Genomic DNA, 57,671 nt, shown 5'->3' on the forward strand with positions numbered 1-57,671 from the left:
CTTGCGAACGTGAACACGGTTGGTTTTAAACGTGATCGTGTTGTTTTTGAAGACTTGTTTTACAGCATTCAACGTCAGCCCGGCGCTCAGGTTGATCAGGTAAACCAGCTTCCAACGGGTGTTCAGTTAGGTAGCGGCGTACGTGTAGTGGGTACGCAAAAAGTCTTCACTCAGGGTAATACTCAGAACACAGGTCAGGAAATGGACCTCGCTGTCATGGGGCAGGGTTTTTTCCAGATCGAAAATTCTGACGGTCAGATCATGTACAGCAGAAATGGTCAGTTTCATGTGAATTCTGAAGGTTTGATGGTGAACAGTCAGGGATTGCCTTTGCAACCACAAATACAGATCCCAGAGGATGCGACATCTTTGTCGATTGGTGTTGACGGCACAGTCACTACAACAAGTGCAACGGATTCTACGCCACAGACGTTAGGGCAAATCACGCTGGCAAGATTCATTAACCCGGCAGGCTTAGAAGCATTAGGTGGAAACCTCTTCCGTGAAACGGATGCTAGTGGTCAGGCTGAGGAACTTGTTGCTGGTGAAGATGGTGTAGGCAGCATTAAACAAGGTGTGCTCGAAGGTTCTAACGTTCAGGTTGTAGAAGAAATGGTAGACATGATCACCACACAACGAGCGTACGAGATGAATGCCAAAGTCGTATCTGCGGCTGATGACATGCTGAAGTATGTATCACAGTCTGTGTAAGGAAGCATAGTTAATGAAACATAGAGTAATGACAAAGCTAAACACGGTCGGGTTATTGGGCGTTTTAATATTATCGGGTTGCGCTGGGCGGGATGAGTTTATTCCGCCATCACCCGATGATGAAAAATATGGGCCACCGGCTTTGGATTACTCTTTACCTACACCTCACTCAGGCAGCCTTTATCGCCACAACTACTCAATGACTCTCTTTCAAGACCGCCGTGCATATCGTGTTGGCGATGTTTTGACCGTACTTTTGTCGGAAGAAACAGAATCCAGCAAAAGTGCAGATACTAAATATGGAAAAACGTCGAGTGTTGGACTCGGTGTCCCCACAATAGGGAACAGCACATACGATCAATTTAGTGCATCTGTAGATGGTGAGCGAAAATTTGATGGCACAGCTTCTAGTTCTCAAGGTAATAAACTTGAAGGCGCAATTACGGTCACCGTCGGTGAGGTTCTTCCTAATGGAGTACTAAGAATCCGCGGAGAAAAATGGCTTCGATTGAATCAGGGGGATGAGTTTATTCGTCTGACCGGAATCGTCCGTGTCGAAGATATTACACGTAGTAATCAAGTCTCTTCTCAACGTATTGGTGATGCAAGAATTACCTATTCAGGCCGTGGCGCACTGGCTGACAGTAACGCGTCCGGTTGGTTGACGCAGTTCTTTAATAGTCCATGGATGCCGTTTTAATGAAACAACACAATATATTTTTCACAACAGTATTACTGGTACTGTTTTTGGGTTCGTTCCCTACCGCGCGAGCTGAAACTCAAATTGCATTAATGGACTTAGTAGATGTTCAGGGAATACGTGAAAACCAATTAGTTGGTTACGGAATGGTTGTTGGCTTAGATGGCAATGGTGACCGTAACCAAGTGAAGTTTACCGCTCAGTCTATTACAAACATGTTGCGTCAGTTCGGTGTACAACTCGATGAATCGACCAACCCCAAGTTGCGTAATGTGGCTTCAGTGAGTGTGACGGCGACAGTCAATCCAATGGCTGGACCGGGTCAGAAACTGGATATTGTTGTTGCATCCATCGGCGATGCCAAAAGCCTCAGAGGCGGGACGTTATTAATGACACCATTGCGCGGTGTTGACGGCGAAGTGTATGCCGTAGCGCAAGGTAATGTTGTGGTTGGTGGTGTGTCTGCCGAAGGTAGAAGTGGTTCAAAAATTACCATCAATACAGCAACCACTGGCAGAGTGCCTAACGGTGCAACACTCGAACGAGAAATACCCACAGACTTTAATGAACAAGACAAAATCACCTTAAATCTACGTGAACCTAGCTTTACGACCGCAAAAAATATTGTCCGTGAAATTAATAACACGTTTGGACCGAAGGTCGCGACGGCAATCAATAAGGGCAAGGTCGAAATGCGTGCCCCTAAGGATACCCAACAACGAGTGACTATGATGTCTATGTTAGAAGAACTCAGTGTTACCGAAGGTCGTAAACCTGCACGAATCGTCTTTAACTCTCGCACTGGAACCGTCGTAATAGGTAAGAATGTGAAAGTGGGAGAGGCTGCTGTCAGTCACGGCAACTTAACGGTCAGTATTAACGAATCTCAACTGGTGAGTCAGCCAAATGCGTTTGCAGATTCAGGGCAAACGGAAGTTGTCCAGCAGTCGGATATTAATATCGATGAAATGAGAGCGAATATGATGATCTGGCCTGTGGGCACCGAACTAAACACCATCGTTAGTGCGGTAAACAGCCTCGGAGCGACACCCACTGATCTGATGTCGATATTGCAAGCCTTACATGAGGCTGGGGCATTAAACGCCGAGTTAGTCGTTATATAGGGAAAGCACAATGAAAATAGATCTTTCTAACGATAGAACACAGATGGGTTCAGTTCTTTATCATGACAACACAACACTGACGAACATTAAACATGCTTCCGACGAAAAAGGCGCATTAGAAACTGTCGCGAAACAATTTGAGGCAATGTTCCTGCAATTAGTATTACGTCAAATGCGTAGCAGTAGTGATGTTATGGCTGATGAAGACAGCCCGTTTTCTAGCAAGCAACAGGGTGTGTTTCGCGATATGTATGATGGCCAGATGGCTATTGAAATGGCGAAAAAACAGAGCTCGGGAATTGCAGATATGTTAGTTGAACAATTGGGTTCGAATGAGAGCTCGGCTTCAAACATTGTGAACTTTTCTTTAGCTTCTCAACGTGTAGGACACGATGAGCCAAAATTGGCAAAAAATGTCGTCACACCAGTTAATCATTCTTCACAAACGGTCGCATCTAACTTCCAAGAAAGAAATGAATTAACAGCGACTAATGCATTTAGTCAGTCTTTGATTCGTAAATTGGAGCGTTAACGAATATGAACCTGGTTAATATCGCATTAAGCGGACTCAATGCAAACCGCGTAGCACTAGATGTTACAGCTCAGAACGTCGCGAACGTAAATACTCCTGGTTATAGTCGCCAACAAGCACTAATGGCAACCGTTGGCGGTTCTCAGTATGACAGACTTAGTGCAGGGACGGGCGTAGAGGTGACGAGTATTCGCCGAGTAACAGATCAGTTTATTGTTAAGCAGACGTGGACGACCAGCAGTGCAGAATCTTATGCATCACGGTATACAGAGAGTTTAAGCTACCTAGAAAACACATTAGATTCTGAAGGATTTAGTTTGTCAGCGGGTTTGGATAACTTATTTGCTGCACTTCATGATGCGACTTCGAAACCGGAATCTATGCCATTACGTCAGCAAATTATTAATGAAGCTGAAGCGCTATCCCGCCGTTTTAACACTCTGAATGAGTCCCTTTATACCCAACATAAAAACTTAAGCGATCAGCGCACTGCTGCAGTTGCAGAAGCGAATAGTCTTATGAGTAATATTGCTGATATAAATAAGCAGATAGTTGAGAGTAAAGGCGTTGGCGCAAATGCAGCGCAACTACTAGACACACGTGATACGTTGGTTGGGGAGCTATCAAAATTGGTGGAAGTAAAAACCACTGATCAGGCTAACGGGAGCATTCAAGTAACACTGACGTCTGGTCAACCTCTGATCATGGGCAGTGAGGCGGGTGTTCTTAAAGCAATACCTGATGTAAATGATGCTTATATAGCAACGTTACAAGTCGATTTTGATAAACAAAGCTTTTCAATACCCGGTGATGTCGGCAGTAACCTTGGCGCAATATCAAACTACCAAACTAACATTCTCAAACCGTACATGACGGCGCTTGATGAGATGGCTGTTTCCATGGCTGATGCGTTCAACACGGAACTGGCAATGGGCTTAGATCTTAACGGAATCGCGGGAAAAGCGTTATTTAGTTATGACGCAGCGAACGCTGCTGCAAGTCTAACTATTACGGACATTACTCCGAATGAACTGGGTTTATCTGGTGATGGAAATCCAGGGAACAGCGACAACTTGATTTCCATAATAGAGATAAGTAACCAGACATTTTCGATTAATGGCTTTGGGAATGTCTCACTGAATGATGCATTTACAGGAATGGTGGGTAATGTCGCAATAAAAGCACGACAGGCCGAATCGGACTATCAGGCTAAAAGCAGCATGAACAGCCAGGCAATTACCGCCAGAGATAATATTAGTGCAGTCAACAGTGACGAAGAAGCAGCAAACCTAATGAATTTCGCTAATGCGCACAATGCCAATATGAAAGTTATCAGTACCGCCAACCAGCTGTTTGATTCAGTGCTGCAGTTATTTTAGAGGGACATCATGAGAATCAGTGACACACAGTTTAGCCAGATGATGCTGCAAAGCTTGCAGACAAACAATGCAGGGTTAGGAAAGGTCATGCAGCAAATGTCGACAGGTGAAAGGATGACGAAGCTGTCCGACGATCCTATGGCATCAATCAAGTTATTGAACCTCGAGCGTGAAGACAGCGCTATTACCCAATACCAAAACAATATTGCCAATGTAAAAACGATACTTTCCAGCCAGGAAGTGTATTTAGATTCCGTGACGGATAGCTTGCAGAACATGCGTGACCGAATTCTCTGGGGAGCGAATGGCACGATGACAACAGACGACCGTGCCGGGATTATTACCGAGTTAAACAATCTACGAGATTCGATTACTTCGGCATTTAACGCTCAAGATGAAGAAGGGGTTCATTTATTCTCGGGAACGGCAACAGATACCCCGTCTTTAGATGCGAATTACAATATTTTGGGTAACAGTGATAAACGAGTCGTGACTGTCGCAAAAGGCGTTACGATGGAAACGAACATTACAGCGCTAGATGTTTTGGATCTGGGCGGTGGCAATAATATTTTAAAATCCATAGACGGATTAATCGCCGAGTTTCAGGCTCCTACTGCAAATTTCCAAAATGAAGTCAGCAACACAATTAATGATCTTGATATAACCGCAAATAACGTTCTGTCAGCAATCACGGAAATGGGCGGACGTCATAACAATTTGGATTTAATGAACAGTTCGCATACCGACAACAAACTCTTTGTCGAAAAAGTGAACGATGAGTTATCTGCTTTAGATTACAGTGAAGCCTCTGTGCGTTTAAACAGTTTCATGGCTGCTTTACAGGCTACACAAGCCAGCTATGTCAAAATAGACGGCTTATCACTATTTGACCGTATTTAGGTAGTATTTAGATGGCTTTAAGCACAAGTGAAGTTCGTGCGCATGGTATTCGACTAACTGGGCAGGAAAGAACGACGGTTACACCGTCACTAAATGCTGGCGATGTAAAACGTATTGCGTCGAACCCCGCTACTTATCCGGACAGAGGTAATACCTCGACTTATTCTGTGTCGGGAATATTGCTTACTCAGGGGCAACAACAAGCGACTGCTGTACAAATAGCGGCTAAGTCCTTGCAGCTAGTCGGGAAAGAGTTAGGTAGCATTAAGCGTCAATTAACTCAGGCAATGAATCAGGGCGTAGATAACGTTCCAAATATTAAAGAGAACTTAACGCGTTCAAAATTTCAAATTGATACCGTGTTACAAGAGTCTCGTTTCGATGGTCATCGTGTTATTGATAATGAGTTGAACTTAAAACTCAATGGAACAGATGTCCGCCGATTTTCAATTCCTGGTCTCAATGTGAATCGCTTACAAGGTAAAGCTGAACAAATACGTTTGGATTTCCCTCATGGTAGCTCGGTAATGATCCAGTTTGATTCAGCGAAAGATGGAGTTAGAACCGTTAAAATGTTGGATAGAAGTCTTATACCTTTGGGGATGAGAGCCAGCATTAGTGAAGACGGTACCGTACTATTTGAAGCGAGTGAGCAAGCTTACAAACAAATGGACCATAAAGTCGCAGTTACAGGCCAAGGCCATCGTTTTCCGGCTGGTCAGGCTAACATGCTCAATTTAAAATCAGAACCAGATGGCGTTGCTGAGCTTCGTTTCGATTTAAGCTCGCGTGACGGTATTAAGCAGAGCATCATTAAAGTTAATAAACATCTTCAGCAAACACACGCTAGCTTAGAACAAGCTAACCAATATCAAGTCGATATCGATACACAAATGCAGACAATGAAGAGTCAACTGAATGTGCCTACCAGTCAGCAGATTTCACAGAAGCTCACACATTTTAATAGAGCTTCGGAAGATTTTTCTTCAGCGTTTGAAGCATTAAATGCACAAGCGAATGTTCGTCGCCATACTGTGGTTGCGTTGCTCAGTTAGACCTAGCTCATACCTTTTTAAAAACAATGGAAAATCATCTGGTGTCTAGATTTTCCATGTTCCAGTTTCGTTCATTCAGACTTGATACAAACCTACCTCTGCATTTGCCAAAGCCTAATACGTGAATCATTATCGACTTTCCGCTACACTGTGCGGCTTCATTTTAAGGCTTTCAAAAATACGTATGAATTCAGTACTCAGATACATTCAAGGTTATCCTGCTCATATTGTCGAGTCAGTCCAAAAGTTGGTTGATAACGATAAGCTCATTCCTTGGTTCGAGCAGCGTTACCCTGAACGTCATTCAATTCAAAGTGAGAAAGCACTGTTTGAATATACGATGGCGATTAAGAACCAGTATATGAAGAAAACTGCGCCGCTGAGTAAGGTGGTTTACGACAGCAAAATACACCTAATCAACAATGCTCTGGGCCTTCACACTTACGTATCAAAAGTCCATGGCAATAAGATCAAATCTAAAAATGAAATACGTATTGCCAGTATGTTTAAAAACGCGCCTGAGCCTTTATTAAGAATGCTGGTTGTTCACGAGCTTGCGCATCTGAGAGAAAAAGATCACAACAAATCCTTCTATCAACTTTGTTGTCATATGGAACCGAATTATCACCAGTATGAACTGGATGCACGCATTTACATGATGGTCTTAGAGTTAAGCCGAGGTAACGGATGAACAGTCAAGCTCCTACTGGGAAGACCCGAGGGAAAACACGCAGTAAAAATACAGTGAAAGAGAAAGCTGCTAACGAAAAAAGGTGAGCAGTAAGAAACCGTATTCTGCATCTAAGGCTTCAAAGTCCAAACCACTAGCACAACCGAAATCTAGCGGAGCGGCAAAACCAACCGTTAAATCAAACCCAGTGACTAAGGGCAAAGAGGGGTTACACAGTAGAAATCGCCACAAAGGCAATTATGACTTTATGGCGTTGTGCAAAGTGTTACCGGAATTAAAGCTCCACCTGATTAAAAATCCAAAAGGTGATTGGAGTATTTCTTTCTCAGACCCGAAAGCCGTAAAGCTACTGAACAAAGCGTTACTTGCACTGCATTATGGTGTGTCGTTCTGGGATATTCCGCAGGGCTACTTGTGTCCGCCAATTCCGGGACGTGCAGACTACATCCACCGCGTTGCTGATTTGCTGCAATCAGAGAACTCGTCGTTAAAACAAAGTGGCGTTCGTGCACTTGATATAGGCGTGGGTGCGAATTGTATTTATCCGATCATTGGTGTCACGGAATACGGTTGGAACTATGTAGGTAGCGATGTTGACCCCGTGTCTGTCAAGCATGCAAATAATATCGCTCTGCACAATGACAATCTGAGAGGCCGAATAGAGTGCCGTTTACAGACTGACAGCAAATCGATATTTGCTGGCATTATTCAGCCAAATGAAAAATACGATGTGACGACCTGTAATCCGCCGTTTCATGCATCTCTTGCTGAAGCAGAACAAGGGACTCAGCGAAAGCTGAAAAACCTTCAAGCGAACAAAAAGAAGAAAGGTTTAACAAGTCAGCCGATGCTTTCAAAGCAAGAGGAAAAGCCGACTCTCAATTTTGGTGGACAGAAAGCAGAGCTTTGGTGTCCCGGTGGTGAAGCGGCATTTATCAAGAACATGGCGTTTGAAAGCCAGCAGTTCGGTCAGCAGGTTTTGTGGTTCACAACCTTGATTTCAAAAAGTGATAATGTTCGTTGGATGAAAAAACAACTTCAGAAAGTTGGCGCTGAGTCGATAAAAGTAGTAGAGATGCAACAAGGACAAAAGATAAGTCGTTTTATTGCATGGACTTTTCAAAATGCTGAACAGCGCAAGCTGTGGATTAAAGACAGTTGCTAATATAACAGTAGTGGAATAACTCTATAGAGAAGGAGGTAAGTATGGACTTTGTGTTCTTTCAACCTTGCCAACCGGATTGGTTATGCAAACCATTCTTGAGTGTATTTTCACTATTGTTGCTTGTCGGACTGGTTTTGTTTATCCGTATCGTTTATCGCGAATACCAGAAAATACAACGGGCGAAACAAGTACGACGCCTACGTCGAGTGCATTATCGCGATAGAAAAGGCGGCAATAATGGCCGCCCGAAAAACGCTAAATGACAATGAGCCTACAGTTGTTTGAGTAGCGATAAATATTTCTGTTCCAATCTTTTGTTTCCGGCTCGCCGTTCTAAATTTGCCAACAAGTGCAGTGATGCTTTTTGATAACCATGGTTTTGATGAAACTGCAAAAGCCTCACTCGCGCCTGAGAAAACTCTCCTGAATCTATTTCTAGCTTCGACAATTGTAAGATTGAGCGAAATCGCTGCGGATCATGATCTATGGCGCGGCTAAAGTACTTTTTTGCTTTGCTGAAGTTGCCATATTTCGCTGCACACAAACCGGCATTTTCGTAGCTTTCCGCCACTAAGTAATAATTGGGTTGTTCTACGGCTTGATTGAAATATTTATCGGCTTGTCGGTAGTCGCCTATCTTACACAGGAAAGCACCATAATTGTTGAGCACTTGGCCATTGTCGTCATGTTCACTCAATGCGTCTTCGTAAGCTTCAAGTGCTTTATCTTTTTCGCCGACGACATCGTAGTAATGAGCGATCGCAAGCATGGCTCTGTAGTATTCCGGCGCGTGTTCTAACGCTTTCTCAAGGTTTTCTCGTGCTTTGGGCATGTTGCCATTTTCTAAATAGCCCAAGCCTAATGTGATTCTCGATTCCGCTTTTTCAATCGGGTCGTTGTTTTGTTGGAGACTGTCTTGTTGTTCAACCATCATGCAGCCCAAGAGGAGAGATGATAGCAAAATACTGAGTATTGATTTCATTGACTTACTCCTTGAATTTTGAAGGTATGATAATGAAATCAATTGATTATCGAAGTTGTGGTGAAAATTTATGCGACAGGTTCTGCATATTCAATGGAGTGAATAAAAAAGCCCGCTAGTGATAGCGGGCTTAGAAGTGTGTGCTGAAATACAGCTTTGCTCTTCGACTAGTCGTCTTTTGTGAACTTGTCTTCGCTAAAGTGTTCCAGATCAAACGGTGTTTGTTGGTAAACACAATAGTTAAGCCAATTCGCGAACAACAGGTGCCCATGACTTCGCCAACTTGCTCTCGGCTGATTATCAGGATTGTCATTCGGGTAGTAGTTCACAGGAATCATTGGCTCCATACCTTCACCCAAATCGCGAACATACTCATTGTGCAGTGTATTGGCATCATACTCAGGGTGACCGGTAACGAACACGTTACGCTTGTCTTTCGTTGATGCTAAGTACACGCCCGCAACGTCAGAAGTCGCGAGAATATCTAAGTCAGTATGCTCACCTAAAAAGTCGGCTTCGAAATCGGCATAACGAGAATGAGGAGCCAAAAAGGTATCATCAAAACCACGCAAGATTGGGTGGAACGGCTGATGAATGTCGTGATGGTAAACTCCGGAGAGTTTTTCCTTACGTGTTCTCTTTGGCAAGTTATACAGCAGCTTCAAGCCTGCTTGTGCAGCCCAACACACATAAAGTGTTGAAGTAACATGGCTTTTTGCCCAAGTCATAATGGTCTGCAAATGATCCCAGTACGCCACATCTTCAAACTGAACTAAGCCCAGAGGGGCTCCGGTGATGATCAGACCATCAAAGTTACGATCCTTAATTTTGTCAAACTGACGATAGAAAGCATTAAGGTGTTCTTCCGGTGTGTTTTTGCTTGGGCGATCATCAATGCGTAACAGTTCGATATCCAATTGCAGAGGTGAATTGGAGAGTAGACGTAAAAATTGAGTCTCGGTCTCAATCTTTTTCGGCATCAGATTCAAGATCAAAATTTTAAGTGGGCGGATTTCCTGCGTTGACGCACGAGATTCTGGCATTACGAAGATGTTCTCTTTACGTAATACATCACTTGCAGGCAGTTGATCGGGGATCCTAATTGGCACAGCTTTCTCCCTTAGCTAACATTTTGGACGTCTAAACATCTAGACTTATAGCCTAACTATTTACAGATGTCGATAGCAAAATGCAGACAACCTTAAATTAAGTTAATATTCACGCCCAACGCGGTTATTTCATAATTTTATATCTTATTGACGGGTTCAACATGCTGACTCTCACTCTTATCCGAGGTTTACCGGGTTCAGGTAAATCAACGCTGGCAAAAACATTACCAGCCGTTCATTTAGAAGCGGATATGTACTTCGTAAACGAGCAGGGAGAGTATCAATACCGTGCTGAGGAAATTGGGGATGCACACCAATGGTGTCAGCAACAGACGGATTATTGGCTTCAACAGGGCAAGAACGTGGTGGTATCAAACACCTTTGTTAAGCAGTGGGAAATGACCGTCTATAAGAAGTTAGCCAGAAAACATAAAGCTAAGCTCAATATAATTGTGTGCCGAGAGCTCTACGGTAATATCCACGGTGTCGAGGATGAAGTTATTGAGCGGATGCGAAAAGACTGGCAAGAATAACTTGTTTGCCAGCCGTTTCTTCTACTTTTCTATTCTGGTGCAGTTGCGTGGCGTTGCGCTTTGCTAAGCTGCCACCAAGCCAGCATGAACCAAACTATCACTTGTCCCCACAGCAAGGTCCATTGAGACGCTATTTGACGCCATTCAGCACTCATCTGATTGAGAGCTAAGAAGCCTTGTATTGCAGGAGTGCTTGGAAACAGTTTCGATGCCCATACTATTGGTTGTGGAATCGCCTCGACAGGCCATATAAAACCTGCTGAAAAAATCAAAGGCATTGAGCTAAGCAAAACCACCAACGTTACCAGCTCCCGTCTTGGAGTAATAGAACCAAGCCAGATGCCGATAAAACATGAAGAAAGTAAAAATGGCAGTAACAGCGTCAGCAGTTCGGATGCGTGTGCGAGTGTGTTGACACCATGCAGGCTAAAACTTGCGCCGAAATAATACATACTCAGCAGGTAGTAAATCGGGATGAGCACAACACTTCTTAAAGCGATGAGTTTGAAACTGGATATGTGGCTCCAATAACCAATACCGTGTTTCTGTGTGCCAACCATCATGCCTGAAGCAATCAGCATCGTTTGCTGCAAAATAAGAACAAACACGGCTGGTACAACGTAGTCTACATATCCCATACGTGCATTAAACGTGGGTTTCAGGTTTTGTCCGGTCGGCGAGTAGTGTTTAGCGGCAAGTGAAAGCGGTTCTCCGTCTACGACAAGACGAGCGACTTTGGTTTTGGCTGTTAATGTTCCGCCTGCCTGAGCCAGACCTTCAACCAATGTTCCGTAAACCAAAAAGTAGGAAGCATCACCCGCATAGGCAAGTGTGGTGCTTTTTCCTAGCATTAAGTCTTTGTAGAAATGTTCCGGAATGACCAAAATTCCGCTCACTTGCTTATCTAGAAACGCCTGCTTTGCTTCTTCAATGGTCGCATTTCGTTGAACGACTTTGACCTGTGGCGTAGCATCAACCATGCGTTCGAGCTGGTAGCTGGCTTGGCTCTTATCTAAATTTACAACGGTAAGCGTTTGTTCTCTTGGCGTTTGCTGACTGTAGGGAAGCGGGTAAAGAAACGAATAGAAAAATACGCCACCAAACACGGTCAATACCACCACAGGGTTGGTAAACAGTGCTTTAATTTCCGCTTTCAGTAAGTTAAACCAGCCCATGGTCACTCCTCACTTTTTCTTCTGCTCTCAGATGCTTTTTAATCAATAGGAGAGTTAACCCAAGCGGTAGAAGATAGCCAAGCATAGGCGACAAAGATGCAAGAGCAGGATAAGCATCGAGTCCATAGCTGACTTGGCTTACCTGCACATCAATATAATGACTGACAGGTAGCAAGCTGCGCCATATCTGAGCCAAAGTGCCCATATCCGTTGTCGGGAATGTTATTCCCATAAAAGCAAAGCTTGGTGCGGTATAAGCCGCGGCGAAGCTCATCGCTCGTGCTGGGTCTAATGTAATAAAGAAAAAGAACGAGCCCATAATCATACAGGCCACAATCGTAATGCACTGAGCAATGACCATGGTCGACATAGAACCGTGCATAGGCCAATCCAGCCCGTGATAAAACCAGCTAAGAAAACCGGCACCTTGCAGGACGAAGACCAGTGAATAGGGCGCGAGTGTTGCTATCAAACGCGAGAGCGTATTGGGTTGTGCCCAAATGCCTAAACCGTGAGTTCGGTGATTGGCGGCCAGTATCATAATGGTGGTCACCACTATGGCAATTTGCCAAATGGCAGGAATAACCGCCGAAACCAAAAACTGAGCGTAGTTTGTGTTTTTATTAAATAGTGGTGTGATTTGAGTACGTATCGGTAACACGTGACTCATTGCACCCAGCGTGGTTTGCTGACCTTTGGCGAGCGTTTTTACCACTTCAACTTGCGCATTAAATGTGGATTGCGCTTGCACGACGGCAGAATTGATTAGCCTTCCAACCAAAATCATTTGGCTGTTATAGAAGGTGGTAACCTGTGGTTGCTCTCCACGATAAATAGCCTTATCGAACTGGTTCGGAATGACCACATAAGCATAAATGTCAGTGCTCTTTAGATCCTCTGTCGCTTCTGCCACATTGGCGTAACTGCGAAGTACCGAAAGGGTGGATGTTGCATCCAGTTCGCGGCTAAGCTGACGTGAAAGGCGACTATTGGATAGATCTACGACGCCAATAGGTAAATCGCGGACAATGGCTTGGGAGAATATCCACCAGATTATGACAACCAATACGATCGGAACCCATGTCAGACAGGAGAGTAACCAGCGATCTCTCCTTAATATCTGCCATTGTGTCGCTAAAGAAGGTGAAGCCACAGCGTGATCCATTTTATAGTTCAACCACCACGCTCATACCCATGCGTAAACCTTCAACCGGTTCAACGGGGCGAGCTTCAACTTCAAAAGTGCGCAAGTCAAAACCTTGTGTTGCATCGGTAGAGCGCCATGTTGCGAAGTCGCCCATTACTGCGATGTGAGTGACTTTAAACGCCAGCGTTTTATCCAATGCGGGAACAAAAGCATTGAACTGTGAATCCTTAGCAAAATGGCTGAGCAGGTCTTCTCGAACATTGAGAACAGCCCAAGAATCTTGTGTATCGACTACTGTCACAACAGGGAAGCCTTGTGGGGCGAGTTCGCCACTTTGCATTAATACTTGTGCAACTTCTCCGTCAAACCAGCTCGAAATTTCAGTGTCTGCGGCGTATGCTTCCACTTCAGCAACCGCACCTTCAGCCATACGAACTTTCTCTGCAGCGGCTTGTTTGGTTTCTTCACGAGCGCCTTCTTGAGCCATGTTGTACATCTGCTGTGCTGAGCTTTCAGTGTATTTCGCTGCTTGCCATTGCGTTAAAGCTTCATCTCTTTTCTGCTCAGCAACGACGCCATCTTTATATAGGTTATTGACGCGTAAATAAGTCTTCTCAGCTAACTGAGAAGCGGCGCGCGCTTTTAACCATTGATCTTTTGCTGCTTGAATCTGTTGTTCACGAGCACCGTTTTCCGCTTCCTGAGCCAAGGCTCCAGCGGCTTTTTTCCAGCAATAGCTTGATCAAGCTTGGCTTCAATTTCTGGGCTGTGAATAGTGAATATCAGCTGTCCTTTTTCGACCATATCACCTTTGCGAACATACACTTGGTCTATACGCCCCGGTACTTTTGAGGAAATGCTGTATTGCTGTGATTCTATCTGACCCTGCAAATGAATAGGCTTTGGCTGATAAGCTTGATAAAAGCCATAACCGATCCATGAAACCAAAGCTAGGGTGGATACAGCAACTAGTGTCGTTTTTACAGCCTTCATGATGGATCCTTTTCATTCACAAGTGTTTGAGTTTCAGCGCTTGTCAGAGGAATTGCTGACTTTTTGTAGTTATCAAATGTGTCCATTTCACTGGTCAGTGCGAGTAATTTATTGAGTGAAATTAGGTAATTAAAACTGGCAACGTATTGCTGAGTTTTAACGCTCGCTAAATACAGTTCGGCATCTACCACATCAAGAGATGTAGATAAGCCTTGGGTGAATGCTTTCTGACGCAGTTTAAGGTTTTCTTGAGCAAGATTGAGGCTGGAGTTTAGCCCTGTCACTTCTTCAAGTGCTTGCTCTGCTTCGAGATAGGTTTTCTTCACTAATACTTGCAGATCTTGTCTTGCTTGTGCCTTCAAGTATTTGACTTGTGAGACTGCACTATGCGCTGCCTTAATCTGATCACTACGCCCTGTATTTTCAAGCAAAGGGACGCTGACACCAATACCAACTAACCAATCTGGCTTCATCTGACTCGCTAATGAATCGTCTTCATAGAGACTGTAATCGCCGTATAGGTAAACCTCTGGGTAATATTTGCCTTTCTCCGCATTGATTAAGCTGCTGGCTTGTTTTTCTTTGGCGTCGAGCAAATCCAGACCCGGATACGTATTGAGTGTCTGTTCGACAAAGGCACTCATTGAAGGAAGACTCTGGTTTACAAACAACTCACCATCGGGTTCTACGAGGGTGGTTTGTCCTAGAATTTCCGTTAAAGCATTTTGAGCAATATCGAGGTCTTTTTGTGCTTTCTTACGTTCAACCGCCGCTTTATCTAATGAAGCTTCAGCCTGAAGTCGCTCAACGTGGGCTATTTGCCCTTGTTGCTCTAGTTTTAAAGCGTTATCTCTGTGTTTGGTTAATCCCGCTTCAACGGAAGAGCGTGTTTCTAAAACTTGCTGAGCCAAAACCACGCTGTAATAGTATTTTGCTAAGTCTTCATAGCGAGCTTGAGTTTCCATCGCAAGCTGGCTTTGTGCTTCTTCTTTCTTTCCAATCGCGGCATCTTGGGCTGCTGAAATTCTGCCACCGGTAAAAATAGGCCAGACAGCTCGAATAGAAGAGCTGAAGATATCTCTTTCAGTAACCGTTGAAGTTATTGAACCAATGGAACTTAGTAGTGCAGCAGGGAGAGGGAGGGTTTGACCTGTACTCTCCATAATTTGCTGGCCGGAGAGCGTCACGTCGTTATCTAAGCGAGTGAAGTTCGCTCCCACACTAATGGAAGGTAAGTTGAGGTTACCTTTAGAATTTTTAAGATGTTCGTAACGCTCTACATTGGCACGTTCTGCTGCGAGGGAATTGTTGTTCTGTTTCAGCAGTTCCCAAGCTTGTTGAAACGAAATTGGCGCAGAATAAGCAGTTTGACTACCAAGCAGAGAGCATACAAAAAGAGCGATAGTTTTTGTCTTCATGTTCAGCTCAGCAATAAAAAATAATTAGAGCATATGCTCTAATTATTTATGTGTTAAGTCAACGGGTTTTAGAAAGCATACTCTTTTAAAAAGAATAGTCTTGTAAAAAGCACGGTGTTGTAAACGTATCGTTGCTTATCAGCAAATCGCTGTCTGTGACAAAACAAACCGTATTTGTTAGAAGTGGTGATCCGCAGGGCAAAAATAATCCGCTCTCCAAACCAACTTTTTGCTGCTTTGCATCGTGCTCAGCAATTCTCTTCCTGACATCTGAGGAAAAGAGAGAAGTACTAACATTTCATCTGAGCAGGTATCTTTCGGATCATACGCTCTTACGTGGGTGAACGTAGAACACAGTTGTCTCGATAACATGTCTTTGGAAAGACAAATCCCTAAGTCGTCCCGTTTCATAAAAATGCCCCATCAAATTGTTGAGTTTTACTTCCTAAAAAACTCATTTTCCGATAAACGATTCACATAGAATTTCGCTAGCCAGAATGCTCCTGATTGCTTATTAATTATACAGCTCAAGTTTTGACTCTGTCGAAGTAAAGCACCCCCGCACTCTGTGATTCCTGCCAAATTTAGGCGATGTAATAAAACTTTGTTACTAGCTCTTTAGAAGTAGTTATCATTCGAATTTTCAGGGGCAAAATTTTGGTTATTTTCGAGGGTATTTTATTGCGATAAGTTGTTCACACTATTCGATACCTATTTAGCGCTGATGTTAATTAAGTGTTACTTTCAGCCCGGAGGTAACACATGACTTGGAACAGCATCAGCTTTCGTAAACGCCTGCTCATTATTATGACCTTATCAGGCCTGATAGAGCTGTTACTTTTAGTGGCAGCGGGTTTCGCTTATGTGAAACATAGCCAAGAGGAAGAAGTCGGGCTGAAAGCGCTCGGGGTCGCCTCATTTTTAGCCCAGTCACCAAGCGTTATTAATATGCTGCAGAGCGGTCAGGCTACGGCTGAACAACAAGAGCAGTTTCGAGAACTGACCCAATTGATTGGCGCCGCGTTTATCTCTATTGGCGATAATCAGGGTATCCGGCTTGTTCATCCGCTGGATGAGCGTATCGGTAAACCGATGGTTGGTGGCGATAACTATCGAGCGCTGATTTCCGGTGAGTCTTACGTTTCCTATGCCAAAGGCTCTCTTGGTAAATCGGTTCGAGGAAAGTCTGCAATACGCGATGCGAATGACCAAATTATCGGCGTGGTCTCTGTCGGTTACCTGATTGAGCGTTTACAAAATCGAATTGAACCGTTTATTATCTATCTTACTGGTATGGCACTGCTTGTCGTCGCAGCGAACGTAGTCGTTTCCAGTTATGCCTCTCGTCGATTTCAAAGAGCAATTCTGGGCTTTGAGCCAGAAGAAATCGGACGTCTTTACGTCGAACTTGATGTGACCATGAGTACCATAAAAGAAGGTATTTTAAGTATCGATTCAAAAGGATATTTAAGGTCAATCAATAAAAGTGCCTGCGAAATTTTAGGCTTAGACAAAGAGAAAGCACTTAATCGATTATTAACCGATTCTCTGCCAGATAGTGACCTGTATACCGTACTGGAAACCGGCGAAACAGATAAAGATATCGAGCTGTTTTTGAATAACCAAAGGCTGATTGCAAACCGCAGCGCAATCATCGTCGACGGTGAAGTTGTCGGCGCGGTATCGAGCTTTCGTTTAAGGGATGAAATTAACGATCTTACTGAGCAGTTATCACAAACCAAAGAGTACGCAGAGATGCTCAGGTCCCAAACCCATGAACACCGAAATAAACTGAACACGATAAGCGGATTGGTTCAGATGGGTGAACTTGAAGCAGTACAACAGCTGATAGGTCAGGAAACGGCGCTGTATCAAAACTTGATAGAGTTTCTTCGCGAGACTGTGAAAGACCCATTGATCGCTGGATTGCTATTAGGCAAAACCGAAAGAGCCCGCGAGCTTGGACTTGAACTGTTTGTTGAACAAGGTTCGAAGCTAGAAAACTTGCCAGAGAAAATCAAAGCAGAAGACATTGTCACCATTCTGGGTAATTTGATTGATAACGCTTTTGATGCCTGTCTTTCATCTATCCGAACAGGGACATACATCTCGCCAGAGCGTCGTACCATTCAAGTGTCCATTAGTGACTATGGGCATGAAGTGATTTTAGAAGTGGAAGATCAAGGCTGTGGCCTACCAAAAGGGCTAAGCCAAGATCAATTGTTACAAAAAGGTGTTTCAAGCAAAGCTAAGCATAATAGGGGTGTTGGATTGTATTTAGTTAAGCAGCTTACCGATCGTTATTTAGGACATTTGGAAATGGTAGCGAATACCCCATTCGGTACACGTACAACGGTTTATCTACCAAAGGAACAACAATGAATACTCGGGTTTTGATCGTAGAAGACGATGTAGCCATTGCTCAGCTTCATAATAAGTACTTAGATAAAATCGAAGGTTTTGAAGTGGTGGGAATCGCCACTAGCCAATCGGAAGCAGAGATGCAGCTTGATGTTCTTAAGCCTAATCTGGTTCTTTTGGATGTATACCTACCTGATGGTACGGGATTAGATCTCATCCAGCGAATGAGAGGGAAGAACGACAGTTGCGACGTTATCTTGATCACTGCGGCGAGAGAAGTCGAAACGTTGCAACAAGCGATGAGAGGTGGCGTGGTTGATTATCTGTTAAAGCCAGTGATATTCCCACGTTTAGAAGCCGCTTTGAATAAATACCGTTTAAGGCAGGCAGAGCTAGGACGCATGGCCGATTTAGATCAGAACCTTGTCGATAAAATGATGACGGCGAATCTTGGTGACGAACCTAAACTCTACCGGCTTCCTAAAGGTATTGATTCTGTCACTTTGGATAAGATTCGTTTTCTATTTCAAACACCAGTCAGCTTAACGGCAGATGAAGCCGGAGAAAAAATTGGCGCAAGCCGAACTACCGCCCGAAGATATCTTGAGTACTTGATTAGCACAGGTGAATTACTAGCAGATCTTAAATACGGAACGGTCGGAAGACCAGAACGCAGCTATAAAAAGCTCGTGCGATAATGCGCAAATGCACTGCATTCTCGTCATAACCATCTAAAGTATAAGAAACCAATAGGTGAATATTGCTTCGGGGAGAGTCAAATGTTTCGAAACTTTTTGATATCTTTGTGTTTGCTTCTGTCTGCGAATGTCGCGATAGTCGAAGCTCATCCTCTTGAGTCTTTGGTTTATTACACTGAAGACTATCCCCCTTTCAACTTTCGGGAAAACGGGGTAATTAAAGGCATTTCTGTCGACTTACTGCACGAAATGACCTCAGCTTCTGGCGTAGAGATTCCCAAAAACAACATCATTTTACTGCCATGGTCACGTTCATATCGTTCTGCGCTGATTCAAAAAAATAGCGGGCTGTTTTCCACAACGAAAACATCGCACAGAGAAGACTTATTTCAATGGGTCGGGCCAATTGATATCGCCAAGGTAGCTGTCATGGCGCGTAAAGGAAGTAACATAGTTATTAACTCGCCAATAGATATGGCGAAGTATCGCATAGGAGTCATGAGGGACGATGTAGGTGAACAGATGCTGTTTTCTTTAGGTGTCCCGAGAGAATCCATGCAAGAAGCAACACATATTAGCCGCTTAATTGAACTGCTTTATAAAAATCGAATAGATTTGTTGGTGTACGATGAACGCTCGGCAGGCTGGTTAATCGAAAGAGCTGGTTATGGAACGGGCAGCTTCGAGAGCGTATACACACTTGAGCAAAGTGAAATCTATTATGCTTTCAACAAAAGCGTAGATAAAACAGTGATTAAAGAGCTACAAAAAAATCTCGACAACATTAAAAATACAACAGATTCTCTGGGAAAAACTCGTTATCAGTCCATCGTCGAAAAATATCAGTAGCCATCGTTTTTAAAGTTCAAACGCTAGGCGATGAACGGCTGGTTCGGCATTGCTGTATCAACATCTCTCAAAAGTAACCATCAGTACTGGTTTTTCTACATAACTTCGGTTATGAATTAACGTGTTAGCGTCGTTTAGCTTAGGAGTCGGCTTTTTATCATGACCAACATTTTTATTGTTGTTGCCATTTTAGTTTTGTTTTTCTATATCATTCAGAAAACAGTTACTCGTCGTGACGAAACAAAAGACTTTGCATACAAGTCAAAGGGTGCAGCCCTGAATATGACTGAAAGTGCTTTTTATAACGCTCTGAAGACGGCAGTAGGTGATCATGGTGTAGTGCTAGCAAAAGTGAGTATGGCGAATCTTGTTACCCCTACAAAAACCAATAATAAGAAAGAGTGGTTTATCGCCTACAACCGAATTGCGAAAAGTTATTTTGACTTTGTTGTTTGTGATGCTCGTACATTAGAGCCAAGAGTGATCATTGAACTTGATGACGGGAAGGAACTGAAAAAAGGCAAAGTTGAACGTGAAAAATTGCTTATTCACGTATGCAAATCCGCCAACATCCCACTGATTGGCACTAATGTGAAACTGAGTTACCAAGTAAGTAAACTGAGACGTTTGCTCGCTGCACATATCGACCTTATTGAATCAGATAAAGAAGTACGATTCTGTAAACGCTGTGGTAGTCCTATGGTGATAAAAACCGCTAGCCAAGGTGATTTCAAAGGGCGTCGATTCTTTACTTGCAGCCGTCAGCCACACTGCACATACACAGAAAACTACAACGTGGTGTTTGAGCAGGACAACTTTGATGACGACCCAAATATAGAGCGCCTAAACTAAGTTGATTTAATGGTTAACAGGTGCTGGTATCTTCTGTGAGATCTTTTGAAGCGCGACTCAAACGGACTTGATTACGTCCGTTTTCTTTTGCTTTATAGAGCTGAAGATCTGCGAGCTTCAAGAGATCACTGAGTTTGTCTCCGTCACTATATTCGCAGATGCCCACACTGAGTGTAATGTGTATTCTTTTATCACCAAAAGCGAACAAGTGTTGGCTCATCATTGAGCGGACTCGCTCTCCAACTTGCTCTGCTAGTTCAATCGGATGATCAAAAAGAGTAACGCAGAACTCCTCGCCGCCAATCCGATAAAGATTATCGTCACCGACCACTTGGCAAAGCAGGCGGGTGGTTTCCATCAATACTTTGTCACCAGCATCATGGCCATATTGGTCATTCACTTTCTTGAAATAGTCCAAATCAATAAAAAGCAGACAAAGTGTTGTTTCATCGTCTTTATGAGTTTCAAAGTGCTTAAATGTCGAAGTCAGGGATAAGCGGTTGTGAGCTCCGGTTAATGAGTCTCGAGATGCTAGATAAGTAAGTGAATTTTCAATGTTTCTTCGGTTGAACTCGTAGATGTGAGCAATGATCCATATGCACACGTAACATGCAATAAGGTTGGTAAAAGTCGGAAGTGCTTGCAAAACTTGGTTCGAGTCTACTTTGTGGTAAATGCTAGTTAGGTGAATAAGAAGCACAGCAAAACAGAAAGCTCGTCCTTGTTTTATCCCCAATAGAGAATAAAAGAAAATAGGGAACAACATTGTCCATACATAAGTACCATGTTCAATCGGCTGGGTATAAATAGAAGTAGATGCCACAAAGGTAAATAAGTAGACGAAGATTTGGATGTGATGCTTTTTATGCTTGTTTTTCTTAGCTAATTGATAAGCATAAAAAGAGTATCCCCCCAAAATGAGATCTAGCCCTGAGTGAAAATATTTACCAGTCACATGGAAGTGAAAAACCGCAAAACAAAGTGCAATAACAGACATGAAAAGGCTGACTCCCGTTAAGACGGAAGCTCGTAGAGTGTGTGAGTTATCGAAAATATGAACGTCCATTCACTACTTTGATATCGGTTGTTATTGGCTATTTTTGGGTAAATTCAATATTACGTTTTTAGAGTAATCAATCAATCAGTATTTTGGGTCGGTGTCACAAAATTAAAGAGAAGTGGTTTACGAGCGTCTTATTAATAAGAAGCTATTTAGCGCGTATTAAGAGAGACTTTATAAGCACGGATAAAAAAACACCAAACTGTCTATAGAAGAGCCAATTAGTTCAAAAACATAGAAATTGCACTTGCATGCCTCAGGTTCAGTCGCTAATATCGCTTTCGTTCTAAAGCAGTGCGTCCGTAGCTCAGTTGGTTAGAGTATCGCCTTGACATGGCGGGGGTCGGTGGTTCGAGTCCACTCGGACGCACCATTCTTAATCATTAAGAACAATAGAACACAGAATTTGGGTCTATAGCTCAGTTGGTTAGAGTACTACCTTGACATGGTAGGGGTCGGCAGTTCGAGTCTGCCTAGACCCACCATAAAAATTGAATATATATGTAAATTTGGGTCCGTAGCTCAGTTGGTTAGAGTATCGCCTTGACATGGCGGAGGTCGGCGATTCGAGTTCGCCCGGACCCACCAAATTTATCAATAAAACCCGCACATTAGCGGGTTTTATTGTTTCTGAAGCCTGTAAAGTATACTTGTACATTCTCTGTTATTTCTCTTCTTTTACTCAAATATTTATTCTGTTTTATTCACATAAATTTTGCTGACTCATATTTTGTAGGGCACGGATGGTCACAATTGTGACCAACTGGTGACCACGCAAATTTTTGAGACCGAAAATTTAGTCTAATCTAGTAAGGACTGGATTTTGTTTGACTGAACAATTTGCAGCTTAAGATCCCAAGTCAACATAATATGTGGAATGGAGCTTTAGCGAGAGATGAAGCTCTGGTTGACTTTGTATCGTCTACTATTAAAGAGTAATTTCTACGAAGTTCAGTCAATATCTATTGAGGCTTATTGAAGTTATAATACGCATTAATATTCAGTAGGTGTGAATTAAAATCAACTCATTCTGTGTGATCTAGATTCTTGTGTATTGGTTCGTTCGGCGGTTTACCCCAGATTGTGCGGCTTTACGCGAAAATACGTCCATCCACGATTCTGCTAGGGGTGAATGTCTGGGGTGTCAATATTGAACAATTCTTGCCAAGAAGTAACGTTCTCCCATTTATTACTATTAATGACGTTGTTTGCTTTATATACTGATATATTATGTTTCACTATTTCAATAGGTTAGCCATTCATGTTGAACAGCTAACTTTTGGTTTGATTACTCTACATCTAGTAGCCATTTTTGAGCTGGAGTTAGGCGGCTGGCAGTATGCTCAGTAAGCCATTTTTGTTGATCTTGTTGCGCGACATCGTCACGATCGATATAGAGGCCGTGAAGCACACGACGGCGCGTTCCTGCGTAGTTAATAGTGCCGCCATGCCAAGTGTGAGCGTTGAAAATCATCACACTGCCAGCCGGACACTCCAAATAGATTTCATCAGGGTGCGCGCCTTCAACATCAGCTAAAACCTCTTCAGGCAATTCTGGACGTAAATGAGTACTGGGGATAATTCGAGGCGCACCATTCTCACGGGTTAGGTCGTCAATCGCCCAAATTGAGTTAACTAGGTGGACTTTAGGGAAATCTGGACGCGGCTTTTTCCAGTCTGCATGAAGCGGTTGATGGCCACAGTCTGGATGAGCCTCTCGTGCGTTGAGGCTAGATATCTTAAAAGCGCCACCAAAGATGTGTTTACAAGCGGAGAGAACAAGCGGGTGTGCCCATACCTTTTCCCATACTGTGCCTTTGTTTATCAGGTTGGCGACTCTTGTTACACCTTCTTCTTGGTGATGTTCGATCGCCAAGTTCTTCCCTTCTCGTTCAACAAGCATGTCGATGGTGCGGCGTATCTCTTCTAGCCAATCTTTATCGACAACATTGTGAATTACTGTAAAACCTTGGGTGTCTAGTTCATGAATCATCTGAGGGGATAGTTCAAGATCTGCACCAAGAGCATTTAAATGAGTTTGAGCGATTTGTGTCATGGAGGGTACCTTTTGATATTATTTTAGTGCTGACATTAACAGCCAAAATAATGGACATTAGATGTTTTATAAGTAGGGGAATTGTTCGAAATACTGGATATTTGTTGACTATAAAGTGAAGTGTGATTTAGTGCATATCTTTAACGTGATTGCTCACATATTTTCTTGCAGGTTAATAACTATAATGTTTTAAGGAGTAATCTTCCGTAACTTTGGTATGGTTAAAACTCATACAGATAATCAAACATGCTAGACAAAACATATTTATTAGAAGCGCTTGAATATTATGCAAACCAGACTGAAGCTATTAGTGATGTCTACTTTGCTGGTAATCTACCCTCACCTCCGCCATTAGCTTATCAAGTTCACTTTCCTCGCTTAGAAATGGTTCTGGTGGGAGAGTTGGATATGGAAGTAGGTAATAGTATGGGGATAGACACGCAATACACACTAAAGCAGGGGGAGTATTGTACTTACCTGCAGAAAGTTGGAATAAGCCGATGTGGAATAAACCTGTCGTCACTCTAACTGTGATGGCGGGTAAGCAGAGTTTTGGTATGAGTTTACTTAGCTGGGATGGAGGGCAGTTTGACTCTGCGATTAAGGAAAATGTCCTTCGTCGTGGCCCGCGAATCGGTGCGTTTATTCTTAATGCGATTGAAGAACTGATCAAACAGCCAGAGAGTCAAGGAACAAAACGCTTGTTGGTAGGGGCGTTAGTTAGTCATATTCTCGATTTGATTGAGCGACCAGTTGAAACACCGTCTAAAAGCCATGCATTGTTTGAAGCGGTGAGGGATCATCTTGAGCAGCATTATCACGAGCCTTTAACACGCGAATCAGTTGCTCAGCATTTTTATGTGTCACCGAACTATTTGTCTCAGTTGTTTCAGAAAGAGGGGCAACTTAAATTCAACGAATATTTAAACCATGTACGTTTGGAGCGCTCAAAATACTTATTGATTGAATACGATATGAAAGTGAAAGAGGTAGCGCATCGCTGCGGCTTTAAGGATAGTAACTATTTTTGTCGCGTGTTTAGAAACCAAACTGCACGCTCTCCGTCGGAGTATCGCGCGCAGTATCTTAGTTCAAGTGCAACGTCAGCAGACTAGAGAATGAGCTCTGCATTAGGTGGCGCGTTGCGTATTTTTTTATAGCTTGAAGTACTTCTTCGCTATTTCTTAAAAAATGCGCAATGGAACAACGCACAATTCGCGTTTGACTGAATCGCTCAACACCGTCAATATTGATATCGGCAATAATGACCGCAACATCAGCTTCTGCGATATCAGACTCTTCAAGTTGGTTCTCGCTCCCCAGCGCTCCTTGGGTTTCAACTGAGATTTTATATCCCGCTTTTTTACAGGCTTTCTCTAGTGCTTCGGCAGCCATGTAGGTGTGTGCTACGCCACTGATGCACGCAGTAACTCCAACGATTTTCATAATGCGGTCTTTTATTAGTTATACCAATCGAGATAAATACCTGATTAGTATTATATGTTAATGCCCAACGATTGTAATATCATTGGGCATGCGATTGGTTTCAATTTGTGTGTTTTATAATCCAGTGACCAAAAAATAAGGACGCGATCACATTATAGTACATCTAGCACCGTGGTATCTTTCCCATAAACACCTTCCCAATCAGCAATAAAGCCTGCGACGCCAGAGTCTGTCAGTGGATGCACCAACAGTTGTTCAAATACATCTGGCGCAATCGTTACTGAGTGTGCGCCTACTAGAGATAATTGATGAACTTGCTGCACGTTTTTAAATGATGCACCGAGAACCTTAGCATCCAAGTTATAAGTGTCGATCAGTGCCACCATCTCAGCCGCAACATTCACACCATCGCTACAGATGTTATCTAGACGGTTTACGTAAGGGGCTAGAAACTCTGCGCCAGCCACTGCTGCCATTAATGCTTGCTGAGGAGTAAGGATAGCCGTTGCGGTAATACGGATGCCTTCTGCGTGGATAAGTTTCATCGCTTTGATGCCCTGAGGCGTTGCTGGCACTTTTACGATGATGTTGTTATCAAATGCTTTTAGAGCTTTAGCTTCTTCAAGCATTGTCTCTGCGTCTTTACCCATCACTTGGGCATGTAGCATACGCTCTTCACCAATACACTCACGGATATCCAATAGGATCTCTTTAAGGGGGCGGTTCTCTTTAGCTATAATGGATGGGTTGGTCGTTACCCCTGCCAGTGGGTAAAGATCTACCGCTTTGCGAATTGCGTTAAGGTCTGCGGTATCTAGCATGTAAATCATGGTATTGCTCCTAAATTGGGCTAGGCTACGCCCCGCGTAGCTAAACAAATTTAAATAAAGTGGAATTCTTTCAGACACTTGGTAATGGCATCTTTACTTTCAGTAAATACCACCCCTTGGGCGGCGAGTTTGCTTGTGTCTAAGCGTACATCGCGTGTTTTTGGTGCATCTGCTGCTTCTAATAGTTCATTTAGACGCTCTTGTTGGCCTAATTCTATGAGAATATGCTCTGCAATCTCATATCGGCTTGCTGGGTTATGTGCTCCTGTGTGGTAGGTACCGTAAGGAATAGTGAAAATTTTCGGGAACTGTTCGATAAGCTCGTGAACGTAAGTTAGACCACGGAATTCATTGCGACGCTCTTGCATCACCTGTCCGTTAACTAGCGCTTGTAGTGTGTTCCAAACCACGTTCGGGTTGATGGTTGTGTTACGCTCAGGAAGGCCAAACAGCCAGGTAAAGCGCAGTACCCACATTTCGTCGAGAATACTTGCTAGCTCCTTCTCTGCCTCTAGCTTGTTCTGACCGTACACGGTATCTGGCACAGGTTGGTCAAATTCGTTGTATGGACCTTTCTCTGGGTTGCCGTTAAACACTTGCTCTGTGGAGATAAACACCAGCTTAGCACCATGTTCTTTACACGCTTTTGCTACGTTGATTGCGCCTTGAACATTGACCTTGTGTGCAACGTCAGGATGCTTGTTACAGAAGTCTGTCACCGCAATCGCCGCAGCGTGGATAACGTAATCTGGTTGGAAGTCAGCAAAAGTAGCGACAACCGCTTGATTGTCTGTGATATCGAGTTGTTCAACGTCTAGGCCAAGGATTTCAAACTCGCCTTGGTAGCGGTTGATAAAACGAGTACCGAAGAAGCCTTTTGCGCCAGTAATGAGTATTTTCTTAATCATGTTTATCCTCCAATGATGACGTGGTAGCCTTTTGCCGCAACGTGTTGGCGTATGCTTTCCACCTCTGATTTACTCGGAACCGGAACGTCTTCGAGTAGATACTCCATGCCCAAGGTTTGGTATTTGTTTGCGCCATATTGATGAAATGGCAGTAAATGAATTTCTCTAAGTTTGAACGGGCGCAAGAAGTTGATCACCCGGTCTGTGTTAGTTAGGTCTAAGGTGTAACCTGGGATGAGGGGTAGGCGAGGGATGACGTTCGTTCCTTGCTCTACCAATTGGCGGAAGTTGTCTAAAACCAGTTCCAGATTAATCCCAATTACGGTTTTGGCCCGTTGTGGATCCATGATTTTAAAATCAAACAGCACTTCATCGCACAACTGACCAATTTTGAGTAGTTGCTTGGTGTTACCGTGCCCCGAGGTTTCAATCGCGGTTCTAAATCCCATCGCCTTGAGTTTGCTGAGTAACTCAATAGCAAACTTAGGCTGAGTTAACACCTCACCACCTGATAAAGTAATTCCGCCATTTGAAGTGTTGAAGAACACGTCATCCTTGGTCACTTCAGCAACAACTTCATCTAAGGTCATATCTGTGCCGACTTGCTCCCAAGCGCCACTTGGACACTCATCGACATCCATGGCACAGGTTTCACAATCTATGCACTTGGATTCTCGGCGCAGGTATGTGGTGCGGTGCGAACGCGACTCAGGATTAGCACACCATGGGCAGCTTAATGGGCAGCCTTTAAAGAACACTACGGTACGGATACCAGTGCCGTCGTGCAGCGAGTAGCGCTGGATGTTGAATATCCGGGCACTGCTCGCTTGATCTTTTGGTGCTGAATTACAGCTCATGTGCGGTTCTGCTAATGATGTCATCTTGAATCTCTTTCGATAATTCAACAAAGAATGCGCTGTAGCCTGCGACACGAACGACCAGCCCTGCGTAATCTTCAGGTTTTTGCTGCGCTTTCTTCAGCGTTTCCGCATTGAGGACGTTGAACTGAACGTGTTGGAGTTTTAGCTTCATAAACGCGCGCAAGAAGTCAGACAGTTTGCTTAGTCCAGATTGGCCTTCTAGGGTTGCAGGTGTGAACTTAACGTTGAGTAGGCTACCGTTCGAAAGGAGGTAATTGTCTAGCTTGCTTACTGATTTAAGTACCGCTGTAGGGCCAAGTTGATCTTTACCCAGCATAGGTGACAGGCCACCATCTGCCAGTTGTTCTCCAGCTAAACGACCATCTGCAGTTGCGCCAACAACAGCACCTAGCGGTACGTGCGCTGAAACGGTGTAAGAGCCCGGAGTAAACTGACCACCACGCGGATTATCATACTTCTCTACCTCTTTACAGAACAGGCGTAGAAGCTCAGAACCTAGGTTGTCGACCTCATCAATATCGTTGCCGTATTTCTCATATTTGTTCATTAGGCGAGTGCGAATCTTGTCACCTTCAGGAACATCGAAGTTGGCGTTTAGTACGTCGATAAATTGAGCAAAACTCAGACGCTGCTCTTCAAAAACGAAGCGTTTTAGCGCTTGTAGTGAGTCTGATAGGTTGGCAATACCGATACCTTGCACACCAGAGAAGTTATAGCGAGCACCGCCGTAAGTGATGTCTTTGCCGTTCTTGATACAGTCGCTAATAAACGATGACAGTAGAGGAACTGGAGCCCAGTCACGGTGACCAACATCACAGATGTTCGAGCCTTCGACCATTAGTTTTATGTAGTGTTTGATGTCATTGCGAATTTGTTCAACCAAGTTATCAAAGCTGATATCTGGATTGTTTTGATTGCGCAGCATGGTTAGTTCCATCACTTTGAGCAGATTGAACATAGCGATATCATGCAGGCCATAAGTCTTGCCTGGTATAGAGAGCTCAACACAACCCACTACCGAGTAATCTCGCGCGTCTTCGAGTGAAACTCCACGGTTAAGGAACGCTGGAACCACGACCTCGTCGTTGAATATTTGCGGGATACCTGTGCCAAGACGAATGGTTTCCGCAGTTTTCATTAAGAAGCTGCGATCAATGAATTCGTTGACGCGAACACCTAAGTTTGGCTGTGGAAGCTGCACGCTTTGATACGCGTCTAAACATAGGCTAGATAGAGTGTTAACCGCACTTTTACCTGTGTCAGTCAGTCCGCCAAGTAAGATGGTGTAACCGGTAGGGAAACCTGCGAAGAACTTAGCACTGCCGGAAGAGCGCAGAAGTACGATATCGTTGGTTTTAATCCATAGACTTTCTAATAACTCTTTCAGGAACGCCGGAGATTCTCCAGCATCAATAGACGCTTGATAGAACGGCATCATGTATTGATCAAAGCGACCTAAAGATAGCGAGCTTGCATTAGATTCGTATTGCAGAACAATGTTCATGTACCAAAATAGCTGACACGCCTCGTAGAAACCTTGCGGTTTATTAGTAGCGATCTTCCGAGAAATATTAGCGATTTTGACCAGCTCTGCTTTGCGCTCTGCATCCTCAATAGCTTCTGCCATGCTCTGCGCAAGATCAGCATAACGGTAGATATGGCGGATTGAGGCTTCTAGCAATAGCACGACAGATTGATAGAACTCATTGTTTGGGTTACTTAACGCTAGGCCCTGCATTTCATCCAGTAACGAACCTAAGCCGTGTTCTAGTAAGCGTTCAAAGTCGATGATGATGTGGCCTTGGCCTTTATCTGTCTGGTTGACACTAAAGATTTTTTGTGCAACGGCATCTTTGACTTCGGATGGGATTTGCGCGTTGATGAAATCTTTCATTGAGCGTTCTGACCAGTAAGCCAGTAGCTCCTCACGGTAAACGGCTTTATCTTGTTCTGAGATAAAAAACTTATCTTGAGGGCGAGTAGCGAATATATCGAGCTCTTTCTCAATCCAGTAAGGGTCCATCTCTGGAGAGATAATACCTGCACGTGCTTTTACTGTGCGGTTGCCAGCAATCAACTCATGTTCGCGAATAGAAATTTCGACATTGTCGAGAACGTGGGCGGTGGCTTTTGCACGACGAATTAGCGTGTGTTCACCTTCTGTCGTTTTATGGCTTTCTGTGTAAAGTAATGCGCGTTCAAGGGATATTTCACGTTGTGATTCAAACAGCGCTGACTTAAGGCGTTCAATTCTTGGGGTGCTCATTTGCTTGGCTCCTTGCATTACCAGTAATACGGTTGTAGAGCGTTTTGGTGTTTTGAACACTTATAACAAAGTTGACGTGTGTGGATTTTTCTGGTGCGGTCACTTTGCTATCACTACTCATTGGTTTTTAGGCGCCCCCCTCTAAGGAGGAGGGGAGCGATTCTATAGGTGTGATATTCTTATTGCTGTCTTAAGCCGTTACATTTGAAAGATGAGCTTCAATCTTATCCATTACTGCTGCTGCTCTCTTAACTGCATCGCTGACACCAATACTGACCACAGTTTTGCCTTCAAAACGTTCCCTATTTTTGATGTCGATGTCTTTTGTAAGGATAACGATGTCAGCGGCTTCAATTGCTGCGGCAGTCAGCTCGTTTTCGATCCCAATTGAGCCTTGAGTTTCCACTTCACATGTCCAACCTTTGGCTTTTGCTGCTGCGTCGATCGCCTCTGCTGCCATGTACGTATGAGCTACACCTGATGGGCATGCTGTTACTGCTACGATAATAGTCATAATTTAATTCCTTAACATTAAGTTTGGGGGGCAAGGCGCCAAGTGATAGCGAGCACGCCTTGCTTATTTTGATAGGTCTTAGTGATTAACCGATTTTGATATCTAAGTCTAAGTCGTCGGACTTTTCGTTGGTTTTCTCAAGCACCGGGCGACGTGCCTTTAGAAAGTTAACCATTAGTGCTGTGACGATTGAGCCAACAGCTAGGGCAGCAATAAATCCGACGCGACCTTCAACAACTGGTAAAACAATTAGCCCACCCCAAGCTGCGTAGCTCTCTACACCGATTGTTGCCGCAGTTACTGCACCAGCCGCTGTACCGATCATGATCGATGGGATAACACGAAGTGGGTCACCTGCTGCGAATGGGATAGCCCCTTCAGTGATACCCATAGTACCCATTAGGATTGATGCACGCCCTGCTTCTTGCTCGCTCGAGTCGTACAGTTTTTTATTGATAAAGGTTGCTAACCCCATTCCGATAGAAGGAACTGCTACTGCTACTGAAGAAATACCTGCTACGTTGTAGATTCCTTCACCGACACACAAGATGACGAATGCGTAAGCGACTTTGTTGACTGGACCACCCATATCGAAAGCGATCATACAGCCCATGATGATAGCGAGTACTACGATGCTTTCATTTTGCATGCTTTTTAGGAAGTCAGTTAGTGAAGCTGTTGCCGCACCAATTGGTTCACCAATACCCCATACAATAGCGCCCGCAGTGACGAAGGTACCAATTATTGGAATAACAAAGATAGGCATGATGGATCGAGCAAACGCGGGTACTTTTATCTTCTTCAAGTAGAAGACGACGATACCACCGAGTAGACCAGCGAAGATCGCCCCGAAGAAACCAGTGTTGTACATGTTAGCGCCAATAAAAGCAGCGATGGCAGAAGGTGCTAGCGCTGAACGGTCTGCGATGGAGTAGCCGATGTAAGCAGCTAGTATTGGTACCATTAATTGGAAACCTGCTACACCGATAAAGAACAGATCGTGCAACCATGTCCCATCTTCAGGAACGGCGCCTTCACCATACATCATAACTGACGCAGCAAGTAATATACCGCCAGCCACCACAAATGGGATCATATGAGATACACCAGTCATAAGATGTCTTCTGGTGTCCTTCAAAATTGTGATTAAATCATTCATAGACCTCTCCTTGGATTGGGTCAAATAGTATTTGTAGAATCTGTTTCACGTTGGTTTAGCAGCCCGAGCTTTGAGTCTAATATAGTGAGCATTTGTGCTGTCTAGTTAGAGGATTTTTATGCTATTTACTGGATAATTGTTAGAGTGGAGGAGAAGTTTGATCTCCATCTATATTTATATCTAGATTAGAGTTAGATAGTTCTTCTGCATTTTTAATGTTTAAAAACAATTGGTTATGTGTTTTATTTTTGATCTAATTATCATTTAAAGTGTTCTGGTTCACAAAAATGATAGTAAATTTGATTTCGTTCACACTTAGTTCTTGGTAATACAAAAATCCAGTAATTAGTATTTTTGTCCAATAGCTGGAGTGTGATGATTTGTTATTGTTGTTACATCAACTCGGGTCTATCGCCTAGTAGTACAAGGACAATATGTAATGAAAACTTTCTCTTTCTCTTGTGAACTACCAAATGGTGTTCACGCTCGTCCAGCGAGTCATGTCGAAGCGCTTTGCAACCAATTTTCTTCTGACGTTACTTGGCAAAATACACGCACAGGTATGAGTGGTAACGCGAAGAGCGTTCTCTCTCTTATTGGTACTGATACGCTTCTTGGTGATGAGTGCTTAATTACCATTGATGGTCAAGATGAAGAGTCTGCCATTAACCAACTTAAACAGTTCATCATTAACGAGTTCCCACACTGTGACGCACCGTTACAAAACAATGAGAGTGCTGACGATGCTGAACTAACACCGCTACCGCGTAACTTCTCTAATATAGAAGTAGCACATGAGCGAGGCCGTGCAGTGAGTGAAGGTATTGGTCGCGGTACTCTTACTATTATGGGTGCGGTAAACTTCGATAGTCTAGACAATCTTCCACCTGCGTTATCGCTCAGTGAAGAGCAACTGCAAATGCAAAATGGGTTGGAGTCAGTGATTAAGTCGATTTCAATTCAACTCAAAGCCGCTGAACATACCGAAGGGGAAGTGCTAAAAGCTCACCTTTCAATCGCTAAAGACGAACAGTTTCAGCAAACCATTACAGGTAACTTGAGTGAAGGTCAAAGCTGTGCAGATGCTATTATCGCGACAGCAAAACACTTTGGCGAGATGATGAAGAACTCGTCTAGCAGCTACATGCGTGAGCGTGAGTTAGACATTCGCGATGTTTGCTATCAACTACTGCAAAGCATCTATGGCGACGAGCGATTTGCTAGCCAAACTCAGCTTAATGAGCCAACAGTGTGTCTGGCTGAGGATTTAACGCCAAGTCAGTTCCTTGAGCTAGACAAATCTCTGCTTAAAGGGTTGATTCTATCTCATGGTGGTAGCACTTCGCACACTGTTATCTTGGCGCGCTCTTTCGCCATTCCAACGATTGTTGGTTTAGATGCGGCTAAGTTAAGTGAGTTTATGGGTAAGCAGGTGATTGTAGATGGTCACTTAGGTGCGGTAGTGACAGATATCACAGACCCTGTTGAGCGCTACTATGCGCAAGAGCAAAAAGTAAAAGAGATTGTTGCTACACGCCAAGCCAAATACTGTGACCTAGCAGCAGCAACGGCCGATGGCAAAGTGTTAGAAGTAGCAGCGAACATTGCTCACTCAGTGGAAGCGCCACAAGCCTTTGCTCACGGAGCGGAAGCGGTAGGTCTGTTCCGTACTGAAATGCTCTATATGGACAGAACATCTGCACCAGATGAGAACGAACTGTACAACATCTTCTGTCAGGCTTGTGAAGCGGCGAATGGCAAATCTATCATTATCCGTACCATTGATATTGGTGGCGATAAGCCAGTGGATTACCTCAATATCCCAGCTGAAAATAACCCATTCTTAGGTTACCGTGCGGTTCGTATCTACCCTGGGTTTATTGAGATGTTCAAAACTCAACTGCGTGCCATCTTACGCGCTTCGGCTCACGGTAACTTGAAGATTATGATACCAATGATCTCGTCAATGGAAGAGATCCTTTGGGTGAAGGATGTATTGGCGGAAGTGCGTCAAGAACTGCGCAAAGAGGCAGTGCCTTTTGCAGAGCGCGTGCCACTAGGCATTATGCTTGAAGTTCCTTCAGTCGCTTTCATCATCGACCAGTGTTGTGAAGAAATTGATTTCTTCTCTATCGGTTCAAACGACCTGACTCAGTACCTAATGGCTGTTGACCGCGACAACGCTAAGGTTTCCAAAAACTACAACAGCTTGAACCCTGCATTCTTGCGCACCCTTGACCATGTGGTACGTGAAGTGCATCGTCATGGCAAGTGGATTGGCTTGTGTGGCGAGCTAGGTGCGAAAGGCTCCGTACTACCACTATTGGTTGGCTTAGGTTTGGATGAAATCAGTATGAGCGCGCCAAGTATTGCTGCAACTAAAGAGCGAATTTCTAAGCTTGATAGCCGTGAATGTCGCCAACTACTTAACCGTGCGATGGATTGTCGCACTGTTCAGGAAGTTGAGCATGTTCTTGCTCAGTTCCGTATGACTCAAACAGAGGCGCCTATGGTGTCGAAAGACTGCATCAGCCTTGACCGAGATCTACGTAGTAGAGAAGAAGTGATTAAGACGCTTGCTGACAACTTGTTTATTACTGGCCGCTGTCGATACCCGAATAAACTGGCTGATGACTTGTGGGCTCGTGAGGATGTGTTCTCTACTGGGCTAGGCTTCGGATTTGCTATTCCTCATACCAAGAGTGAGCATATTGAGCAGTCTGCAATTAGCGTGTGCCGTTTAGCTAAACCTATTGCTTGGGGTGATGAAGAAGCACAGTTCATCATCATGCTAACTTTGAATAAACACGCTGCTGGTGACCAGCATATGAAGATTTTCTCTAAACTGGCGCGCAAAATTATGCATGCAGACTTTAGGGAGCAGTTAATGACTGCAATCAGTGATACTCAAGTTGAGGCGCTGTTAAAACAAGAGCTTGAGCTCGTATAAGTTACCCCCCGTTTATGCTTTTGGCTGTGGCGCTCTGCGGAATCACAGCCTTTTTTATAAGGACTATTTAATGGAAACGATTAAAGTCGGTTTAGTTGGCTTCGGTATTTCGGGGCAGTGTTTTCAAGCGCCAATTATCAGCGATTGCCCACAGTACGATCTTACTGCGGTTGTCTCTAGCAACGAAGAGAAAGTAAAAGCCCAACTTCCAAATGCAGAGGTTTATCCTAACCTCGAAACCATGCTTGAGCACGCCGACATCGAACTTGTCGTGGTCTCGACACCCAATCATTTGCATGTGCCGCAGGCTATGGCATCGATGCAAGCAGGTAAGCATGTGGTGGTAGAAAAGCCGTTTTCCGTGTCATACCAAGAGGGTAAAGCGCTGTTAGATATTCAGGCTACTTCGGGTATGGTGCTGACGGTTTATCAAAGCCGTCGTTTTGATGGCGACTTTATCACTATCAAAAAGCTGATTAGTGAAGGCAAGCTCGAAGGTATTCATACCTTTTATTCCAGCTACAACCGATATCGCCCAGAGGTGAAAGTTCGTTGGCGAGAGCAAGACGTCCCCGGTGCCGGCATTCTCTATGATTTAGGCGCACATTTAATCGATCAATCCATCGCGCTGTTTGGCACCCCAGATGAAGTGACAGGCATATTACGTAATCAAAGGCCGGGTGCAGTGGCTGTCGACCACTTTCATTTAGTGCTCCACTATCCGGAGCGCGAAGTGATTGTCCATGGCAACTGTTTGAGCACGACAGAAGGGCCAAGATTCCAGATTTTTGCCAACAATGGCAGCTTGATTAAATATGGCATGGATAGCCAAGAGGACTTCCTGCGCGAGAAGAAAGGACCGAGCACTCCAGGTTGGGGTAGCGAAAGCGAAGATCTTTATGGTCAGTATACAGATGTAAACGGCGTTCAGAGTCGTGTTACGACCGAGCTTGGGTGCTATCAAAACTTCTATCATCAATTGGCTAATGCTATTCGTCATGGTCATCCTGAGCCAGTTACAGCGCAAGAAGCTTTGAGTGTTATTGCAGTGATCGAAGCGGCTTATTTAAGTGCTAAAGAGAAGCGTCGCGTGAAATTACAGGAGCTACTATGGTTACCGATCTAAACCAACTGTTGGTGCAAGAAGCTGAACTGCAGTTTGAAGCGTTTAACAACCAAACTGCCTGGGAGCTGGGCAGTTTAATTAAAAGCCGTGCTGAGGAGAAACAGGTTAACGTGGCTATTGAGATCGTCCGTAACGGCCATCGCTTGTTTAGTTTTGCCATGCCTGATACGTCTCGTGACAATCAATGTTGGATTGAGCGTAAGCGCAATGTGGTCGACCGTTACGAGCATAGCTCATGGTATATGGGGCAATACTACAAGGAGAAAGGCAAAACTATTGACCAAGCATCCTTAGTGGATGCCAAAGAGTTTGCTCCCTACGGTGGTAGTTTTCCTTTGAGTATTCGAGGCGTAGGTGTGGTTGGCTCTATCTCTGTATCTGGCCTTCCTCAGTATGAAGATCACAAGTTAGTAGTAGATACCATTACTGAGTTTCTGGCAGGTGAAAGGGCATAACTATGGACATATTACAAAGGGCACGTGACGTAATTGCCCAAGAAGCGGCCGCTATTGCGAGTATCGAAGTTGATGATAACTACGAGAAGGTGGTAAAGCTAATCTTAGAGTGTGACAGTAAAGTCATTACCACTGGGATAGGTAAGGCGGGTTTGATTGCGAAAAAGATGGCTGCGACGTTGAGCTCTACGGGTAGCCCGGCTGTGTTCCTTCACGCTGCTGAAGCCGCCCATGGCGATCTCGGCATCGTCAATAGCAATGATATCCTTATTGCCTGTTCAACCAGTGGTAAATCACGTGAGGTGATTGAGATCTTAGAGCTAGCACGTCACCTTGGTGTCAGACACATCGTTGGTATTACCTCGCATCCAGATTCAGAGCTTAGAGAACATTGTGAATATGTGCTGAATATGGGACAGCACAAAGAGGCGTGTCACCTAAACTTAGCACCGACGACCACAATTGCCGTGATGCTGGCGATTTGTGATGCGATATCAATGTCTGTTTCAGAAGCGAAAGGGTTCACCAAACAAGAGTACGGCCTTAGGCATCACGGCGGCTACTTAGGAAGAGCCTCGCGAATCAACAATAATTGATTGCGTGACATCTCAATATTAGCAAGAACGCACATTTTTCTAGTTTATCGAACATCTAACCTACATATCGCGGCGCGTTGGTTATTTAAGCTTGTTTACAAATTCATAACAACTCGTGCTTTGGGGCACTTGCTCCCTGTGGTTGAAAAAACTAACCAAGTACATTCCATATGAGGAGGTCAATTTGAATACTACGAAATGGGTTAGCGTGACTCTAAATCCTGCTATAGACCTGTCTGCGGAAGCGGACAATTTTTCGGTTAATCAAGTTAATATAGTCAAAGAGCAGCACAGCTACGCTGCTGGCAAAGGGATAAATGTCGCTAAGGTGATGTCAGATCTTGGTGCATCAGTCACTTTGACAGGGTTCCTTGGCCACAACAATCAAGAGTTATTCGATAAGATGTTTGACGCTAGTGGGCTAGATGCGCAGTTTGTTAGCGTGGATGGCACCAACCGAACCAATATCAAAGTCCACGCTCGTAACGGAGAAACAACCGACATTAATTTTGGTGGCTTTTCCGTACAGCCTAATCATATCGAACGGCTTCATCGCAAGCTTTTAGAACTTGCGTACGACCATGAAGGTTTTATTTTTGCCGGTAGCCTGCCTGAAAATATTGATGAAAACGTAGTTACAAGTTGGATGCGAGAGCTAAAACAGCTCGGAAAAAAGGTCGTTCTTGATAGCAGTAAAGCCATGCTGAAAGCCGGTGTTTCTGTTCAGCCTTGGTTGATTAAGCCCAACGAAACAGAAGCTTCTGAACTTCTTGGCCGCGCAGTAGGCTCTATCGAAGATGGCGTCACTGCCGCTCAAGAGTTAGTAAAGCTTGGCATTGATAATGTTCTTATTTCAATGGGTGAGAAAGGTGTAATTTGGGCGACTGAAACAGAAGTATTAGTTTCGACGCCTCCGACGGTTAAACCTGTCAGCACCGTTGGGGCGGGTGACTCTGTGGTCGCAGCATTCTGTTGGGCGAGTCAGTTTGACAATCCCTACAGGCAGATTGCCAGTGCGACAGCGATAGGAGCTTTGGCGGTATCTCAAGTGGGGGTTGGCGTTGCCTCAATTAATTTACTTGATGAAATGCTCAAGCAAGTTCTTGTTCAGCGGTATGTGATTTAAATGATGCATGGGGCTAGGTATGAGATTAAGTGATCTCGCTAAGTTAGCTGGTGTGTCTAAAACGACGGCGAGTTATGTATTAAGCGGCAAAGGTGACCAATATCGAATCAGTTTACCCACACAGAACAAAGTATGGGCACTAGCCGAGCAGCATAACTATCGACCTCATATTGCTGCTAGAGTGTTACGTGGAGGTCGAAGTCAACTGGTTGGCGTTGTATTACCTAATTTGCACGAGCCAAAGGCAATGAAATGTTTGGCGAGAATAGAAAAACTCTCTCGAAAACTCGGGTATCGTCTTTTCATCAGTTGTAGTGAATCCTCAGATACGTGTGCAGAAGATTTGTACCGCGATATGTTGCTGCAAGTCGATATTGCGGTCTGGATAACTCAAAATCAAAACGAGTTAGGCCTACAAACTGATGTGCAAGTGCAATACCCAAGAGCAGACAAACCGACCATCAAGTTGATGGAAGCTATTATACGTAAAAAAGAAAAACAGTAATGACGTCGCTATTTAAAGTTGCCAATCGGATAGTACTTTCCTACTAACAGCTGTGTCAGAGAACATAGATTGGTGTTCAAAAATACTATTGAGTGAAGATTTGTACTATTCCCGCAGGATGACTTTGTTGTTCAAATGGAACAGAAAAAGTATTTAAATCATTATTATAAGTAGAGGTAAATTATGATTACAACGACAGTTTTTCCAGGTCGTTATGTTCAAGGTAAAGGTGCTAGAAAGCTTCTTGGTGAAGAGCTTCAACGATTTGGACAAAAAGGTATGATGATTTGTGACCCGTTTGTTTATGACAATATTTTGTCCGAGTTTGAATCCTATTTAAGTCAAGTAGAGGTTGATATTGTCTCTTTTTCTGGGGAATGTTGTGATCAAGAGATTTCTCGATTAGTCGATCGCTTAAAGAGCCGAGGCGGGCAGTTTGTCGCTGGCCTTGGTGGCGGCAAAACCATTGATACCGCTAAAGCAGTCGCGCACTTTGCTGAGGTTGCTGTGGCAGTTGTTCCTTCTTTAGCCGCAAGTGATGCCCCTTGTAGTGCGCTTTCGGTTATTTATACACCGCAGGGTGAATTCGATCGTTATTTGATTCTGCCGCAAAACCCTAACTTGGTTTTAGTCGATAGTGAAATCATTGCTAAAGCCCCGACTCGTTTGCTAGTGGCTGGTATGGGTGATGCTCTAGCTACTTGGTTTGAAGCAAATTCTTGTATGCAAAGCTTCGCGACTAATATGACAGGTCGCTTAGGATCGATGTCAGCATACGCGCTGGCAGAGCTTTGTTACAACACTTTGTTAGAATATGGTCATCTTGCCAAAGTATCGAATGATGAAGGGGTAGTAACCACAGCGTTGGAGCGTGTTGTTGAAGCCAATACATTGCTCAGTGGCTTAGGTTTTGAAAGTGGCGGCCTTGCAGCTTCGCACGCTATCCATAATGGTCTAACTGTACTAGAGCCAACTCACTCCTATTTACATGGTGAAAAGGTTGCGTTTGGTGTTCTTGCCTCACTATACCTAACAGGTAAAGATCCACAAACTATCGAGCAGGTTTACCAGTTCTGTGAACAAGTCGGTCTTCCAACTACGCTGGCGGACATAGGTCTTGAACAAGTAGATGATGCTGATCTAGTTCGAGTAGCACAAGCGGCATGTGCCGAAGGTGAAACCATTCATAACGAACCTAACCCAGTTGATCCAGACGCGGTGTTTGCCTCTATTAAAGCCGCAAACGCAGAAGGTTGTCGACGCAAAAGCTCTTAGTTTCAAATAGCGAACCCATACCAAATGTCAATTTTGCGTTATCAACTACAATTTAATCAATCCATTCAGAACGTGAATAAAAGAGGCTTCTTGTCGGAGTCTCGTCCTACAACAATAAGCGGAGCTAGGTGTGTTCGATTTGCCGAAGGCTCCATATAAAAGGGGGCTAAAATTGAGTTTAACTGTAATTAGTCGCACCATATTGGGCTTTAGTATCGTTGTTTCTTTGATGACACTCTTGGCGGGGATGGGCTTCTATGCCCAAAAGCAATCATCAAGTGCCTATAAAGAAACAGCAGAAACGCTAATTCCAATCATGGAGCGTAGCTACCAACTTGCCATTATCGCGCAAAACGTTAATAGAGCTGTGAGTCAACATGCTAATGCTCTCAATAATCAACAACGCAATCTGCTAGAGCAAGAGTTTGATGCCGCCGTCAAACAATATAAGGACCTGCGTTCTTCATTGAGCAGCTCTTTAGCAGATCAAGCTGAGTTCAATCGTTTGTTGGAACAAGCTGATCAAGCCTTCTCTCAAGCATTTGCTTTGGGACAACAGCAAATAAGCGCTACAAATGAACTGGCGACGACACGAGATGTTTCGCGCGCCGAGATACAGAACTACACTGCAAGATGGATTACTTTCGATGATGAGAGAGATGCAGCAGTGTTACTTGCTAGTAATCTAAGTTTGGTAGAAAGCTTCGCGGTTTCAGTTATTGCCGATAGCTTAACCCTTGCACAAGCAACCCTAGGTGGCGTTAGTAACATTGAAAATTTGGATCTGCTCAATAACATTAAGCAAAAACTATCCACCAATGCGTTAAAAACCGTTTCTCGAATAGAAAAACTTACCGATATGGCACCGAACTCAGCCGAGAAACTTAAGCCCTTTGTAGAGTTCCTTAATTTCTCGGTTAACGATGAGCGAGGCTATTTATCTCTGCAGATCAAGTTGGTCTCATTGGGTGAACAGATAAATAAAAACCTTGTTGAAATCGGTTCATTGGTCAATCGAGGTGCGAACAAGCTTGATGAACTATCTCAATCTATAAACGCATTAGTGGCGAGTACTAACCAGAAAGTGGAACAAGGTGCTGACTCAAATATTCTAATGACTTCGATGTTGTTTATCGTGGCGATAGTGGTCAGTGTTTTGATCGTGTTGAGTCAAATTCAGAGTATTAAGATGCCACTGAAAAGTATCACCAATGCACTCGCTGCATTAGGCAATGGTCAGATCGATCAGCATATCGTTCTTAAGAAGAAAGATGAGTTTGGTGAGATTGCTGGTGGCATTAATCAACTCACCAATAAACTTGGTGGTGTGCTTTCCGAGCTAAAAGAGAGTTCAAATACGCTTTCTAATTCGGCTCAGGGTGCACTCGATGTAGCAACTAAATCAGAAGAGATGTTGGAAAGCCAGAAATTTCAAACTAGTTCAGTTGCTACAGCGGTTACCGAAATGGAGTCTGCGGTGTATGAAGTGGCGAGAAATGCAGAATCTTCATTGGGGCAAGTGTTAGCAATTCGCGAATTAGCATCCACAGGTAAGTCGAAGATGGATATGTCGATTAACTCGATTAACGAGCTTGATTCAGACATTAAATCGGCGGCTCAAACCATAGGTCAGATGAAGCAAGAGTCTGAAAATATTGAAGGGATTCTTGAAGTGATAACCGGTATTGCAGAGCAAACTAATCTACTCGCTCTTAATGCGGCCATTGAAGCCGCTCGCGCTGGGGAACAAGGTAGAGGCTTTGCTGTTGTTGCAGATGAAGTGCGCAATCTAGCCAGTAAAACGCAGAGCTCGACGGAAGAGATTTATCGTATGATTCAGTCACTGCAAAAGATCTCGACGTCCTCTGTAGACATTATGCAGAAAAATAGTCAAACCGCGAAAGAGGTGGTGGATAACTCTCAACATGCGGCTACTTCGTTGCTGGAAATTTCAGCTGCCATTGATTCTGTTGCGAATATGAGTGAACAAATCGCGTCTGCCGCGCAAGAGCAGTCCCATGTGTCGAAAGAGATTACGGAAAATGTAGTGGCTATTTCTGACTCAGCGGACCAAATACATCAACTATCGCGGGGTAATCGACGAACCTTTGAAGACTTAATGTCGCTTTCAGACCAGCAAGCGAAAATCACAGAACAGTTCAAGATGTAGGGAAAAGACAATGAAGAAACTCACACTCACATTATGTCTATGTGCTGGATTTGTTTACGCTGACTCTTCGGTTGAAGTATTGCATGGTTGGTCATCCGGTGGTGAAGCTGCTGCTGTAGAAGTGTTAAAGAATAACCTACTTGAACAGGGCATTGAATGGAAGGACTTAAAAATCGCTGGGGCAGCAGGCGCCAACGCTCAAAATTATCTTCGTGTGCGAGCAGCCTTTGGTAATCCACCAACAGCGGTGCAAATGGGTGGAACCAAATTGACTGAATGGGCTTCTGAAGGGGTGATGGCAAACATTAACAGCGTCGCGCAACAGGGTAACTGGGATCAAATCGTCCCGCCAGCACTTCAGAAATTCTCAAAATATGAAGGTAAATGGGTCGCTTCTCCTGTCGGGGTTCACCGAACTAATTGGATATGGGCCAACAAGCAGATCTTTGATGAGCTAAATATTGCAGTTCCAAAAACGTTTAACGAGCTAATGGTTGCTGCTAGCTTAATTCAAGCATTTGGTTATATTCCGTTCGCAGGTGGCGGCCAAACTTGGCAAGAAGTGACCATTTTTGACAGTGCGGTACTAAGTGCAGGAGGCTTAAAATTTTATCGCAAAGCGTTTGGAGATTTGGATTATAACAGTTTAAATAGCGATACAATGGCTCAAGCATTTGAACAGTTAAGGCAGTATCGCGGCTATGTTGATGCTGACTACCCTGGGCGGGATTGGAACAAAGCCACAGCTATGGTGATGCGTGGTGATGCCGCGATGCAAGTCATGGGTGACTGGGCTAAAGGCGAGTTCATTAACAATGGTAAAGTGCCAAACAAAGATTTCCTCTGTTTCCAATATCCAGGCACTGATGGTGCCTTTGTATTTAATTCTGACCAGTTTGGAATGTTTGATGTGTCTCAAGAGAAGAAAGGGGCGCAAGAGACCATGGCGAAAGCGGTCATGGAGCCGGGATTTCAAGCTAAGTTTAATCAAGTTAAAGGTTCTGTTCCGCCAAACTTAGAAGTTAGCGGTGATGGTTTTGATGCTTGTGCTAAGAAATCGATGGCTGATTTGAAGCAAGCAGTAAAGCAAGACTCTATGGTAGGCAGTATCGCACATGGTCATATGGTGTCGAGCGAAGTTCAAAGTGCAATTTATTTGGTCGTTGGTGAGTTCATGAACTCGAACATGAGTGCAGAAGATGCGTCTAAAGTACTCGCTGACGCTATTGCTTTTCTTAAATAGCGACTTAGGTGTATGATTCATAGAGATGGTTTCAATTTTCCTAGCTAAAGATCAAGCTTGTAATTCTGCTAGGCTTTGTTGCAGAAATCGAATCAACTAAATCAGAATCTTACGATCAGATCAGGTACATTCATTCACTGACTTTAGTTTCATGCCGAAGCCTCGCTACAAAACCACTAATTAGCGCAAGTACAATAACTCACTCATCAACCGAGGTTCACTCACGTTTTAGATTGGCGAAGAAGCGATAACTGAGTGGAAACAACCTAAACAGGGTAGGCGTGGTAGACCACGATTGTTTAGTGACTTAGCTATCACGACTGCTCTCATGGTAAAGCGCATTTTTTCCTTGCCTTTAAGGGCTTTGCAAGGCTTTATCTACTCGGTTTTTAGATTGGCAAATGTTCCATTGGTTTGTCCCCACTATACCTGCATAAGTCGCCGAGCAAAGGATGTCGAGGTTTGCTTTTAAACCTCTTCACGAGGCACTATTCAGCACCTAGCCATTGATGCAACTGGACTTAAGGTATACGGTGAATGGAAAGTGAAAAAGCATGGAACCGATGGTAAGCGCCGAGTCTGGCGTAAACTCCATCTTGCCGTTGATACCGATACTCATGAAATTATCGCAGCTGAGCTGACACTATCAGGCGTGACAGATTCGGAAGTACTCCCCAATCTACTCAAACAAACACGCCGAGTCATCAAGGTGATCTCGGGAGATGGTGTATACGATACAAGGGAGTACCACAGGGCGATTAGGGTTAAGAAAGCGATATCTCTAATCCCTCCGCGTGAAGAAGGAGCATCCTTCTGGGAAAAGGAGCATCCACGCAATCTGGCGGTTGGCTGCCAGAAACTCTATGGGTCGAACAAAAAGTGGAAACAGAAGTATGGTACCACAGACGTTCACTGTCTGAAATCGCTATGTGTCGCGTGAAACAGTTACTTGGCGCCTCACTCACTTTTCGTAATTACAATGCACAAGTTGGGGAGACTTACGCCTTGATCAAAGCCCTCAACAAGTTAACTGGGATAGGTATGCCCGAAACTCAGTGTGTCGTTTAAAAAGTGTACGATTTAGCTAGCATCCGCTCTTTAGCAGAGTTCTGCAACAAAGCCAACTAAAAATATAGTCCCTTAATCCAATTTAATTAGCTATAGAATATCTTTATCTTCTTCATCCCACTCCCAAGTGATGTTAAAATCACCAATGCTCATAAGGATTGATCGTACGTAGAAGAAAATTATAATGATGGCGAACAGACCTAAAATATACATTACCAAGGTAACCTCGTACCGTCATAAAGTAAAAAAGAACCAGAATCAGTATCCGTACATTTATTTATTAGTTCAATCATAGACTTTACGCTTTCATTTGGACTTATTTTAGCATTTACTCCCCCATGTCTGTTTGAACCCATCCTGGATGAATAGCTAATGCTTTAATTTTGTCGTCAGATAAATCGACAGATAGAGTTCTAATGACTTGATTTAGAGCAGCTTTAGATGCTCGGTAACTATATCTGCCCCCTGATTGGTTGTCATCGATACTAGCCATAATCGAAGTCATTCCTACAATAGTTTTATGCTTACCAATTTTTAGGTTTTCAACTAAAGCTTGGGTAACAAGCACTGGTGAAATAGTATTCGTGATCATTACGTTCATCCATTCCATCATATTCATTGTTCCAAAGCTTTCACATCGATTACCATCTATTCCAGCATTGTGAATTAAAATGTCAATTTCTTTACCTCTAAAATAATCAGACAATTGATTAATTTGTTCTTCTTTTGTTACATCAAGTCTATATAGGGTTATATTGTCATTTATTTCTGCAATACTGATTAAGTTTAATGAATTTTCTCGATTTCTGTAACATGCAATAACCTGACATCCTAGATTTGAATATTGGTTTACAAACTCTAAACCTAGACCTCTATTGGCACCGGTAATAAATACTGTAGGCATGAATATGTCCTATTTTAAATAACTTATTTATAGTCATAGCAACTGTTGACTTAGCTACTATTCAAATATTTCGTAAGTTATAAAAGTCAATCTGTGTTAATTTTACGATGTGATTCGTAATGTTTTTATTTTATCCATATTAATTTGGTAGTAAAATAGCATTTATAACAAAAGTGTTTATTAGTAATGGCAATATTGTCGATATTTATTCTGGCTATATTATATGAGTTATTTTTAGAGTTGTTATGGGCTTTGTTGCTGAATTCAGCTTACGAGTAGACGCTAGCTAAATTGTACATCTTTTAAACGACACACTGAGTTTCGGGCATACCTATCCCAGTTAACTTGTTGAGGGCTTTGATCATGGCGTAACTCTCCCCAACTTGTGCATTGTAATTACGAAGAGTGAGTGATGCTCCAAGTAACTGTTTCACACGATACATAGCGGTTTCAGGCAGTGAACGTCTGTGGTAACCATACTTCTGTTTCCACTTTTTGTTTGAGCCATAGAGTTTCTGGCAGCCAACCGCTAGATTGCGTGGATGCCCCTTTTCCCAGAAGGCTGCTCCCTCACGCGGAGGGATTAGAGATATCGCTTTCTTAACCCTAATCGCCCTATGGCATTCTCTTGTATCGTATGCGCCATCTCCCGAGAGCTCCTTGACGGCTCTATGGGTTTGTTTGAGTAGATTGGGGAGTACTTCCGCATCAGTCACGCCTGATAACGTCAGCTCAGCCGCGATAATTTCATGAGTATCAGTATCCACAGCAAGGTGGAGTTTACGCCAGACTCGACGCTTACCATCGGTTCCATGTTTTTTCACTTTCCATTCGCCCTTACCGTATACCTTGAGTCCAGTTGCATCAATGGCTAGGTGCTGAATTGTGCCTCGTGAAGGAGTTTTAAAACAAACCTCTACATTCTTAGCTCGGCGACTTATGCAAGTATAGTGGGGACAAACCAAAGGAACATTCGCCAATTTAAAAACGGAGTCGATAGAACCTTGCAGCGCCCTCAAAGGTAAGGAGAAGATACGCTTTACCATAAGAGCAGTTGTGATAGCTAGGTCACTAAACAATAGTGGTCTACCACGCTTATCCTGCTTAGATTGTGTCCACTCAGTTATCGCCTCTTCGTCAATCCAAAACGTGAGTGAACCTCTGTTGGTCAGGGAGTTATTGTACTGTTTCCAGTTAGTGGTTTTGTAGCGAGGCTTCGGCATGAAATTAAAGTCAGTGAATGAATGTCCCTGATCTGATTGTAAGGTTCTGATTTAGTTCATTCGATTTCTGCAACAAAGCCTTTAGTGTTCTTAAAAATGACAAACCCAGTCTTAGACTGGGTTTAAAGTGGCGAACTATGTATGTTCTGTTCGATTCTTATCTGTAAGAGGCTACGTATTTTTCGTTGCGTTTGTCCAAACTTCCACTGAATCGTGTAAGTAATAGGGCAACAAAAACAACCACTGATCCAATCCATGGTGTGTGCATTAGCCCAGCATTTGAAACCACCAGACCTCCGCCCCATGAACCCAGTGCTATACCAACGTTGAATGCTGCGATATTTAGGCCTGAAGCAACATCCACTGCATCAGGAGTGTATTTTTCAGCCAGTTTTACTACGTAGACTTGAAGGCCAGGAACATTGCCAAAAGCAAACGCACCCCATACTAGAATGGTAATAACTACTGCAGTTTGGTTTGTTGCTGCGACATTAAATACAAGAAGAACAACGATCAAACCAATGAAAATTGCAGTTAGCGCTTTGATCGGTCCCATCTTGTCGGCCATTTTTCCGCCCCAAATATTACCGATTGCTACAGACACACCATAAACTAGCATAATCAGACTAATTGCATTCGATCCGAAGCCTGATACCTCTTCAAGGATTGGGGCTAAGAACGTAAATGCAGTGAAAGTACCACCGTAACCTAATGCAGTGATCGCATAAACTAATAGAAGTCGAGGTTGAGTCAATACTTTCAGTTGTGATGATAGTTTAGTTGCTGGTGGTTGCTTAAGATTGCTTGGTACCAAAATAGCGCTGCCAATCAGAGCAATTAGGCCGAGAATCGCAACAATTAAAAATGTTGACTGCCAACCAAATGTTTGTCCAATCCACGTACCAAGAGGTACGCCAGTAACTAACGCAACAGTTAGACCTGTGAACATAATAGCAATTGCACTAGCTGCCTTTTCTTTAGAAACCAGACCAGTTGCGATTGTGGAGCCAATAGAAAAGAACACACCGTGAGCTAAGCCTGTTAAAATTCGAGCAGTGACCAATGTGTTGTATTCTGGTGCTTGCCACGCTAATAGGTTACCAAGTACAAACAGCGCCATTACCGCCATTAATACATATTTTCGTTTCCAGTTGCCTGTCAGCGCAGTTAAAACGGGAGCACCAATCGCAACGCCAAGTGCGTATAGGCTAACTAAAAGACCCGCTGAAGGTAACGATACATTTAAGTCTGTTGCCATTGTAGGGATTAGCCCGACAATAACAAACTCTGTGGTTCCTATAGCAAAGGCGCTAAGCGTCAATGCTAATAATGCTAAAGGCATAATATTTCTCTCTCTTAATCAGTGGACGTTAATAACCGAAACAGTTTCAACGTTTCAGTGGTTGAATTATTGAATAGAACTTAATTGTAAAAAATAGTATTTATTACAAAATACTTTTGCTAATTTTGATGTAAATGGTTCAGGGGGAATAGAGCATGTTAACTAGGTCAGATGAACTTGAGATTCTTATCACTGTCGTTGATAGTGGTGGATTTTCTTCTGCAGCAAACTCACTAGGGATTCAGGTGGCAAGGGTTTCCAGGGCAGTAAGCAAAATAGAATCTCAATTGGGTATCACACTTCTGAATAGGACAACGCGAAGGGTAGAAGTTACAGAGGAAGGCCTTCAGTTTGTTGAGTCTGTTCGTAAAGGATTACGTGAAATTCAAGAAGCTGAGGAAGATATAATTACAAGAGGTGAGCTACCTAAAGGACGGCTCAGAGTAGACGCGGCTAGTCCCTTTGTTTTACATCAACTGGTTCCATTAATTCAGCCATTTAAGGAGGCTTATCCAGATATACAACTAGATTTAACCTCTAATGAAGGATTTGTTGACTTATTGGAAAAGAGAACTGATGTTGCGATTCGAATTGGGCAATTAGCCGATTCTACATTGCATGCAAAACCGCTTGGTACTAGCCCGTTATTTATCGTTGCATCTCCGAGTTACTTGGCAAGAAAAGGGTTTCCCCAATCAACGAGCGACTTGAAACAGCATAGTTTGATTGGCTTTTCAGGACCTAAGGTTTTAAATGAATGGCCTCTTAGGGGGTTTGATATTGGAACTCCAGATCTAATATCTAGTAGTGGTGAAACCATAAGAAAACTAGTAATTGAAGGGAATGGGATTGCTTGCCTTTCAGGGTTTATGGTGAAACAAGACTTAGATTCGGGTCGACTCGTAGCATTACTAGAGTCAGAAAAAACTGTCAGCACAGGGAGAGAGCAGGTAAATGCGGTTTTCTACAAGTCATCTTCTTTATCTAAACGAATAACAGCATTTATAGATTTTATTCAGCCTAGACTTACATTGCGGTGAGTAAATTTTTGTTAAAATAACAAAAGAGTTTTTTCATTATTGGTCTAATTCGAGCGGGTCGTAGTGCGTGATCGTAAGCATTAATTGCGTATGCTCTAATTTGATTGGCTAAAGAGATCTTCTTTCCACAACATAGTAAGGTATTGGATATGAGTTGAAAAAATATTTCAAGTACTGAACAAGAGGTTTCAAGGGGGATTACCAACTCGATTTTTTGGAGCAGGCAATTGAAACCTCCTATTGTTCATGCAATGTGCCGCAATTGATTTAGTTGGCACATTGTTTCAATCAGCTTATTGGAAGTGAGGGAGGACTTCGCGAGCAATTTCTTTTAACGCATTTTCAATAGGCTGGTGATTTCTTCTGAAGTGTAAACCGATATGGTCCACCCCGATATTTTTCATAGCCTCTAGCTCGGTAATCAATCCTTTCACACCAGTCTGAACTCCAAAATGATGCCTAATGATAGGGGCATTAGGATCATCAACTAAGTCGAGGTGAATGAAACTGATATAAGGTTTATCTCCTGCAACCTTACGCCAAAGCTTAACGCGATTTTCATGGTCTTGTGGTGTACCTGGGTACGCAAGCCAACCATCTACATTTGCGCCGATCCACTCAGGATTTTGTTGAGCTAATCCCGCTACATAGATAGGAATGTCTTTAAACTCGGGGAGCAACTGAAGCCCGTCTTTGAGTTTAGAGTTATTCGTATCTTTTAGTATTTCCAGACTGTTGCGAAATACTTCACTACGGTTGTTAAAATCCACATCAAATAGTGGATACTCGCTCGGGCGATCTCCACTAGCAACACCAAGAATTAAACGATTGTTGCTTAGTTCATTGATTGTTGCGGCTGCTTTTTTAACAATCCAAGGCTCTCGTAACGGCAGAACAATAGCAGCTGTACCTAATAAGATGTTATTGGTACATGCTGATAGATAACCTAGATAACTGAACGCTTCAAAAACTTGAGCAGCATCACCAAAATTTGGATCATAAATCGGAACATCTCTAATCCAAGCTGCTTTGAAACCAAGTTCATCTGCCAGCATGATCCGTTCTTTATGTTTAGTCATATCAGGAACGCCAAATGGTTTATGTTGGAGTAAACGTTTTGTTTGGCCTTCTCGAGTCCAATCGTTATCTAAGGGTAGCTCTACTCCAATAGAAAAAGAAGTATTTAGATTTTTATGCATAATATTGCCTACCAGAAAATGTTAATATCACTTAGTGGTGAGATTTTGATCTCACTCAATGAAATTATTTCATCTTCAAAGTAAGAAAAAGTGCCTAAACGACAAAACAGTTTTGTATAAATAGGCTACACACTAAAGAAAATTGAAATTCTTGACCAATAGTTCTTCCTTTATAAAGTTAATAAACGAACTTATTCTTCTCGAGGTTCCTGCGTTTTTGTAATAAACGGCGTGGATAGGTTGTTTTACCTCACGCGAATACTCGCTAAGTACCTCCACTAAGTGGCCACATTCTCTATCTGAGTGTGTCATGAAGTCCGATAAACATGCGATGCCTGCTCCTTGAAGTGCGAGGCATCGAATAGTCTCACCATTGTCAGACCTAAGGCTGCTGTTAATTCTTAGCAACTTGTTGTTCTTATCCATAATTGGCCACTCTTTTAATGATTCAGGTTGGCTAAATCCTATCAGTTTGTGATCAAGCAATTGTTCTACCGATGATGGTGTTCCGAAATTGCTGAGGTATTCAGGGCTAGCGACCATTCTAATTCGACTATTTCCTATGAATGTCGCTCGTAACGTTGAGTCTTGTAGTTCGCCTATACGAAAAGCTATGTCAGTTTTCGTTCCTAAGAGGTCGATGTTTCCTTCACTGGAAGTTAGTTCAAGGTCTACATCTGGATAACGGGATTGATACTGTGCAATATGTGGAGTCAATGCATGCAATAAAAATGGAGTAGCAGCATTTATCCTTAGTAAACCTGAAGGATTAGATTTTTGACTTTGAAGTTGCGCTTCAGCAAGTTCCACTGCATCTAAGATCTCTCTTACTTTGTCAAGATAGATTGCTCCTTCATTCGTTACATCTAACTTACGAGTAGTCCTGTTTAGCAATGTTGTATCCAACTTGCTTTCTAGTCTTGATACTGTGCGACTGACGGCTGAAACAGTCATTGACATTAGTTTAGCCGCTGCACTAACTGAACCAGTATCAACGACGGCTACAAAGGTTTTCATTTCATCTAGAGTTGCTTTCATTGTTGATAATTTCTCAATATAGATTTGATTATTATTAACTTTACGGAAATCTTACAAACTCGTAAAGTAAATTTGAATTTTATATATCGAATAATATCAATGAGTTTAGGAGAGTTATATGAAAGTACCATCATTTGGAGTAGGAACGTTCCGTCTAGAAGGAGACGTTGTAAAAGACTCTATTAAGAATGCATTAGAAGTTGGTTATCGTGTCATTGACACTGCTCAAATTTACGGCAATGAGAAAGAGGTAGGAGAAGTTATCACACAAGCGAACTTAGGTCGTGATGAACTATTCATCACAACTAAGATCTGGGTAGATAATATGAATTCTGAGCGACTTATCCCTAGTTTGAAGGAAAGTTTGGACAAGCTTAATACTGATTATGTGGATTTAACTTTGATTCATTGGCCAGGTAGCAATAATGATGTAAAAGAATATATGACGTCATTACTTGAAGCAAAGAATATAGGGTTGACTCGTGAAATAGGGGTATCAAACTTTAACATAGACCTACTACAACAAGCTATGGATGCCGTAGGTAAAGAAAACATTGCTACAAACCAAATTGAACTTAGCCCATATTTACAAAATCGCAGCTTAGTTAAATTTATGCAGGAAAATAATATACAAGTTACATCTTATATGACACTAGCTTATGGTAAAGTTTTGGGAGATCCTGTTATTGGCGAAATCGCAGAAGAGGTTTCGGCTACACCGGCTCAGGTAGTACTCGCATGGGCATTATCTAAAGGTTACGCTGTCATTCCTTCCTCGACCAAGCGCCATAATTTGGCTAGCAATCTTGAAGCACTAAACCTTAAACTTACAGATGAAGCCATCTTCAGAATTGACTCACTGGAAAGAAATGGACGTGAAGTAAACCCTGAAGGACTTGCTCCGAAATGGAATGATTAATATGAAGTATATAGATGAAATCCCAGAATTCGCAGGTGGGTCATATCTTGTCGAGTATGAGGGATTATCTGCGATTAATACCTATAACGCCGACGCTTCTGTTGTCAGCTATGAAATTATTAGTGGTGCACTAAAGGGGACCAGTGGACAAGCAGCCTGCCAATGGAAGGTCCTAAAACAAGGGTTATATGCGATTTCATGGCAGGAAGAAAATGGAGCGACTGTCGTACATCTGGACAACTTCACTAGCGGTCAGTCTTCATCTTTCTTTACATCTAGTGATCTTGATTTTTATAGATTAGAAGGTCGCTTAAGTAAGCGTAACGGAAAATAAAAATAGGCAAATAATACAAGCTCGCTTGCTTTTAGCATTGCGAGCTTGTCATATTGGTTCTATTTTAAGTGAGTACGAATTGTCACCTAGATTAATAACATTGGAAATTGCTGAATCGTATTTACTAGATTGTAGTTGTACTATGTTTAAATGATTTTAAAAAGCAAGGGTTTGGAATATCTTTAGATGATGTAGGCTCTGGTTTAACATCAATAACTAGTTTGGGCTTTGTTGCTGAATTCAGCTTACGAGCGGACGCTAGCTAAATCATACATCTTTTAAACGATATACTGAGTTTCGGGCATACCTATCCCAGTTAACTTGTTGAGGGCTTTGATCATGGCGTAAGTCTCCCCAACTTGTGCATTGTAATTACGAAAAGTGAGTGAGGCTCCAAGTAACTGTTTCACGCGACACATAGCGGTTTCAGACAGTGAACGTCTGTGGTACCATACTTCTGTTTCCACTTTTTTCGACCCATAGAGTTTCTGGTGACCTGCTCCCCTTAATCTAGTCCAGTCTACACTTAGTAATGTTCATCCAACCAAGGAGATGATGAACATGAAAAAGCGATTCAATGAACAGCAAATCATTGCCATTTTAAAGGAAGCTGAAGCGGGTATCCCCGCCAGAGAACTTTGCCGCAAGCATGGGATCTCAGATGCAACGTTCTATACATGGCGCAAAAAATACGCAGGTCTGGATGTCTCTGAAGCTCGTCGGCTTAAAGCTCTGGAAGACGAAAACGCTCGACTCAAAAAGTTGCTGGCTGAAACGTTACTGGATGCAGAAGCCCTGAAAATTGCTCTCAGCCAAAAGTACTGACCGTCGAGGACAAGCGCAAGGCTGTTAAAGTGATTCAAGAAGGCACAAAGCTTTCAGAACGCAGAGCCTGTTTACTCGTCGGTATTCAACGCGCATCAATGCGATATCAACCTCTCACTAACCGTGAGGATGATAAGCTTCAGACTCGGATAAAAGAGCTGGCATTAGAACGGCGTCGATTTGGTTATCGTCGTATTCATCATCTTTTAAGACGAGAAGGATTTGATGTTAACCATAAGCGAGTTTATCGCTTGTACTGTGAGTTGGGCTTAATGGTTAGCAAGCGGAGACGCAGAAAATTACAGGGGGTTGAGCGCGAGCCTCTCTTGCTTCCTTCCGTGCCGAATCACACGTGGTCTATGGACTTTGTGATGGATGCTCTGAGTAACGGTCGACGGATTAAATGTCTGACAATTGTGGATGATTACACAAAAGAGTGCCTGGATATTCCTGTCGCTACGGGGATCTCGGGTGATGAAGTCGTGATCACGCTAGAGTCTATCGCTGCGTTTCGAGGTTATCCAACAGCGATACGAACTGATCAAGGGCCTGAGTTTACAGGGAAAGCCTTAGACCAATGGGCTTATCAGCATGGTGTGGTTTTAAAATTAATCCAAGCAGGAAAACCGACTCAGAATGCTTATATCGAAAGTTTTAATGGTAAGTTCAGGGATGAATGTTTAAACGAGCACTGGTTTAGGGATCTGAGTCATGCTCGTGAACTGATCAGTCTCTGGCGGATGGATTATAATGAGAATCGCCCCCACTCAGCACTGGATTACCTAACTCCATCTGAGTTCGCAGCAACAACAAGAACGGCACGAAACAACGGTAATTTAACGAGCATTACTAATGAAGTTTTGGATTAGTTCTCGGGGGCAGGTCACTGGCAGCCAACCGACAGATTGCGTGGATGCTCCTTTTCCCAGAAGGCTGCTCCTTCACGCGGAGGGATTAAAGGTATCGCTTTCTTAACCCTAATCGCCCTGTGGCACTCTCTTGTATCGTATGCACCATCTCCCGAGATCACCTTGATGACTCGGCGTGTTTGTTTGAGTAGATTGGGGAGTACTTCCGAATCTGTCACGCCTGATAGTGTCAGCTCAGCTGCGATAATTTCATGAGTATCGTATCAACGGCAAGATGGAGTTTACGCCAGACTCGGCGCTTACCATCGGTTCCATGCTTTTTCACTTTCCATTCACCGTCACCGTATACCTTAAGTCCAGTTGCATCAATGGCTAAGTGCTGAATAGTGCCTCGTGAAGAGGTTTAAAAGCAAACCTCGACATCCTTTGCTCGGCGACTTATGCAGGTATAGTGGGGACAAACCAATGTAACATTTGCCAATCTAAAAACCGAGTCGATAAAGCCTTGCAAAGCCCTTAAAGGCAAGGAAAAAATGCGCTTTACCATGAGAGCAGTCATGATAGCTAAGTCACTAAACAATCGTGGTCTACCACGCCTATCCTGCTTAGGTTGTTTCCACTCAGTTATCGCTTCTTCGCCAATCCAAAACGTGAGTGAACCTCGGTTGATGAGTTAGTTATTGTACTTGCGCCAATTAGTGGTTTTGTAGCGAGGCTTCGGCATGAAACTAAAGTCAGTGAATGAATGTCCCTGATCTGATCGTAAGGTTCTGATTTAGTTGATTCGATTTCTGCAACAAAGCCTCCTAAATATTCCAGTTCGAATCACGTATCTATCATCGAAAAGGCGATTTTAAACGAACTGTATTTTTCTTCGTAGTATTGGATTATTGCGAATTTAACAAATGTTATTTGTTTTTATAGCTATGAATGTTGTTTTGTTCATCTGTTAGTATGTCCTTAGTTAATGAAGGGGCTTGCTATGTCTAAATCACTGTTTCAACCAATTCAACTCGGTCAGTTGACCTTAAAAAACCGAATTGTTATGCCACCGATGACTCGCTCTCGAGCGAGTCAGCCTGGCGATGTCGCGAACGAAATGATGGCGACTTATTACGCGCAGAGAGCAAGTTCAGGTTTGATTGTCTCTGAAGGGACGCAAATTTCACCGATTGCAAAAGGTTATGCTTGGACCCCAGGTATTTATACACCCGAGCAGATTGAAGGCTGGCGTAAAGTTACCGAAGCTGTGCATGCTGAGAGCGGGACGATTTTCGCACAGCTTTGGCACGTTGGTAGAGTCACTCACCCAGATAACATCTGTGGCGAACTGCCGATGTCTTCATCAGCGTTAAAAGCGGAAAATGTGAAAGTATTCGTTGATAATGGAACTGATGAACCTGGCTTTGTTGATGTCGTACAACCTAGAGCGATGACAAAATCGGATATTCAGCACGTCATAGCAGAATATCGTCAAGCTGCATTGAATGCCATTGAGGCGGGCTTTGATGGTATTGAACTACATGCGGCTAACGGATATTTGATTAACCAATTTATTGACTCCGAAGCCAATAACCGTACCGATGAGTACGGTGGTAGTTTAGAAAATCGTCTTCGTTTTCTTGATGAAGTAGTTGCAGCATTGGTGGACTCGATTGGCGCTGAACGTGTTGGGGTGCGTCTGGCTCCTTTGACAACCTTAAATGGTACCGTAGATGCGAACCCTATCGAAACTTATACCGCTGCCGCTGCGTTACTGAATAAGCACGGTATCGTTTATCTGCATATCGCTGAAGTAGATTGGGATGATGCCCCTGACACGCCAGTCTCTTTTAAACGTGCATTACGAGAGGCTTACCAAGGCATTTTGATTTACGCAGGTCGTTATAATGCGGAAAAAGCTGAACACGCTATCAATGAAGGGCTAGCTGATATGATTGGTTTTGGTCGACCTTTTGTGGCTAATCCTGACCTCCCTGAGCGTTTACTTCACGGTTACCCATTAGCGGATCACGATCCAAACACGTTGTTTGGTGGCGGTGAAAAAGGGCTTATTGATTATCCAACATATAGAGCTTAGGGGGAAGTATGTTTAATGCATTTAAAGGTCAAGTACTAGAGACCAGTAACCGTATTGCCATGGCGCCGATGACTCGTTCACGAACGTCTCAACCTGGTGATATTCCCAACGAGATGATGGCGACTTATTATCGTCAACGTGCCAGTGCAGGTTTGATTGTTACCGAAGGTGCTCCTGTATCAGCCGTAAGTCGTGGGTATTCTATGACTCCAGGCATTTATACTGAAGAACACATTGAAGGTTGGAGAAAAGTGACCCAAGCTGTTCATGAGGAAGGGGGTAAGATATTTATCCAACTCTGGCATGTTGGGCGTCGTAGTCATTCTGATATTTCAGGAACACAACCCATTGCACCATCAGCGATCAAAATTCCAGATCAAGTATTCGGCCCACTACCTGAAGGCGGGTTTGGGATGGTAGAAACTGAGCAACCAAAAGCAATGAGTGCAGATGAAATCCAAGCTACAATTACCGATTTTGTTCAAGCAGCAAGAAATGCTATTGAAGCGGGGTTCGATGGCGTTGAAGTACACGCTGCACATGGTTACTTGTTCGATACCTTTTTACGCTTAGAAAGCAACCAAAGAATTGATCAATATGGGGGCAGCCAAGAGAATCGTATGCGTTTTTTGGTTGATACATTACAAGCTCTTACTAACGAAATTGGTGGTGGGAAAGTTGCCGTTCGTTTGTCTCCTCATATCGGAGAAGGTTTTGCAGGAGATGATGCTGAAATTGTTCCACTGACGTTGGCATTATTGGAAAAACTGCAACCGATGAACCTTGCGTATGTACATTTTTCAGAAAATATTTCGCGTTATGTAGAGGTGCCTGAAGGATTTCGTCAGCAGGTACGTCAGATTTACACTAATCCGATAATGGTTGCAGGAAAATTAACAAAGCAATCTGCACAACGCTTACTTGATAAGCAGTATTCTGATTTCGTTGCCTTTGGTACCCCTTTTGTAACGAACCCAGATTTAGTCGCCCGTTTTGCTCATGATTTGCCACTGGCTGAGTTTGATGCCAATGCTAGGTTAACCTTATATGGTGGCGGAGAGGAGGGCTACATCGATTATCCTACTTATCAGGTCTAATATATCAGGCATCAAGGGCAACTCCTCGGTGCCTTATGTTTTTCAATAAGCGAACGGAATTTAGATGGAACAATATCCAATTTGGCAATATCAAACAGAGAAGCATAGCCTTATTTTAGGTAAAGCAGAAAGCCCACAATTAGCTGACAATGAAGTTTTAGTGCAAAACAAAGCCATTGGTATTAATCCTGTAGATTGGAAATTTATCAAAGCAAATCCTTTGAACTGGCCTAATGGTCATGTCCCTGGTGTTGATGGCGCAGGTGTTATTGTACAAGTCGGTGCAATGGTTGACACGGATTTAATTGGGCGTCGAGTGACGTATCATTGCTCACTAAAACGAAATGGCAGCTTTGCTGAGTGTACGGTTTTAAATGTTGAGCGAGTGATGATGTTGCCCGAGAACCTAACATTTGAACTTGCAGCAGCACTACCTTGTCCCATGCTCACTGCGTGGCAAGCATTTGAAAAAATTCCGTCAACCCGACAAAGAGAAGTGCTTGTTGTTGGTTTTGGCGCGGTTAATAATTTGCTATCTCAGATCCTTGTTAATGCTGGCTATGTCGTTGATGTTGTGTCAGCTAGTCTTAGCGAAGAGCGTGCAATAAAGCTAGGTTTTCGCCTAGTTTATAGAGAGCAATCACAAATTGACATGAAATACTTCGCTATTTTTGATGCGATCAGTGGACAAAACGCGGCCCATTTAGTGCCACTGCTAAGAGCCAATGGACATATTGTTTGCATTCAAGATCGCATCCCTGAACCAATTGACCCTCCATTTACTCGCACTATT

General features: G+C 43.3%; 53 protein-coding genes, 3 tRNA genes and 4 pseudogenes (2 of these 60 running past the window's edge). 37 read left to right on the forward strand and 23 right to left on the reverse strand.

Going from position 1 to position 57,671, the window contains the following annotated elements; all coding sequences use genetic code 11:
- The 10 genes from flgG to P4S58_RS05900 all read left to right on the forward strand — a co-directional run.
- Positions 1–711 carry the 3' portion of a flagellar basal-body rod protein FlgG gene (gene flgG, locus P4S58_RS05855; protein WP_102964035.1) on the forward strand. Its footprint begins 75 nt before the window's first position, so only the last 711 of its 786 coding nucleotides appear in the window; its start codon lies beyond the left edge, outside the window; its stop codon occupies positions 709–711.
- Positions 712–739: 28 nt separating this feature from the next.
- A complete protein-coding gene (gene flgH, locus P4S58_RS05860; RefSeq protein WP_102967055.1) occupies positions 740–1,411 on the forward strand; it encodes a flagellar basal body L-ring protein FlgH in 672 nt (223 codons plus the stop codon).
- Positions 1,411–2,535: a flagellar basal body P-ring protein FlgI gene (locus P4S58_RS05865; protein WP_042488722.1), complete on the forward strand. Its 1,125-nt coding sequence runs from the start codon at positions 1,411–1,413 to the stop codon at positions 2,533–2,535. The genes flgH and P4S58_RS05865 overlap by 1 nt, the downstream gene beginning before the upstream one ends.
- A 10-nt stretch (positions 2,536–2,545) precedes the next feature.
- Positions 2,546–3,067, forward strand: a complete 522-nt coding sequence (locus P4S58_RS05870) for a rod-binding protein (protein ID WP_102964033.1) — start codon at positions 2,546–2,548, stop codon at positions 3,065–3,067.
- 5 nt (positions 3,068–3,072) lie between these two features.
- Positions 3,073–4,446: a flagellar hook-associated protein FlgK gene (flgK, locus tag P4S58_RS05875; protein WP_042488718.1), complete on the forward strand. Its 1,374-nt coding sequence runs from the start codon at positions 3,073–3,075 to the stop codon at positions 4,444–4,446.
- Positions 4,447–4,455: 9 nt separating this feature from the next.
- Complete coding sequence (flgL, locus tag P4S58_RS05880; protein WP_042488717.1) at positions 4,456–5,346, forward strand: flagellar hook-associated protein FlgL; 891 nt, start codon at positions 4,456–4,458, stop codon at positions 5,344–5,346.
- Positions 5,347–5,357: 11 nt separating this feature from the next.
- The gene (locus P4S58_RS05885) at positions 5,358–6,401 is read left to right on the forward strand and encodes a flagellin (RefSeq protein WP_102987260.1); all 1,044 of its coding nucleotides are present in this window, start codon (positions 5,358–5,360) and stop codon (positions 6,399–6,401) included.
- Positions 6,402–6,585: 184 nt separating this feature from the next.
- Entirely contained in the window at positions 6,586–7,092 is a 507-nt protein-coding gene (locus P4S58_RS05890; RefSeq protein ID WP_042488710.1) for a M48 metallopeptidase family protein, read from the forward strand.
- Between the two features lie 82 nt (positions 7,093–7,174).
- A complete protein-coding gene (rlmF, locus tag P4S58_RS05895) occupies positions 7,175–8,257 on the forward strand; it encodes a 23S rRNA (adenine(1618)-N(6))-methyltransferase RlmF (protein ID WP_337163152.1) in 1,083 nt (360 codons plus the stop codon).
- Positions 8,258–8,298: 41 nt separating this feature from the next.
- On the forward strand, positions 8,299–8,520 hold the full coding sequence (locus tag P4S58_RS05900; protein ID WP_042488708.1) for a hypothetical protein: 222 nt from the start codon (positions 8,299–8,301) through the stop codon (positions 8,518–8,520).
- 8 nt (positions 8,521–8,528) lie between these two features.
- On the opposite strand, the gene pilW is transcribed toward P4S58_RS05900, so the two are convergent.
- Positions 8,529–9,239, reverse strand: a complete 711-nt coding sequence (pilW, locus tag P4S58_RS05905) for a type IV pilus biogenesis/stability protein PilW (RefSeq protein WP_102955194.1) — start codon at positions 9,237–9,239, stop codon at positions 8,529–8,531.
- A gap of 167 nt (positions 9,240–9,406) precedes the next feature.
- Positions 9,407–10,348: a homoserine O-acetyltransferase MetA gene (metA, locus tag P4S58_RS05910; RefSeq protein WP_102967937.1), complete on the reverse strand. Its 942-nt coding sequence runs from the start codon at positions 10,346–10,348 to the stop codon at positions 9,407–9,409.
- A 161-nt stretch (positions 10,349–10,509) separates the two neighbouring features.
- Between metA and P4S58_RS05915 the strand changes: the two genes are divergently transcribed.
- Positions 10,510–10,881: an ATP-binding protein gene (locus P4S58_RS05915; protein ID WP_112404040.1), complete on the forward strand. Its 372-nt coding sequence runs from the start codon at positions 10,510–10,512 to the stop codon at positions 10,879–10,881.
- A 29-nt stretch (positions 10,882–10,910) separates the two neighbouring features.
- Here P4S58_RS05915 and P4S58_RS05920 read toward each other — a convergent pair whose 3' ends face one another.
- The 5 genes and pseudogenes from P4S58_RS05920 to P4S58_RS05940 form a co-directional block, all read right to left on the reverse strand.
- The gene (locus tag P4S58_RS05920; RefSeq protein WP_337163153.1) at positions 10,911–12,056 is read right to left on the reverse strand and encodes an ABC transporter permease; all 1,146 of its coding nucleotides are present in this window, start codon (positions 12,054–12,056) and stop codon (positions 10,911–10,913) included.
- Positions 12,043–13,221, reverse strand: a complete 1,179-nt coding sequence (locus tag P4S58_RS05925) for an ABC transporter permease (RefSeq protein ID WP_337163154.1) — start codon at positions 13,219–13,221, stop codon at positions 12,043–12,045. Before P4S58_RS05925 ends, P4S58_RS05920 begins: the two co-directional genes overlap by 14 nt.
- Before the next feature lies 1 nt (position 13,222).
- A pseudogene (locus P4S58_RS05930) lies at positions 13,223–14,196 on the reverse strand (HlyD family secretion protein).
- Positions 14,193–15,614, reverse strand: a complete 1,422-nt coding sequence (locus P4S58_RS05935) for a TolC family protein (protein ID WP_112404036.1) — start codon at positions 15,612–15,614, stop codon at positions 14,193–14,195. Before P4S58_RS05935 ends, P4S58_RS05930 begins: the two are co-directional and overlap by 4 nt.
- 177 nt (positions 15,615–15,791) lie before the next feature.
- A complete protein-coding gene (locus P4S58_RS05940; protein WP_081878761.1) occupies positions 15,792–16,025 on the reverse strand; it encodes a hypothetical protein in 234 nt (77 codons plus the stop codon).
- Between the two features lie 351 nt (positions 16,026–16,376).
- Here P4S58_RS05940 and P4S58_RS05945 point away from each other — a divergent pair, with 351 nt between their 5' ends.
- From P4S58_RS05945 to P4S58_RS05960, 4 genes are all read left to right on the forward strand, one after another.
- Positions 16,377–17,996: a sensor histidine kinase gene (locus P4S58_RS05945; RefSeq protein WP_337163155.1), complete on the forward strand. Its 1,620-nt coding sequence runs from the start codon at positions 16,377–16,379 to the stop codon at positions 17,994–17,996.
- On the forward strand, positions 17,993–18,673 hold the full coding sequence (locus P4S58_RS05950) for a response regulator (protein WP_102955186.1): 681 nt from the start codon (positions 17,993–17,995) through the stop codon (positions 18,671–18,673). The genes P4S58_RS05945 and P4S58_RS05950 overlap by 4 nt, the downstream gene beginning before the upstream one ends.
- 81 nt (positions 18,674–18,754) lie before the next feature.
- Entirely contained in the window at positions 18,755–19,522 is a 768-nt protein-coding gene (locus P4S58_RS05955; RefSeq protein WP_337163157.1) for a substrate-binding periplasmic protein, read from the forward strand.
- A gap of 159 nt (positions 19,523–19,681) precedes the next feature.
- Positions 19,682–20,374 (forward strand): DUF2726 domain-containing protein, encoded by a 693-nt coding sequence (locus P4S58_RS05960; RefSeq protein ID WP_112404035.1) that lies wholly within the window; start codon positions 19,682–19,684, stop codon positions 20,372–20,374.
- Positions 20,375–20,387: 13 nt separating this feature from the next.
- Here P4S58_RS05960 and P4S58_RS05965 read toward each other — a convergent pair whose 3' ends face one another.
- Complete coding sequence (locus tag P4S58_RS05965; protein WP_042488671.1) at positions 20,388–21,440, reverse strand: GGDEF domain-containing protein; 1,053 nt, start codon at positions 21,438–21,440, stop codon at positions 20,388–20,390.
- Positions 21,441–21,730: 290 nt separating this feature from the next.
- Here P4S58_RS05965 and P4S58_RS05970 point away from each other — a divergent pair.
- The 3 genes from P4S58_RS05970 to P4S58_RS05980 all read left to right on the forward strand — a co-directional run bounded on the left by P4S58_RS05970 (position 21,731) and on the right by P4S58_RS05980 (position 22,022).
- Positions 21,731–21,807, forward strand: a tRNA-Val gene (locus tag P4S58_RS05970).
- Positions 21,808–21,842: 35 nt separating this feature from the next.
- Positions 21,843–21,919, forward strand: a tRNA-Val gene (locus P4S58_RS05975).
- A 26-nt stretch (positions 21,920–21,945) separates the two neighbouring features.
- A tRNA-Val gene (locus P4S58_RS05980) sits at positions 21,946–22,022 on the forward strand.
- A gap of 700 nt (positions 22,023–22,722) precedes the next feature.
- Here P4S58_RS05980 and P4S58_RS05985 read toward each other — a convergent pair.
- Positions 22,723–23,490 (reverse strand): phytanoyl-CoA dioxygenase family protein, encoded by a 768-nt coding sequence (locus P4S58_RS05985; RefSeq protein WP_237292771.1) that lies wholly within the window; start codon positions 23,488–23,490, stop codon positions 22,723–22,725.
- Between the two features lie 246 nt (positions 23,491–23,736).
- Between P4S58_RS05985 and P4S58_RS05990 the strand changes: the two genes are divergently transcribed.
- Both P4S58_RS05990 and P4S58_RS05995 read left to right on the forward strand, forming a co-directional pair.
- On the forward strand, positions 23,737–24,018 hold the full coding sequence (locus P4S58_RS05990; RefSeq protein ID WP_337163158.1) for a hypothetical protein: 282 nt from the start codon (positions 23,737–23,739) through the stop codon (positions 24,016–24,018).
- Positions 23,991–24,605, forward strand: a complete 615-nt coding sequence (locus P4S58_RS05995; protein ID WP_337163160.1) for a helix-turn-helix transcriptional regulator — start codon at positions 23,991–23,993, stop codon at positions 24,603–24,605. Before P4S58_RS05990 ends, P4S58_RS05995 begins: the two co-directional genes overlap by 28 nt.
- Here P4S58_RS05995 and P4S58_RS06000 read toward each other — a convergent pair.
- The 7 genes from P4S58_RS06000 to P4S58_RS06030 form a co-directional block, all read right to left on the reverse strand.
- Positions 24,577–24,936 carry a PTS fructose transporter subunit IIB gene (locus P4S58_RS06000; protein ID WP_443089008.1) on the reverse strand — a complete coding sequence of 120 codons (360 nt, stop codon included), beginning with the start codon at positions 24,934–24,936 and terminating at the stop codon, positions 24,577–24,579. The genes P4S58_RS05995 and P4S58_RS06000 overlap by 29 nt on opposite strands.
- A 152-nt stretch (positions 24,937–25,088) precedes the next feature.
- Positions 25,089–25,766 (reverse strand): fructose-6-phosphate aldolase, encoded by a 678-nt coding sequence (locus tag P4S58_RS06005; RefSeq protein ID WP_337163161.1) that lies wholly within the window; start codon positions 25,764–25,766, stop codon positions 25,089–25,091.
- A gap of 50 nt (positions 25,767–25,816) precedes the next feature.
- Complete coding sequence (locus P4S58_RS06010) at positions 25,817–26,674, reverse strand: SDR family oxidoreductase (RefSeq protein ID WP_337163162.1); 858 nt, start codon at positions 26,672–26,674, stop codon at positions 25,817–25,819.
- A 2-nt stretch (positions 26,675–26,676) separates the two neighbouring features.
- Positions 26,677–27,555, reverse strand: a complete 879-nt coding sequence (locus P4S58_RS06015) for a [formate-C-acetyltransferase]-activating enzyme (protein ID WP_337163163.1) — start codon at positions 27,553–27,555, stop codon at positions 26,677–26,679.
- Positions 27,521–29,821: a formate C-acetyltransferase gene (locus P4S58_RS06020; protein ID WP_337163165.1), complete on the reverse strand. Its 2,301-nt coding sequence runs from the start codon at positions 29,819–29,821 to the stop codon at positions 27,521–27,523. Before P4S58_RS06020 ends, P4S58_RS06015 begins: the two co-directional genes overlap by 35 nt.
- 190 nt (positions 29,822–30,011) lie before the next feature.
- On the reverse strand, positions 30,012–30,335 hold the full coding sequence (locus P4S58_RS06025; protein WP_337163167.1) for a PTS fructose-like transporter subunit IIB: 324 nt from the start codon (positions 30,333–30,335) through the stop codon (positions 30,012–30,014).
- Positions 30,336–30,420: 85 nt separating this feature from the next.
- Positions 30,421–31,494: a PTS fructose transporter subunit EIIC gene (locus P4S58_RS06030; RefSeq protein ID WP_337163169.1), complete on the reverse strand. Its 1,074-nt coding sequence runs from the start codon at positions 31,492–31,494 to the stop codon at positions 30,421–30,423.
- 439 nt (positions 31,495–31,933) lie between these two features.
- On the opposite strand from P4S58_RS06030, the gene ptsP reads away from it, so the two are divergent.
- From ptsP to P4S58_RS06080, 10 genes and pseudogenes are all read left to right on the forward strand, one after another.
- Positions 31,934–34,444, forward strand: coding sequence for a phosphoenolpyruvate--protein phosphotransferase (gene ptsP, locus P4S58_RS06035; RefSeq protein ID WP_337163171.1), 2,511 nt, complete (start codon positions 31,934–31,936; stop codon positions 34,442–34,444).
- 70 nt (positions 34,445–34,514) lie between these two features.
- Positions 34,515–35,570 carry an oxidoreductase gene (locus P4S58_RS06040; RefSeq protein WP_337163173.1) on the forward strand — a complete coding sequence of 352 codons (1,056 nt, stop codon included), beginning with the start codon at positions 34,515–34,517 and terminating at the stop codon, positions 35,568–35,570.
- Positions 35,555–36,025 (forward strand): heme-degrading domain-containing protein, encoded by a 471-nt coding sequence (locus P4S58_RS06045; RefSeq protein WP_337163174.1) that lies wholly within the window; start codon positions 35,555–35,557, stop codon positions 36,023–36,025. Before P4S58_RS06040 ends, P4S58_RS06045 begins: the two co-directional genes overlap by 16 nt.
- Before the next feature lie 2 nt (positions 36,026–36,027).
- Positions 36,028–36,621 (forward strand): KpsF/GutQ family sugar-phosphate isomerase, encoded by a 594-nt coding sequence (locus P4S58_RS06050; protein WP_337163175.1) that lies wholly within the window; start codon positions 36,028–36,030, stop codon positions 36,619–36,621.
- Positions 36,622–36,805: 184 nt separating this feature from the next.
- Positions 36,806–37,747 carry a 1-phosphofructokinase gene (gene pfkB / locus P4S58_RS06055; protein ID WP_237292752.1) on the forward strand — a complete coding sequence of 314 codons (942 nt, stop codon included), beginning with the start codon at positions 36,806–36,808 and terminating at the stop codon, positions 37,745–37,747.
- 19 nt (positions 37,748–37,766) lie between these two features.
- Complete coding sequence (locus tag P4S58_RS06060; RefSeq protein WP_237292750.1) at positions 37,767–38,252, forward strand: LacI family DNA-binding transcriptional regulator; 486 nt, start codon at positions 37,767–37,769, stop codon at positions 38,250–38,252.
- A 183-nt stretch (positions 38,253–38,435) separates the two neighbouring features.
- The gene (locus tag P4S58_RS06065; RefSeq protein WP_337163177.1) at positions 38,436–39,527 is read left to right on the forward strand and encodes a glycerol dehydrogenase; all 1,092 of its coding nucleotides are present in this window, start codon (positions 38,436–38,438) and stop codon (positions 39,525–39,527) included.
- A 172-nt stretch (positions 39,528–39,699) separates the two neighbouring features.
- A complete protein-coding gene (locus tag P4S58_RS06070) occupies positions 39,700–41,697 on the forward strand; it encodes a methyl-accepting chemotaxis protein (protein WP_337163178.1) in 1,998 nt (665 codons plus the stop codon).
- Between the two features lie 10 nt (positions 41,698–41,707).
- Complete coding sequence (locus P4S58_RS06075) at positions 41,708–42,940, forward strand: ABC transporter substrate-binding protein (RefSeq protein ID WP_337163179.1); 1,233 nt, start codon at positions 41,708–41,710, stop codon at positions 42,938–42,940.
- A gap of 205 nt (positions 42,941–43,145) precedes the next feature.
- Positions 43,146–44,008: pseudogene (locus tag P4S58_RS06080) on the forward strand (IS5 family transposase).
- 328 nt (positions 44,009–44,336) lie between these two features.
- Here the strand turns inward: P4S58_RS06080 and P4S58_RS06085 are convergent.
- The 3 genes from P4S58_RS06085 to P4S58_RS06095 all read right to left on the reverse strand — a co-directional run bounded on the left by P4S58_RS06085 (position 44,337) and on the right by P4S58_RS06095 (position 47,477).
- Positions 44,337–44,912, reverse strand: a complete 576-nt coding sequence (locus tag P4S58_RS06085; RefSeq protein WP_337163180.1) for an SDR family oxidoreductase — start codon at positions 44,910–44,912, stop codon at positions 44,337–44,339.
- Positions 44,913–45,214: 302 nt separating this feature from the next.
- Positions 45,215–46,135: an IS5 family transposase gene (locus P4S58_RS06090; protein WP_337163182.1), complete on the reverse strand. Its 921-nt coding sequence runs from the start codon at positions 46,133–46,135 to the stop codon at positions 45,215–45,217.
- 157 nt (positions 46,136–46,292) lie between these two features.
- Complete coding sequence (locus tag P4S58_RS06095; RefSeq protein ID WP_237292740.1) at positions 46,293–47,477, reverse strand: MFS transporter; 1,185 nt, start codon at positions 47,475–47,477, stop codon at positions 46,293–46,295.
- 155 nt (positions 47,478–47,632) lie between these two features.
- On the opposite strand from P4S58_RS06095, the gene P4S58_RS06100 reads away from it, so the two are divergent.
- On the forward strand, positions 47,633–48,517 hold the full coding sequence (locus tag P4S58_RS06100; RefSeq protein ID WP_337163184.1) for a LysR family transcriptional regulator: 885 nt from the start codon (positions 47,633–47,635) through the stop codon (positions 48,515–48,517).
- 293 nt (positions 48,518–48,810) lie between these two features.
- Here P4S58_RS06100 and P4S58_RS06105 read toward each other — a convergent pair whose 3' ends face one another.
- Positions 48,811–49,716 carry a TIGR03571 family LLM class oxidoreductase gene (locus P4S58_RS06105; RefSeq protein ID WP_337163186.1) on the reverse strand — a complete coding sequence of 302 codons (906 nt, stop codon included), beginning with the start codon at positions 49,714–49,716 and terminating at the stop codon, positions 48,811–48,813.
- Between the two features lie 132 nt (positions 49,717–49,848).
- On the reverse strand, positions 49,849–50,754 hold the full coding sequence (locus P4S58_RS06110; RefSeq protein WP_014232174.1) for a LysR family transcriptional regulator: 906 nt from the start codon (positions 50,752–50,754) through the stop codon (positions 49,849–49,851).
- 118 nt (positions 50,755–50,872) lie between these two features.
- Here P4S58_RS06110 and dkgB point away from each other — a divergent pair, with 118 nt between their 5' ends.
- Both dkgB and P4S58_RS06120 read left to right on the forward strand, forming a co-directional pair.
- On the forward strand, positions 50,873–51,673 hold the full coding sequence (dkgB, locus tag P4S58_RS06115) for a 2,5-didehydrogluconate reductase DkgB (protein ID WP_014232173.1): 801 nt from the start codon (positions 50,873–50,875) through the stop codon (positions 51,671–51,673).
- 1 nt (position 51,674) lies between these two features.
- Positions 51,675–52,007, forward strand: a complete 333-nt coding sequence (locus P4S58_RS06120) for a MoaF-related domain-containing protein (RefSeq protein ID WP_041170234.1) — start codon at positions 51,675–51,677, stop codon at positions 52,005–52,007.
- A 278-nt stretch (positions 52,008–52,285) separates the two neighbouring features.
- Here the strand turns inward: P4S58_RS06120 and P4S58_RS06125 are convergent.
- Positions 52,286–52,504, reverse strand: a pseudogene (locus tag P4S58_RS06125) (IS5/IS1182 family transposase); the annotation flags it as partial.
- Between the two features lie 64 nt (positions 52,505–52,568).
- On the opposite strand from P4S58_RS06125, the gene P4S58_RS06130 reads away from it, so the two are divergent.
- Positions 52,569–53,701, forward strand: a protein-coding gene (locus P4S58_RS06130; RefSeq protein ID WP_373279109.1) for an IS3 family transposase whose coding sequence is annotated in 2 segments (ribosomal slippage) — positions 52,569–52,821 and positions 52,821–53,701 — 1,134 coding nt in all. Because the reading frame shifts where the segments join, the coding sequence is not laid out codon by codon here.
- A 17-nt stretch (positions 53,702–53,718) separates the two neighbouring features.
- Here P4S58_RS06130 and P4S58_RS06135 read toward each other — a convergent pair.
- Positions 53,719–54,371, reverse strand: a pseudogene (locus tag P4S58_RS06135) (IS5 family transposase); the annotation flags it as partial.
- 312 nt (positions 54,372–54,683) lie between these two features.
- On the opposite strand from P4S58_RS06135, the gene P4S58_RS06140 reads away from it, so the two are divergent.
- From P4S58_RS06140 to P4S58_RS06150, 3 genes are all read left to right on the forward strand, one after another.
- The gene (locus P4S58_RS06140; protein ID WP_337163188.1) at positions 54,684–55,781 is read left to right on the forward strand and encodes an alkene reductase; all 1,098 of its coding nucleotides are present in this window, start codon (positions 54,684–54,686) and stop codon (positions 55,779–55,781) included.
- An 8-nt stretch (positions 55,782–55,789) separates the two neighbouring features.
- Complete coding sequence (locus tag P4S58_RS06145; RefSeq protein ID WP_337163189.1) at positions 55,790–56,878, forward strand: alkene reductase; 1,089 nt, start codon at positions 55,790–55,792, stop codon at positions 56,876–56,878.
- A 64-nt stretch (positions 56,879–56,942) separates the two neighbouring features.
- A protein-coding gene (locus P4S58_RS06150) for an alcohol dehydrogenase catalytic domain-containing protein (protein WP_237292730.1) crosses the window boundary here: on the forward strand, positions 56,943–57,671 show its 5' portion. The gene runs 213 nt beyond the window's last position; the window shows 729 of its 942 coding nt (coding positions 1–729); it begins with the start codon at positions 56,943–56,945; its stop codon lies beyond the right edge, outside the window.

This window comes from Vibrio sp. Hal054, assembly GCF_037162405.1.
Classification (GTDB): Bacteria; Pseudomonadota; Gammaproteobacteria; order Enterobacterales; family Vibrionaceae; genus Vibrio; species Vibrio diazotrophicus.

What these genes read in the sequence shown, in the direction of transcription:
- P4S58_RS06000 (WP_443089008.1), bottom strand. Translation starts at nt 24,936, where the DNA reads ATGAAAATCGTTGGAGTTACTGCGTGCATCAGTGGCGTAGCACACACC.
- P4S58_RS06145 (WP_337163189.1), top strand. Translation starts at nt 55,790, where the DNA reads ATGTTTAATGCATTTAAAGGTCAAGTACTAGAGACCAGTAACCGTATT.
- P4S58_RS05915 (WP_112404040.1), top strand. Translation starts at nt 10,510, where the DNA reads ATGCTGACTCTCACTCTTATCCGAGGTTTACCGGGTTCAGGTAAATCA.
- flgH (WP_102967055.1), top strand. Translation starts at nt 740, where the DNA reads ATGACAAAGCTAAACACGGTCGGGTTATTGGGCGTTTTAATATTATCG.
- P4S58_RS05885 (WP_102987260.1), top strand. Translation starts at nt 5,358, where the DNA reads ATGGCTTTAAGCACAAGTGAAGTTCGTGCGCATGGTATTCGACTAACT.
- P4S58_RS06025 (WP_337163167.1), bottom strand. Translation starts at nt 30,335, where the DNA reads ATGACTATTATCGTAGCAGTAACAGCATGCCCATCAGGTGTAGCTCAT.
- P4S58_RS05890 (WP_042488710.1), top strand. Translation starts at nt 6,586, where the DNA reads ATGAATTCAGTACTCAGATACATTCAAGGTTATCCTGCTCATATTGTC.
- P4S58_RS05940 (WP_081878761.1), bottom strand. Translation starts at nt 16,025, where the DNA reads ATGAAACGGGACGACTTAGGGATTTGTCTTTCCAAAGACATGTTATCG.
- P4S58_RS05925 (WP_337163154.1), bottom strand. Translation starts at nt 13,221, where the DNA reads ATGGATCACGCTGTGGCTTCACCTTCTTTAGCGACACAATGGCAGATA.
- P4S58_RS06085 (WP_337163180.1), bottom strand. Translation starts at nt 44,912, where the DNA reads ATGCCTACAGTATTTATTACCGGTGCCAATAGAGGTCTAGGTTTAGAG.
- P4S58_RS05865 (WP_042488722.1), top strand. Translation starts at nt 1,411, where the DNA reads ATGAAACAACACAATATATTTTTCACAACAGTATTACTGGTACTGTTT.
- P4S58_RS06120 (WP_041170234.1), top strand. Translation starts at nt 51,675, where the DNA reads ATGAAGTATATAGATGAAATCCCAGAATTCGCAGGTGGGTCATATCTT.
- P4S58_RS06110 (WP_014232174.1), bottom strand. Translation starts at nt 50,754, where the DNA reads ATGAAAGCAACTCTAGATGAAATGAAAACCTTTGTAGCCGTCGTTGAT.
- P4S58_RS06005 (WP_337163161.1), bottom strand. Translation starts at nt 25,766, where the DNA reads ATGATTTACATGCTAGATACCGCAGACCTTAACGCAATTCGCAAAGCG.
- P4S58_RS05995 (WP_337163160.1), top strand. Translation starts at nt 23,991, where the DNA reads ATGTGGAATAAACCTGTCGTCACTCTAACTGTGATGGCGGGTAAGCAG.
- flgL (WP_042488717.1), top strand. Translation starts at nt 4,456, where the DNA reads ATGAGAATCAGTGACACACAGTTTAGCCAGATGATGCTGCAAAGCTTG.
- P4S58_RS06015 (WP_337163163.1), bottom strand. Translation starts at nt 27,555, where the DNA reads ATGACATCATTAGCAGAACCGCACATGAGCTGTAATTCAGCACCAAAA.
- P4S58_RS06020 (WP_337163165.1), bottom strand. Translation starts at nt 29,821, where the DNA reads ATGAGCACCCCAAGAATTGAACGCCTTAAGTCAGCGCTGTTTGAATCA.
- P4S58_RS06060 (WP_237292750.1), top strand. Translation starts at nt 37,767, where the DNA reads ATGAGATTAAGTGATCTCGCTAAGTTAGCTGGTGTGTCTAAAACGACG.
- P4S58_RS06140 (WP_337163188.1), top strand. Translation starts at nt 54,684, where the DNA reads ATGTCTAAATCACTGTTTCAACCAATTCAACTCGGTCAGTTGACCTTA.
- P4S58_RS05950 (WP_102955186.1), top strand. Translation starts at nt 17,993, where the DNA reads ATGAATACTCGGGTTTTGATCGTAGAAGACGATGTAGCCATTGCTCAG.
- P4S58_RS05870 (WP_102964033.1), top strand. Translation starts at nt 2,546, where the DNA reads ATGAAAATAGATCTTTCTAACGATAGAACACAGATGGGTTCAGTTCTT.
- P4S58_RS06040 (WP_337163173.1), top strand. Translation starts at nt 34,515, where the DNA reads ATGGAAACGATTAAAGTCGGTTTAGTTGGCTTCGGTATTTCGGGGCAG.
- P4S58_RS06075 (WP_337163179.1), top strand. Translation starts at nt 41,708, where the DNA reads ATGAAGAAACTCACACTCACATTATGTCTATGTGCTGGATTTGTTTAC.
- P4S58_RS05985 (WP_237292771.1), bottom strand. Translation starts at nt 23,490, where the DNA reads ATGACACAAATCGCTCAAACTCATTTAAATGCTCTTGGTGCAGATCTT.
- P4S58_RS05965 (WP_042488671.1), bottom strand. Translation starts at nt 21,440, where the DNA reads ATGGACGTTCATATTTTCGATAACTCACACACTCTACGAGCTTCCGTC.
- pilW (WP_102955194.1), bottom strand. Translation starts at nt 9,239, where the DNA reads ATGAAATCAATACTCAGTATTTTGCTATCATCTCTCCTCTTGGGCTGC.
- P4S58_RS05920 (WP_337163153.1), bottom strand. Translation starts at nt 12,056, where the DNA reads ATGGGCTGGTTTAACTTACTGAAAGCGGAAATTAAAGCACTGTTTACC.
- flgK (WP_042488718.1), top strand. Translation starts at nt 3,073, where the DNA reads ATGAACCTGGTTAATATCGCATTAAGCGGACTCAATGCAAACCGCGTA.
- P4S58_RS06065 (WP_337163177.1), top strand. Translation starts at nt 38,436, where the DNA reads ATGATTACAACGACAGTTTTTCCAGGTCGTTATGTTCAAGGTAAAGGT.
- P4S58_RS05960 (WP_112404035.1), top strand. Translation starts at nt 19,682, where the DNA reads ATGACCAACATTTTTATTGTTGTTGCCATTTTAGTTTTGTTTTTCTAT.
- P4S58_RS06095 (WP_237292740.1), bottom strand. Translation starts at nt 47,477, where the DNA reads ATGCCTTTAGCATTATTAGCATTGACGCTTAGCGCCTTTGCTATAGGA.
- P4S58_RS06045 (WP_337163174.1), top strand. Translation starts at nt 35,555, where the DNA reads ATGGTTACCGATCTAAACCAACTGTTGGTGCAAGAAGCTGAACTGCAG.
- P4S58_RS05900 (WP_042488708.1), top strand. Translation starts at nt 8,299, where the DNA reads ATGGACTTTGTGTTCTTTCAACCTTGCCAACCGGATTGGTTATGCAAA.
- P4S58_RS05935 (WP_112404036.1), bottom strand. Translation starts at nt 15,614, where the DNA reads ATGAAGACAAAAACTATCGCTCTTTTTGTATGCTCTCTGCTTGGTAGT.
- P4S58_RS06100 (WP_337163184.1), top strand. Translation starts at nt 47,633, where the DNA reads ATGTTAACTAGGTCAGATGAACTTGAGATTCTTATCACTGTCGTTGAT.
- ptsP (WP_337163171.1), top strand. Translation starts at nt 31,934, where the DNA reads ATGAAAACTTTCTCTTTCTCTTGTGAACTACCAAATGGTGTTCACGCT.
- dkgB (WP_014232173.1), top strand. Translation starts at nt 50,873, where the DNA reads ATGAAAGTACCATCATTTGGAGTAGGAACGTTCCGTCTAGAAGGAGAC.
- P4S58_RS05955 (WP_337163157.1), top strand. Translation starts at nt 18,755, where the DNA reads ATGTTTCGAAACTTTTTGATATCTTTGTGTTTGCTTCTGTCTGCGAAT.
- P4S58_RS05945 (WP_337163155.1), top strand. Translation starts at nt 16,377, where the DNA reads ATGACTTGGAACAGCATCAGCTTTCGTAAACGCCTGCTCATTATTATG.
- P4S58_RS06030 (WP_337163169.1), bottom strand. Translation starts at nt 31,494, where the DNA reads ATGAATGATTTAATCACAATTTTGAAGGACACCAGAAGACATCTTATG.
- P4S58_RS05990 (WP_337163158.1), top strand. Translation starts at nt 23,737, where the DNA reads ATGCTAGACAAAACATATTTATTAGAAGCGCTTGAATATTATGCAAAC.
- P4S58_RS06105 (WP_337163186.1), bottom strand. Translation starts at nt 49,716, where the DNA reads ATGCATAAAAATCTAAATACTTCTTTTTCTATTGGAGTAGAGCTACCC.
- P4S58_RS06010 (WP_337163162.1), bottom strand. Translation starts at nt 26,674, where the DNA reads ATGATTAAGAAAATACTCATTACTGGCGCAAAAGGCTTCTTCGGTACT.
- P4S58_RS06090 (WP_337163182.1), bottom strand. Translation starts at nt 46,135, where the DNA reads ATGCCGAAGCCTCGCTACAAAACCACTAACTGGAAACAGTACAATAAC.
- P4S58_RS06050 (WP_337163175.1), top strand. Translation starts at nt 36,028, where the DNA reads ATGGACATATTACAAAGGGCACGTGACGTAATTGCCCAAGAAGCGGCC.